The organism is Phycisphaerae bacterium (genome assembly GCA_035384605.1).
In the GTDB taxonomy this organism is placed as follows: Bacteria; Planctomycetota; Phycisphaerae; order UBA1845; family PWPN01; genus JAUCQB01.
This window is the reverse complement of the sequence record DAOOIV010000028.1, coordinates 1-49,973: the sequence shown is the minus strand read 5'-3', so window position 1 is coordinate 49,973 and position 49,973 is coordinate 1. Positions and strand designations below refer to the sequence as shown.

At 61.9% G+C, this 49,973-nt stretch carries 36 protein-coding genes; 5 read left to right on the top strand and 31 right to left on the bottom strand.

Going from position 1 to position 49,973, the window contains the following annotated elements:
- Nucleotides 1-154: 154 nt before the first annotated feature.
- The 21 genes from hisH to murD form a co-directional block, all read right to left on the bottom strand.
- Entirely contained in the window at nt 155-775 is a 621-nt protein-coding gene (hisH, locus tag PLL20_08800) for an imidazole glycerol phosphate synthase subunit HisH (protein HPD30078.1), read from the bottom strand.
- A 28-nt stretch (nt 776-803) separates the two neighbouring features.
- A complete protein-coding gene (locus PLL20_08795) occupies nt 804-2,093 on the bottom strand; it encodes an aminotransferase class I/II-fold pyridoxal phosphate-dependent enzyme (protein HPD30077.1) in 1,290 nt (429 codons plus the stop codon).
- Nucleotides 2,094-2,333: 240 nt separating this feature from the next.
- Complete coding sequence (locus PLL20_08790; GenBank protein ID HPD30076.1) at nt 2,334-3,830, bottom strand: tetratricopeptide repeat protein; 1,497 nt, start codon at nt 3,828-3,830, stop codon at nt 2,334-2,336.
- 264 nt (nt 3,831-4,094) lie between these two features.
- The gene (gene fliS / locus PLL20_08785; protein HPD30075.1) at nt 4,095-4,571 is read right to left on the bottom strand and encodes a flagellar export chaperone FliS; all 477 of its coding nucleotides are present in this window, start codon (nt 4,569-4,571) and stop codon (nt 4,095-4,097) included.
- A gap of 169 nt (nt 4,572-4,740) precedes the next feature.
- Complete coding sequence (gene fliD, locus PLL20_08780; GenBank protein HPD30074.1) at nt 4,741-7,827, bottom strand: flagellar filament capping protein FliD; 3,087 nt, start codon at nt 7,825-7,827, stop codon at nt 4,741-4,743.
- Between the two features lie 193 nt (nt 7,828-8,020).
- The gene (locus PLL20_08775) at nt 8,021-9,442 is read right to left on the bottom strand and encodes a flagellin (GenBank protein HPD30073.1); all 1,422 of its coding nucleotides are present in this window, start codon (nt 9,440-9,442) and stop codon (nt 8,021-8,023) included.
- Between the two features lie 594 nt (nt 9,443-10,036).
- The gene (locus PLL20_08770; GenBank protein HPD30072.1) at nt 10,037-11,485 is read right to left on the bottom strand and encodes a flagellin; all 1,449 of its coding nucleotides are present in this window, start codon (nt 11,483-11,485) and stop codon (nt 10,037-10,039) included.
- A gap of 788 nt (nt 11,486-12,273) precedes the next feature.
- Complete coding sequence (locus tag PLL20_08765; GenBank protein HPD30071.1) at nt 12,274-13,728, bottom strand: flagellin; 1,455 nt, start codon at nt 13,726-13,728, stop codon at nt 12,274-12,276.
- Nucleotides 13,729-13,833: 105 nt separating this feature from the next.
- Nucleotides 13,834-14,085 carry a carbon storage regulator CsrA gene (gene csrA, locus PLL20_08760; GenBank protein HPD30070.1) on the bottom strand — a complete coding sequence of 84 codons (252 nt, stop codon included), beginning with the start codon at nt 14,083-14,085 and terminating at the stop codon, nt 13,834-13,836.
- A gap of 234 nt (nt 14,086-14,319) precedes the next feature.
- Nucleotides 14,320-14,772, bottom strand: coding sequence for a flagellar assembly protein FliW (locus tag PLL20_08755; GenBank protein HPD30069.1), 453 nt, complete (start codon nt 14,770-14,772; stop codon nt 14,320-14,322).
- Nucleotides 14,773-15,060: 288 nt separating this feature from the next.
- The gene (gene flgL, locus PLL20_08750) at nt 15,061-17,016 is read right to left on the bottom strand and encodes a flagellar hook-associated protein FlgL (GenBank protein HPD30068.1); all 1,956 of its coding nucleotides are present in this window, start codon (nt 17,014-17,016) and stop codon (nt 15,061-15,063) included.
- A gap of 64 nt (nt 17,017-17,080) precedes the next feature.
- Nucleotides 17,081-18,796 carry a flagellar hook-associated protein FlgK gene (gene flgK / locus PLL20_08745; protein ID HPD30067.1) on the bottom strand — a complete coding sequence of 572 codons (1,716 nt, stop codon included), beginning with the start codon at nt 18,794-18,796 and terminating at the stop codon, nt 17,081-17,083.
- A gap of 3 nt (nt 18,797-18,799) precedes the next feature.
- A complete protein-coding gene (locus PLL20_08740) occupies nt 18,800-19,321 on the bottom strand; it encodes a flagellar protein FlgN (protein HPD30066.1) in 522 nt (173 codons plus the stop codon).
- Nucleotides 19,322-19,323: 2 nt separating this feature from the next.
- Complete coding sequence (locus PLL20_08735; protein HPD30065.1) at nt 19,324-19,626, bottom strand: hypothetical protein; 303 nt, start codon at nt 19,624-19,626, stop codon at nt 19,324-19,326.
- A gap of 43 nt (nt 19,627-19,669) precedes the next feature.
- On the bottom strand, nt 19,670-20,881 hold the full coding sequence (locus PLL20_08730; protein ID HPD30064.1) for a flagellar basal body P-ring protein FlgI: 1,212 nt from the start codon (nt 20,879-20,881) through the stop codon (nt 19,670-19,672).
- Nucleotides 20,882-20,912: 31 nt separating this feature from the next.
- The gene (locus tag PLL20_08725) at nt 20,913-21,656 is read right to left on the bottom strand and encodes a flagellar basal body L-ring protein FlgH (protein ID HPD30063.1); all 744 of its coding nucleotides are present in this window, start codon (nt 21,654-21,656) and stop codon (nt 20,913-20,915) included.
- Nucleotides 21,656-22,885, bottom strand: a complete 1,230-nt coding sequence (gene flgA, locus PLL20_08720) for a flagellar basal body P-ring formation chaperone FlgA (protein HPD30062.1) — start codon at nt 22,883-22,885, stop codon at nt 21,656-21,658. The genes PLL20_08725 and flgA overlap by 1 nt, the downstream gene beginning before the upstream one ends.
- Before the next feature lie 185 nt (nt 22,886-23,070).
- Nucleotides 23,071-23,877, bottom strand: a complete 807-nt coding sequence (gene flgG / locus PLL20_08715; GenBank protein HPD30061.1) for a flagellar basal-body rod protein FlgG — start codon at nt 23,875-23,877, stop codon at nt 23,071-23,073.
- Nucleotides 23,878-23,901: 24 nt separating this feature from the next.
- Nucleotides 23,902-24,660, bottom strand: a complete 759-nt coding sequence (gene flgF, locus PLL20_08710) for a flagellar basal-body rod protein FlgF (protein HPD30060.1) — start codon at nt 24,658-24,660, stop codon at nt 23,902-23,904.
- A 13-nt stretch (nt 24,661-24,673) separates the two neighbouring features.
- Nucleotides 24,674-24,925 carry a hypothetical protein gene (locus PLL20_08705; protein ID HPD30059.1) on the bottom strand — a complete coding sequence of 84 codons (252 nt, stop codon included), beginning with the start codon at nt 24,923-24,925 and terminating at the stop codon, nt 24,674-24,676.
- A 409-nt stretch (nt 24,926-25,334) separates the two neighbouring features.
- Complete coding sequence (gene murD, locus PLL20_08700; protein ID HPD30058.1) at nt 25,335-26,684, bottom strand: UDP-N-acetylmuramoyl-L-alanine--D-glutamate ligase; 1,350 nt, start codon at nt 26,682-26,684, stop codon at nt 25,335-25,337.
- Between the two features lie 161 nt (nt 26,685-26,845).
- On the opposite strand from murD, the gene PLL20_08695 reads away from it, so the two are divergent.
- A complete protein-coding gene (locus PLL20_08695; protein ID HPD30057.1) occupies nt 26,846-28,270 on the top strand; it encodes a sulfatase in 1,425 nt (474 codons plus the stop codon).
- The gene (locus tag PLL20_08690; GenBank protein ID HPD30056.1) at nt 28,239-28,562 is read left to right on the top strand and encodes a hypothetical protein; all 324 of its coding nucleotides are present in this window, start codon (nt 28,239-28,241) and stop codon (nt 28,560-28,562) included. The genes PLL20_08695 and PLL20_08690 overlap by 32 nt, the downstream gene beginning before the upstream one ends.
- A 94-nt stretch (nt 28,563-28,656) precedes the next feature.
- Here PLL20_08690 and PLL20_08685 read toward each other — a convergent pair whose 3' ends face one another.
- From PLL20_08685 to PLL20_08670, 4 genes are all read right to left on the bottom strand, one after another.
- On the bottom strand, nt 28,657-29,412 hold the full coding sequence (locus PLL20_08685) for a hypothetical protein (protein HPD30055.1): 756 nt from the start codon (nt 29,410-29,412) through the stop codon (nt 28,657-28,659).
- A gap of 132 nt (nt 29,413-29,544) precedes the next feature.
- Complete coding sequence (locus PLL20_08680) at nt 29,545-30,891, bottom strand: Gfo/Idh/MocA family oxidoreductase (protein HPD30054.1); 1,347 nt, start codon at nt 30,889-30,891, stop codon at nt 29,545-29,547.
- 152 nt (nt 30,892-31,043) lie between these two features.
- Nucleotides 31,044-32,192 carry a DUF2961 domain-containing protein gene (locus PLL20_08675; protein HPD30053.1) on the bottom strand — a complete coding sequence of 383 codons (1,149 nt, stop codon included), beginning with the start codon at nt 32,190-32,192 and terminating at the stop codon, nt 31,044-31,046.
- 138 nt (nt 32,193-32,330) lie between these two features.
- Nucleotides 32,331-34,760, bottom strand: coding sequence for a fibronectin type III domain-containing protein (locus PLL20_08670; GenBank protein ID HPD30052.1), 2,430 nt, complete (start codon nt 34,758-34,760; stop codon nt 32,331-32,333).
- Nucleotides 34,761-35,515: 755 nt separating this feature from the next.
- On the opposite strand from PLL20_08670, the gene PLL20_08665 reads away from it, so the two are divergent.
- The gene (locus PLL20_08665; GenBank protein ID HPD30051.1) at nt 35,516-36,919 is read left to right on the top strand and encodes a PDZ domain-containing protein; all 1,404 of its coding nucleotides are present in this window, start codon (nt 35,516-35,518) and stop codon (nt 36,917-36,919) included.
- Here the strand turns inward: PLL20_08665 and PLL20_08660 are convergent.
- Together PLL20_08660 and tsaD are read right to left on the bottom strand one after the other, a co-directional pair.
- The gene (locus PLL20_08660; protein ID HPD30050.1) at nt 36,850-40,098 is read right to left on the bottom strand and encodes a hypothetical protein; all 3,249 of its coding nucleotides are present in this window, start codon (nt 40,096-40,098) and stop codon (nt 36,850-36,852) included. The genes PLL20_08665 and PLL20_08660 overlap by 70 nt on opposite strands.
- Nucleotides 40,099-40,120: 22 nt before the next feature.
- Nucleotides 40,121-41,164, bottom strand: coding sequence for a tRNA (adenosine(37)-N6)-threonylcarbamoyltransferase complex transferase subunit TsaD (gene tsaD, locus PLL20_08655; GenBank protein HPD30049.1), 1,044 nt, complete (start codon nt 41,162-41,164; stop codon nt 40,121-40,123).
- Nucleotides 41,165-41,690: 526 nt separating this feature from the next.
- Between tsaD and PLL20_08650 the strand changes: the two genes are divergently transcribed.
- On the top strand, nt 41,691-42,725 hold the full coding sequence (locus PLL20_08650) for an NAD(P)-dependent oxidoreductase (GenBank protein ID HPD30048.1): 1,035 nt from the start codon (nt 41,691-41,693) through the stop codon (nt 42,723-42,725).
- Between the two features lie 12 nt (nt 42,726-42,737).
- Here PLL20_08650 and PLL20_08645 read toward each other — a convergent pair whose 3' ends face one another.
- The 4 genes from PLL20_08645 to PLL20_08630 form a co-directional block, all read right to left on the bottom strand.
- Nucleotides 42,738-44,465, bottom strand: coding sequence for a M2 family metallopeptidase (locus tag PLL20_08645; protein ID HPD30047.1), 1,728 nt, complete (start codon nt 44,463-44,465; stop codon nt 42,738-42,740).
- 55 nt (nt 44,466-44,520) lie between these two features.
- Nucleotides 44,521-46,245, bottom strand: coding sequence for a hypothetical protein (locus PLL20_08640; GenBank protein HPD30046.1), 1,725 nt, complete (start codon nt 46,243-46,245; stop codon nt 44,521-44,523).
- Complete coding sequence (locus PLL20_08635) at nt 46,235-47,644, bottom strand: magnesium chelatase (GenBank protein HPD30045.1); 1,410 nt, start codon at nt 47,642-47,644, stop codon at nt 46,235-46,237. Before PLL20_08635 ends, PLL20_08640 begins: the two co-directional genes overlap by 11 nt.
- Before the next feature lie 231 nt (nt 47,645-47,875).
- The gene (locus PLL20_08630; GenBank protein ID HPD30044.1) at nt 47,876-48,619 is read right to left on the bottom strand and encodes an RsmE family RNA methyltransferase; all 744 of its coding nucleotides are present in this window, start codon (nt 48,617-48,619) and stop codon (nt 47,876-47,878) included.
- Nucleotides 48,620-48,736: 117 nt separating this feature from the next.
- Between PLL20_08630 and PLL20_08625 the strand changes: the two genes are divergently transcribed.
- Nucleotides 48,737-49,627 (top strand): hypothetical protein, encoded by an 891-nt coding sequence (locus PLL20_08625; GenBank protein HPD30043.1) that lies wholly within the window; start codon nt 48,737-48,739, stop codon nt 49,625-49,627.
- The last annotated feature ends 346 nt before the right edge of the window (nt 49,628-49,973 follow it).

Below are 49,973 nucleotides of genomic sequence, written 5' to 3'. Positions count from 1 at the left end.
ATGCGGAAAGGATTCCGCGGGGGATGCGGCCCGGAAAGGATTCCGGGCCGAGCGGAGATGGGCCGAAGGGGGCGTCGGCCCTACTGTGGTGCCGACGCGGGCGAGCGCCTGCGGGGATTCTTGTGCAACCCGGGGGAAATACGCTCAAGTCCCTTCACAAGCGAGCGAAGTTCTCAAGAATTCTCAGGCCTACCTTCTGGCTCTTTTCGGGATGAAACTGGGTGGCGTAGAGGTTACCGCGGCAAATCATCGCCGCGAACGGACCGCCATAGTCGCACAGGCCGCAGGCCACGGAGCGATCAACCGGCGACACGTAGTATGAGTGGACGAAGTAAAAATACTGGGGGCTTGTGAGGCCCTCCAACAACGGACAGGACCCGGTCCAGGCCACCTGATTCCATCCCATGTGCGGGACCTTGAGGCCGGCGGCCTCGGGCCGCCCCGAAAAATCGAAACGCAACACGCGCCCCGGGATGATGCCGAGGCCTTGGTGTTCGCCCTCCTCGTAGCTGACGTCAAAAAGGAGCTGGAGCCCGAGACAAATGCCCAGGAACGGTCGGTCCGATCGGGCTGCCTTGACGAGCGGTTCGACGAGGCCCCTCTGACGAAGATTGGCTATCGCATCACCGAAAGCCCCAACGCCGGGGACGATGATCTTGTCCGCCCGCTGCACGTCGGAAGGGGCGGACACGATGGCGGCAGAGGCTCCCACGCGTTCGAGAGCCTTCTGGACGCTGCGCAGGTTGCCCATCCCGTAGTCAACGATGGCTATCACGATTCGACACCGCGGACCCGTGCGGCTCCTATTCGTCGGGAATGTTCACTTCAGAGGGCTGCCGGGCTTGCGTTTGCCGACCGGGATTGGCAGGCCGCTTTTTTCGGAGCGGTGTACCCTTGATCGGCTTTTTGCCGATTGCACGGTGGATCTGCCGCATTGCCTGCCGCAGGCGCTGCTCGTTTTCCACCAAGGCGATTCGAACGTAGCCCTCGCCGTTCTCACCGAAGGCCCGGCCCGGAGCCAGAGCCACCTCGGCCTCCTCCATCATCCGCATGGCGAAATCAATCGATGACCGGCCGGCCAAGTGTTCATCCTTGACACGTGCCCAGACGAACATGCTCGCCCGGCATTTCTCCGCCTGCCAACCGAGGCGCTCGCACCACTCAAGGACAACGTCGCGCCGCCGCTGGTATGCCTGAGCCTGTTCTTCGACAAACTCGCGGCAATGCCGCAGGGCAATGATCGAAGCGATTTGAACGGCCTGAAAGATGCCGTAATCGTAGTAACCCTTGATGGTTCCGAGCGCCTCGCACATGGTCTGGTTTCCGACGCAAAAGCCGATGCGCCAACCGGCCATATTGTAGGGTTTGCTCATGGTAGTGAATTCGACGCCTACTTCCTTGGCTCCCTCTGCCGCAAGGAAGCTCGGGGCTTTGTATCCGTCGAAGCAGGTCTCGCCGTAGGCAAAGTCGTGGAGAACGGCGACGCCGAATTCCCTGGCGAGCGCCACCGCCTTGTCGAAAAACGGCGGGTCGACCGTCATGGCGGTGGGGTTGTGCGGATAGTTGAGGATCAGGAGCTTGGGCCGCGGATAAAGATGCTGGACCACGTAACGAATCCGTTCGAGGAAGGCTTCATCATTACCCAACGGGACCGAGATCACGTTGGCGCCGGCCAAGGCCACGCCGTAGACGTGGATCGGGAAAGCGGGATCTCCGACGACAGCGGTGTCACCGGGTCCAAGCATGGCGAGGAGCAAATGACTGATACCCTCTTTGCTGCCGATGCAGGCCACGACCTCGGTCTCGGGATCCACCTGGACTCCGTACCGTTCGTGGTAGTGGCGGGCGACATCCCGGCGGAGGTTGAGCACACCCTTGGACACACTGTATCGCTGGTTGCGGGGATCGCGGGCCGCCTCGCAAAGCTTGTCAACAATGGGCTGGGGGGTGGGGTCGGTGGGGTTGCCCATCCCCAGGTCAATAATATCGATGCCCTCCTGACGTTTCTTGTGTTTGAGGGCGTTGATTTTCGCGAAGAGGTAGGGCGGCAGCCGAAGCAACCGCTGCGACGGCTGGATCTTGAAATCGGACATATCTCTCATCCTTCCTTGCTCGGGGCGACAGCCCGGCGACGTTCGCCCCCCCGCCGGCATGCCCCGTCTCCCCAGGGCCGCGCCGGTCGCCCGGAATCACAATCAGCGGTTTCGCTTGTAGAGGCTGGAACCAACCGCCGGGAGCAAATATGCCGATCACCCATCGGCGTCTCCGGCACCCCGGGCCAAAATGGTGATTTTACACAAGAAACCGCAGGTTGAAAAGGCAGGTCTCATGGCCTATTTCGAAGGAGCGGCGCCCGGTCCCGGGGGGGATATACCGCTGCTCCCGGCGACCTTTTCGAGAATCTGCTTGGCAACAGCGTTGTTCGGATCCAACGTCAGCAGTTCCTTGCAGGTCAATTCAGCATCCGTGACCAGATGCACGCGGAACTGCAGATCGGCAAGCGTCTCGAGGTAGGACGCATCTCCGCGGGCGGCCGGTGGCGCACGCAGCAAGTCGTTGAGGGCGCCGTGAAGCTGAAGAGCATGTTGGGTTGCCGACTGTTCCTGGCGACACCGAGCCAAGTCCACCACCAGACGGACATCCCCGGGGTTGATGGCGGCCGCAATCGACAGGATCTGCTGCTGAACCTGCAAACACCCGGAGAGAACCCCGAGGCGAGTCATGTCCGCCGGTGCATCCTGGAGGCCGGTACGGGCCAGCCGGACCGCTTCTTCGATTTCAGCCCGGGCGGCATTGAACATCCGGCGCTCCTCGTCGGACATGGCGTTTCCCTTTTGTTGCACCCCGCTCTGGGCAAGGAGTATCTGCGCGTGGACGCTTCGATAGGCGGGGTTGCCGGGGCTTTTCTTCACCGCTTCCTGAGCCACCGACAAGGCCTTGGGGCGAAACGCGGTTTCCTGGTAAGCTCGGGCGAGTTCCAGGAGAATCTCAGGGTTTTCAGGATCGAGCGATCTCGCCGTTTCAAGCGTGCTGACGGCCTGATTCAAGTATCTGCGTTCATAAAGGAGCCTACCCAATTCCAGGTGAGCCTGCGGGTCCTTAGCTCCGTCCATGCAGATGCGAGGATTGACGTATGTCTTGTAGCGATCGATGGCCTCGGGGCTACCCTTTGCCCGGAGGACACGTGCGATTCCGAGCAGCGCCCGCGGATTGTACCTGTGCCGCTCGTATCGCAGTACGGTCCTGTAGATCTCCTCTGCCGTGGCAACGTCCCCCATCTCCAATGCCAGCGGGCCGGCGTATTCCGTGTAGGTCTTGACGGCCTGGTCGATAAGCGTGTTGCTCTTCTCGGCCGCATCCGGGAGAGAAGCATCCGCCCGAACGACCGACGCCCGAATCTCGTACATCTGAGCCGCCGACTGGTATGCCGAGAGATTGCGGGGTTCCTGCCTGATCACCTCGGTGAGTATCTTTTCCGCATCGTCCCATCTGTGGGATTGGGCCAATTGGCGAGCCAGCTCGATCAGCTCCTTGGTTGACATCCCCGGCTTCACTTCCGATATTCCAGCCAAACCGGCCAATGCCCCGGAAGGCGGTTCGGCTTGCGTCGTTGTCGCGACATTCTGCGCGGGGGCCGGTGTCAACTGGAGCATGGTCCAGGCAATCAGAAAGAACAGCGAACCTGAAACCGCCTTCACGCGTTCGACGAAGTGCGTGAGCCGGGGAGGCGATTTCCGTCGGTCATGCGCAGCCTTTGTCACTGCCTTTTCCGAGAAGCAGCCTGTCAGAAGCCCATCGCCAAGGGGCCCAGGGTTTTCTTTCGCCATCATGAAGCCTCCTGCCCAAGGCGGACCGCCTTTTTGCGGGCCGCAAAGATAGCGCGGTACGATCCGGAAACATGAGCGCAAGCGGCCCACATCCCTGGCCGTAAGGTTCCGGGACGGCCAAGGCCAGGATCGTCTGTCCCAGCACCTGAACAGCCGTCCCATTCCGGGCGTCACAAGAAGACATCGGGCAGGCGACGGCCGCCTATGCAAGAAAAGTCGTTTGGGACTATATGGATGGGGTTCAAGACGGTCAAGGCAGGCCGAGGATCACCCTTCGAGACACAGCGTCCCATAACTGGGAGCGGCCGTCTGTTCGCCGACCTTGGAGGACTGGGCGTCGCCGGCTTGTGACGAGTTCACGCCGGAGCGTTCCTGCTTGAGCCTTTCTATCAGCATCACCCAGGTTTCCCGCTGGAACTCCAGTAATCCCAGGGCGTCGTTGGCAGCTTGCAGCTCGCGGCTAGAGCAGGCCTCTATGAGCTTGCGATAGATGAAGTTATAGATGCCGGCCATCCGCTTGCACAGCTCGCGGTCAACGTCGTAATTGAGAGCGTTCAGCATTTCCAGGATGATCTGCTGAGCCCGGTTGAATGCATTGAAGCACTGTTCCCAGTTCTTGTCCTCGATGGCCTTGATGCCCTGTCGGGTGAACCGGATGGCCCCGTCATAGAGCATCAGCTGGAGCTGCTCGGGGCTGGCGGTCAGGATGGCGTCTCGGAGGTATGGATTCGGTTCCCGGCTCATCGTTGGTGATGTTATCGGTTACGCGCGGGGCGCGGTTCACCACTTTCCGGGAAGCTCCCGGCGCCAACTCATTCGCCATGACGGCAAGGACAATAGCGATGGAGTCAGAGAACATGGTCCGAGAATATGCGCCGGCGGGCGTTCGGGGCGTGTCCTTTCGCCTCCTGCATCATTTTGTCTTTGTCGAGTTGACCAACGCGGCAAGGCCGGCCAATGCGCTCTGCTGGCTTTGAAGCGAAGACAAGGCCGTCTCCATGGCATAGAACTTGGCGTACAGTTGAGCTTCCTTGGCATCTATCCGCTCCTGAAGCTCCTCCTGCCGCTTGACATATTGATCGATTTCATCCTGGAGGCTCTTGTTACGGAGGGTCAATGTCCCGTCGACGCTACTGGTCAGCCGCGACAGCAGGCTATCGAGTTGGCCGGCGATGCCGATCTGAACAGACTTTCCTTCCTTGTTCTTGACGATGCGAGTGAAAAGCTCATTTACGGCGTCCGGGTCTTCCTCGAAGGCCTGTCGGAACTTCTCTTCGTCAAACTGGAGTTTTCCGCCGCTCTTGGTCATCAGCTTCAAGCCCACCTGGGTCACGTTCGTGTACTTGAGCGATGAATCGTTGACATTGGCCAAGAGGACGCGGTAGAGCGAATCGCGAACCTGCATGGTTGTGCCATCACCGAGCAGCAAGCCTCTCGTATTGGTGGCGGCTTCGAACTTGGTCAGCTCCGCGACCTTATCCACGAAGAGGTTGAAAGCCTCGACGAAGCCGTTGATGCCCGCAACAACCGTATCGACATCGTTTTGGACGTTGACCGTCACGGGGAGGTCGCTGGTCTGGGTCAGATTCAACGTGACACCGCGAATGGCATTGCTGATCGAGTTGCTGCCGCTTGCCATCACCACTGCGCTGGAGGAGTTCAGATCGCCGACGACGACAACCGCATCCCTGGCGTCGCTGAGCAGATTCAGCTTCATCATGCCGGGCGTGGTATGGAGGGCCATTTGCCCTGCCAGCCCGCTGGTTTGGGAGGTGAGCGTCAGTCGATAAGGCTGCCAGGCGGATCCGTCGTTGATGACGTTCGCCTGAACGCCGATTTTGGCATCGTTGATCTTGCTGACCACGTCGTACAGCGTGTCATCGGCGTCCACCTCGATTCTGCTACGGTAGCTGGACGTGATTTCGCCGTTCTGGGCTGATCCCTTGATACCCAGATCGGCGGCGGCGCCCCCCCCTGCCACGTCGCTTACACTCATGGTCAGCGTGCCCCCGGCGGTATCCACCAGTTTGATACCGTCACCATCCTCATTGATGCCGGCCTCGACGCCGACGAACAACCGATTGATTTCCCGCAGCACGTCGCCCACCGTCCGGTGGACATCCTCGTTCAGGGTGATCGTGGCGGAATTGCCTCTGCTGTCGCTCAACCGGATCTGGCCGTAACGAATCCCCTTACCGTTGCGTAGTGAGGCCAGCAGAGTGTTTTCGGAAATGAACTGGCGATTCAGGTTGCCGCTGACGAGCACTCCGCCCCGATCCGTCAGGCCCAGATCTTCGGCAAGAGAACCGGCGGCAGACATCGGCCCAGTGGCACCGCTCGTGTCGGTGATCGCGATCTCGGTCCCATTCACGCCCACCTCGGCGTGCAAACGGCCATCGGCGTTGATGATGTTGATCACGTCCGCGAGGGTTTTGGCACTTGTGAAGTCCAGGGAAAACACTTCTCCGCTTGCCCTCGTGAATTCGACCAGGCCGACCCGCACGCCCGCACCTCCCTTGAGCGACTTGAGCATGACGGTGTTCAGGCCGCCCAGGAGATCGCTACCGGTGAAGGTGCTGCCGCTGAAAGACCGCTCGGTCGCGGATCGCGAGTCGAGCAACCCCAGATCGTAAGCCGCAAGCGATCCGTTGACCGCTGAAACCAGCGTGTCGTTAAGACCCGTGGTGTTGTCGGTGATGGTGATTCCCTTGCCGTCTGCCGATAGGGCAGCGGTGACGTAGCCATTGTTGCCCTCGGCGTACTGAATGGCACGGAGCACGTCGCCAATCGTCTCGATCCGATAGATTCCGCGACCGGTTACCCCACTCTCGGCGGTGTCCGCGGTGATGCCGAGATCAGCGGCGGCGTAACCTTTGACATCCTCGATCCGCAGGTTGCGGTCGGTACCTCCGGACCTGTCGGTGATAACCAGTTTGTTGCCGGATATGGAAACGCCGAGCGACAGCCCGGCATTCGTGATCGCGTTACTCACATCCTGCAAGGTTTGAGCCGACGAAAGATCAATCTCGGCGCCGGCGCCCGCCCGGTTCGTGATGCGGATGACTCGCTGACCGGTTTCGTCGGCGCGCACGCCGAGGCCGGAATTGAGCATTGCCAGGTTCATGGTGAAGCGGAGGTTTTCGGATAGAGTGGCCTCAAACACCTCGCCGCCCTTCAGCTCGAACCGCAGGTCCGAAAGCAGGCCGTTTGACCGGACTCCCAGACCATCGTTGAGGGCCGTCAGGCGCGTCGTGGCGGTCATCCACAACATGTCCTTCCCGACGGCCCGGCCGGAGGAGAAGGTGCCGGCGATACCCATATCGCTTGCCGCGCCGCCGCCTGACAGATCGGAGATGACGAGATTTCCCGAAGACAGGCCCGTCGTGTCGGTGATGACGATTCGGCCTCCATCCACCTCGGCCTTGACGCTGATTCCGGTCTGGGAATTGATCGCATTGAGGATGTCGGCGACACTGGTCGGCGCTCGGAGGTCAACGTCGGCCGAAGCCCCGCTTCGATCCGTAATCCGGACCATCCCCCGCCGGATCCCGTTGAAACCGTTCAGCGTGGAAACGGCCGTCTTGGGATCCACTCGCGCCTGGGAGGGGGCAAAAATGAGGGTCCCGGCTCCGACAGGGGTCCGGTCGGGATCAGCAAACCCGGAGGACACGACCTGATGGGAGGTTGCCAGCGACTTGACGAGGAAGCTGTATCTGCCCGTGCTTGCCGTTGTCTTGGCGGTGGCCGTCAAGACGCTTTCGTTGGAGCTGGTGGCGCTCTTGACCTTGAAGGCCGAAGGCAACACAAAAGTGTGGATCAGGCCCTTGGCTCCGAGCAGCAAGGCGCTGAGCTCGGTGTAGGCGGTCTGCCGTGCCTGGGTGTCCGTGACGCGCTGCTCGAGGCGTTTGATCGGGCGGCTCTCGATCTCGATGAGCTGGCTGACAATATCCTGGATATTCAGTCCGGAAACCAGCCCCACCCCTGTTGAAATCGTACCCATCAGGCGACCTCCGTCGTTTGCGCGCAGACTACTACTGGTCTACGTATTCATCGGTGTTGCGATAGAAGGATCTTCACCGTTAAGCGGTGGAGATACGACGGCTTCTCAGGATCAGAACCAGCCGGTTCGACCTGCCGGACTGAAGATTATCGGACAGTACGTAATTGGGGCATGCTCACCCACCGCAGGGGCCCTAGCCCTGCAGCAAAGAGAGCACGTTTCTAGGCAACTGGTTGGCGATACCCAAGACCGTGGAGGTACTCTGCACCAGGATCTGGGCACGGGTCAGATTGGCAACCTCGGTTGCGATATCGGCATCACGAATGGCCGACTCCGACGCCATAACGTTCTCAAGGGCCACCCGTTGGCTGTTCATGTTGGTTTCGATCTGATTGCGTTGGAGCGATCCGAGTCGACCGCGTAAGACGGCAATCTGATTGAGGGCCTTGGTGACCACCCTTTCGGCCTCGGCGCAGTGACCGCCGACGATCGAGTTCCGACCGGCCCCGCGAATCGTGTTGAGGAAGCCATTCTGGACATCGCCCAGGTGAGCGGTACCGATGGACGGGATACCAATGGAAATCTGGCCTCCGGGATTGACATCCGGTCCGATCTGGAAGGTTGCTCCGCCGCCGGTGATGTAGAAATCCGTGCTGGCAATCGTCGTCGCACCCGCCACGGTCAGCTCGATTTCCATGTCAAGGCCATTGGCCCGGAGCAGGCCGGTCAAGGCATCGAACGCAGCCACTTGCCCGTTGATGAGCACACCGGCGTCCTGGCCGTTGTCCTGAATCCTGGCACCTTCGGCCACGATGAAATTGCCCTCCAGGGGCTGGACCGACACAAAGGCTCTTTCGCCAAACTCGACGCTATTGAGCAGAAGCCGCGCGTTAGCGCCCGTCCCGCTGACGGTTGCGGAGACTCCGGTGACAACGGTGCTGGCGTTGATATTCGCGGCGATTTGCTCCACGCTGGAGCCGCTGGTAATGGCCACGATTTCGGTGCCAAGGGTTCCCTGGAGCTCGAGTGTCACGTTGTAACCGATCGAGCTGCCGGCATAGACCAACTGCGCGGTCTGCGCCGACTGGATCACGGAGACAGTGACATGGGTAGCGCCGTAATCAGGCACTCTGGCCCCGAAGAGCATCGCCCGGGCGATTGCGGAGGTATGCAGACCCGAGACGGTGTAGGAGAGACTGCCGTCGATGAGCTTGCGGCCGGCAAAAGTCGTGGTATTCGCGATTCGATCGATAGCTTCGAGAATTGAGTCGATCTGGAGCTGATCGGCCTCGATTTCAGACTGACTGATCGCCCCTTCATTCGCGGCGTGAACGATGAGGCTGCGCAGGTCGAGAATGAGTGACGATACCTCGTTAAGGGCCGCCTCAGCAACGCTGATGACATTCATAGCCCGCTGGGAGTTCTCGACGGCCTGGCTGATTCCCCTGATCTGGCTGCGAAGGACCTCGGAAGCGATCAGCCCGGCAGGATCATCCGCTCCGCGATTGATCCTCAACCCGGTGCTGAGCCGCTCCAAGCGGATGTTGAGGTCGTCCTGGTTGTTGATCAGGCGGTTGGTTGTCGCGATGGCGGCGACGTTGGTGTTGATACGCATGGCATCCTCCGTGACGCGCGAGCGGGCCAGGAAAGCCTGCTACGCCGGGAGCGCGACCTTGCGCTCCGAGGCCGGGACGTGGTGTCCCAGCGATGACTCCACCTGTCCGCAAGGGATTCCTCCCTTTGGGGCAGGCCTGCCGTGGCGGCCCTGCGGCCGCGAAGGCAAGAGCCGCATCGTCCAGATCGATCCTCCCGATCGACCTCCCGCCATCCGCGGCGGGCTGCTGCCGACCCGTTGGCCGGCAACCGACGACTCCTCCTTCGCACCTCCTTGGATTCCGTCCTGAAGAACGGGTCCGATGGGGACAATCGGCATTTCGACAGGGAACGGGTGCATCCTTTAGTTATTGGCCCGCGTTAACGGAGGATTATTTCAGAACCGGAAGCCTGCAAGCGGATATCGGACGTCAGAGGGACAAGCGGTCGGTTGTTTGAAGGTCCGATATTTTTCGGCGGCAGTCCCGGCTCGGCCAATAGAAAGCGGCCGAGCGCGACTCTCGTCGCGTTCGACCGCTATTTGGTCCCGTTTGAGTTCAGTTAGCGGACAGGCTTGCCCGTCGGAGCCGGCTCATATCACCGGTCCATGGTCTGATCAACCGCCGAGCAGAGCCAGCACGTTTCGCGGCTGCGCGTTTGCGAGCTGCAACGTGGAGGTTGCCGCATTGACCAGAATCTGGGCTCTCGTCAATTCGCTGGTTTCTCTCGCGAAGTCCGTATCGCGAATGGCGCTCTCGGCCGCCGAGGTGTTTTCCAGAGCGACGGCCAGGGCGTTGTATGCCGACGTCAGGGTGTTCTTCGAGAACGCACCCAGACGGCCTCTCAGGCTGGAGATCTGCTCGTTGGCCTGTCGGATGATTCGCTGAGCGACCGCGAAGTTGCCCGATGCCATGTCGTTGTCCTGACCTCTGCCAAGGCTGGACAGGTAACCAAGGCCTCCCTTGCCCAGATTGCCCGTTGCCACGTTCTGGATGCCCAGACTGGCGGTGGCGTTCAACCCGAGGGTCGGAGCGATGCTGAAATCAGCACCACCACCGTTGATGTAGAACGTCTTGCTGAGAACCGTTTGCTGAGCAAAGCCCGCGTCGAGAGTAAGGTCAAGGTCGAGCACGGTGGTGTGCAGCGACGCGTCGAGACCCTTGGTAACGGCCTGGGCGCCGTTGATGGTCAATCCGACGTCGACACCGTGGTCGCCGTAGGTGCTGTCGCCGCCGCTGACCGCGAGGGTGGTGCCCTGGATGGTCTGGACGGTTACGAACGCCTCGGAACCGTAATCCGTGCTGTTGAACATCAGGGTTCCGCCGCCGGTAGCGCTGAAGCTGGCCGAGACGCCGGTGAGGGCCTTCGACTGGTTGATGGCGTTGGCGACCTCAGAGAAGCTCGTACCGGAGCCGAAGCTGAACTGCTCGACGCCGTACTTGCCGCTGACCTGCAGGGTAACACCACCGGCCGCAACGGCTGAGCCGCTGGCATAGACGCGGGCGGTCTGCGCGGAGGTTGTGACCTGGACGGTTACCGTCCTGTAGCCGCCCGGCGGGATCCGGGCGCTATTGATCTGCAGGGCTGCGATCGCCGAGCCGCCGGACGGCCCGATGGTGACGCCCGACGTTGTGTAGTCCAGGGTTCCGTTGAGCAGTTTCTTGCCCTGGAACTCGGTCGAGGTTGCGATTCTGTTGATGGTGTCGAGAATCGAGTCGATCTGGAGCTGATTGGCCTCGACCTCGGCCGATCCGAGGGCCGCCTCGTTGGCGGTGGTGTCGACGAGGCTTTCGAGCTCGACGAGCAGGTTGCTGATCTCCTGCAGACCACCTTCGGCCACGGAGATAACCATGTCCGCGCGCTCGGTGTTGTCCATGGCGGCTTTAATGGCCGCGATTTCGCCTCGCAGGGTCTCGGATGCAATCAAGCCCGCAGGATCGTCCTTTCCGCGGTTGATGCGGTAGCCCGTGCTGAGCCTCTCCAGAGAGGTATTCAGCATCTTGTTGTTGCTGTCCAGAATTCGTGCCGCCACCAGAGACGACACATTGGTCATAATACGACTCATTGTACGTGCCTCCAACCAGCCGCGACCGGCTCTTCCGGCGCTCCCCGGACGTGTCCCCCTGTGGAGTTCCGGTCCGATCGGCGGTTTGCGGTGCGGCGCCCATCTGGCGGTTCGCCCGCAGGACAGTGTCCGCTCTTTCTCTGCCGCATCACCCGGGACCTATCGACGACTCGTCGATACAGGTGCCTGCGGTCAGCATTCAACTTCCCTGTCCAACCTCATCCGTCCCGGGGTCAACGCTCAGCTGCTGCGTCGACTTTGCATGGGAAGCCGGAAGCCAGGTCCGCCGATCCTTCGACGGCGAAGGTCGGATCGTCAGCTTCCGGCGCCCGCTTTAGTTTTATCCCGACGCCAGAGAAGGATCGGGACTTCGGCTTGCGAGGCAGTCCGTCGTTGTCAGGTCTCATAAACCGCAGCAGGTCGTTTGGGAGCTTTTGCCCGGTCCTTTTACCGGACAACGGCGTCAAGGACCGAGAATACGAGACGGCGTGATCGTCGCGATCCGGACGAAGAAAACGTGCAGAAAACGCGGGCTTGCCTCGGGGCGGCGCGCGGATCGGCCTTGGGGCGGGCTCGCGGGCCCCGGTCGAGACCCTGCCACCCGGCGCCCGCGATCCGCATTCGTCAGCTCGATTTGCGGCGGATGCGCATCGTTTCGGCCATTACGATTTGCTTCTGAGGCGCAGGTGCTCAGGAGAGGCCGACGCGCTCAGAAGCGATCAAGCTGAGCCTGTGCCGCTGAGCGTGAAGGCGGCCGTGCGCGACCCGCGCCAGGTTGAGGCGCAGTCTTATCCGCCGAGCAGCGCAAGGACGTTCTGCGAGCTGGAATTCGCCAGAGCCAGCACGCTGGTGCCCGCGCTGACCAGAATCTGATTACGCGTCAACCGCGAGGTCTCATAGGCAAAATCAGCGTCGCGAATCGCCGACTCGCTGGATATGAGGTTTTCCATCGTCACCTCGAGCGAGCGGATATTGGTCTGCAACGTATTTCGTTCAAAGGCGCCCAGTCGTCCGCGCAGCACCGACACCTGCCGGTTGGCTTCGTTGACGATCTGCGACGCGTAGTTGGCGTTGGACAGGCTCCTCGTCGGATCGAACGCCTGGCTCGACATCACCTGGCTGAGGTAACCGATCAGCGGATTGCCGAGCCGCGACGCCGCGACCGACTGGATGCCCAGGTTCACCTGCTGGTTGGTGTTGACGTCGGGACCGAGCTGGAAGAGTGCGCCTCCTCCGGTTACGGCGAAGGTCGTGGATCCGATGCCGAAGTTCTTGTCGAGCGTCAGACTGAGTTCGAGGGTGCGGGTCTGGAGGTTCAGCTCCAAGCCCCGGCCGATGACCTGGGCGCCGTTGATGCTGGCGATGGCGTCGCGTCCGATGGACCGCATCGTGCTGGACGACTGCGTGGTGCCGTCGGGGCGATAGAGGGTCAGAGCGCCGCTGCCGGGCAGCAGCGTCACCTCGACGAACTCGTCGGAGCCGAACCCGATGCTCTGGAACGCCATGCCGCTGGCGGGATTGGCGTCGTTCAAGTACACGGCTTCAATACCGCTGGCCTGGCTCTCGCGATTGACGGCCGCCATGATGTCGGTGACGGACGTGCCGGAGGTGAAGCTGAGCACGGTGGTTCCGATCGAGCCGCGGATCTCGACGTTGATGGTGTTGGTAATTGCGCTGTTTCGAATCTGAAGCTGTGCGTGCTGTGCGGACACAGTGACCGCGACGTCGACCGGGATGTAGCTGGCCGTGCCGAACTGGCAGCGATGAATCGCGTACGTTCCGATCATGGTCGGATCGACGCCGCTGGTGACGTAGTCCAGTTCGCCGTTGAGCAGTTTGCGGCCCGCGAACGACGCGGTGTTGGCGATGCGCGTGATGGACTCGATGGCGGAGTTGATCTGCAACTGGTTGGCCTGTTTTTCGTCCTCCGACATAGCGGCGTCATTGGCGATCTCGACGATGAGGCCTTGAATGTCGGTCAGCAGCGAGGCGACTTCGTTGAGCGAGGCTTCCGCCGTCGCGATGATATTGATCGCCCGCTGCGAGTTGCTGATGGACTTTTGGATACCTGAGATCTCGGCCCTCAGGAGCTCTGAACTGATGAGACCGGCCGGGTCGTCCGCGCCTCGATTGATTCGCAGACCGCTGGAAAGCCGTTCCAGGGAAACCTGCAGTTCTCTCTGTGACTGGCGCAGAGCTCTTTGGGCGACAATGGCCGGTACGTTCGTGTTAATCCTAGCCATTTTGCAATCCTCCTTGATTGATCTTGGCTACCAGATCCGTTCTACCTGACGGATCGTCCCGCGAGGAGCTTGCTCGAAAGCCCCGGGCCGCGGGCTCGGTGCCCCCTACCTCTCCTTCGAAGATCCCGAATGATTCGCAGGGGTGCCGGCCACATTGGCGATGTCTTCCGGCTTGACGCCGGCAGCCGCGCGATTTTCCCTCTTGATCGCCTCGTAGACTTCCTTGCGGTGCACCGGGATCTCGGCGGGGGCGTTGATCCCGAGCCTTACTTTGTCTCCGCGGATATCGACAACCGTGATCTCGATATCGTCGCCGATCATGATTGTCTGATCTCGCTGTCTGGATAGCACCAACATCCTCGGCTCCTTCCTTGGCCATGCCGATGCTTCGTGAATAACCTGCTTGTCCGATCATCGAGGCGCCGTGTGCCGGTTTGCAAACGGCTGGTGTGTTCGCTCGGCGAGCGGACCATCACTTTCCTCGCGGGGCAAGCAGCCGATGTCAACGCATCCGCCCAGGCCGAAGCAGTATCGTACCGCGCGGGGTTCCGGCTGAACAGGCACCCCGTTGTTGCGGCCGGGCGATGCGGGTCAGGCCGTCTTGCTCACGGCCTCGGGCTTCCGGCTGAGGTTCATCAGCGGATGGCGGGTCGAGTATCTGCGGTCGGACAAGACCAACTGCTTGGCCTGCCGCGTCTCGACGTTGACCACCAGCGGTCCCTGGAGGTTTCCAGTGAGGATGCTGTCCACCTTGTTGACGATGGTAAACACCTGTGCCCCAGACGGATCGGTCAACCCGATCTGGGTGAGCTCCTCCAGTTTCACCGGAACCACGTAATCCGGAACGAACAGACGCGGATCACAGACGACGAACGCCAGCTCCGCCCGGTCGACGGCCTGAAGCCAGTAGAATCCGCTGTCCTCGGCCGTCTGAATCAGGGCGTACTCATGCTGATCCGGGAAGCCCAGGATTCCTTTCTCGAAACGGATCAGCCTTGTCTCATCCACCTCCAGCGGTCCAAAGCGCGACGTTTGGATCATCATCGCGACTCTCCTCATCTCGACCCATTCCAGGTGATTGGCGGTCCTTCTGCATGTCGTCGACCGGCCGGCGTCATCCGTAACGTCCGTACCACCGGTCTCAGCGACCACCTCCAGTTGCAGAAGGACGACCTGCGTCATCCTGAACGCGACCCGGCTTACCGCTGCCGGGCAATCACGGCTTCGGGCTGCTGGTGGGTCGGTCCGGCAGCCCGACGTGCTCCGCCCCGTCCTTGCTCTCGTTCCCCGCCGGCCTCATCCGCTCCCCCATCCGGCGCCGCCATCGCCGGCTCAGAGATAATCCATGAGCGACAACTGCATCAGCCTCGCACCGGTCATCAGGTTGGCCTGCAGGATCGTCTGAGCCTGCTGAAAGCGCGTAACCGCCTCGGTGTAATCAAGGTCCTTCACTTCGCTCAGCAGGGCTTGGGTTGCGACGACGGCATCCTCGGTGAGTTCCAGCCGGGTGCGCATTGCCTGCGACCGGGCGCCCACGCGTCCCTGGACGCGAGTGGCGTGATCGATGAATTCGCGAATCCGGGAACCGGCGCTTGTGATTCGCTGCTCGGCATCGGGCCCGCCCGACACGAGGGCCCGGTACAGCTCGATCAAGGCGCTGAACACGCTGTCGGGCTCGATCCCGTTCACGTCATCGCCGACGATTTCGTTCCCCGTCGTGCTCTTCTCCAGGCCCAGTCCGTCAATGGCCGGGGACAGATCGGCACGGCAGACGCTGAACGTCCCCCCGCCGCCGGTGTTATCCACCAGCCGGATTCCGTTTCCGGTCAGGGCAAGCGAAGCCGTGACCGCCCCGCCCGCCGCGGCGTTGATTCGGTCAAGGACGTCCTGAACGGTGAGACAGCCGTCGAGATCCACGGTGAAGCTGTTTCCATCCTTGGTATTAATCAGCAGGTCGTCGTGATCCGCTCGGAACTCCACGCCCCGACCGTTGTTCAACCGGCTCAACGGCGTGTCGGCGTACATCGAGCGAATGCCGAGGACCTCGGCGGTGCCCGAGCCGTCGCCGGCCTCGCCGATGCGCATCTCCAACCCGGAGACCAGATTGATGACGTCAAGACCCGTGCCAGCCTCATTAATCTGAGCCTTGACTTTGACGCCGGCGCTGCCGACGGCGTTGAGGATGTCCTGAATGGTGACAGCCGAGCTCAGGTCGACGGTTGCAGTGAGATTATCATTCGTGATGATGATTGATCCCAAAGCAGCCCCTGCTCCGCCGAACAGCGACGCGACGGTAGTCATGGGAACGAGTCTGGGTTGGAGGTCGGCCCCGACGAGGCTTCCGGCCGCGGTACCGACAAGGCCCAGGTCACGGCCCGTTACGCCGCCGCCGACATCCTGCACACTCACGTTTCCCGCGCCGACGTCGATCTGGAAGCCGTTGAGGCTCGGGTTGTACGAAGCATTGAAGTCCAAGCCCGGACCTACATTCAACCCAGCCCGTGCTGCGGCGTCGTTAATCATATCGATTACATTCTGGGCGGTGTCGGCGTTACTCAGATCCACGGTGAAGCTGACCGCCGGGACGTCCAGCGAGATGCGCAGCAGCCCGCTGGTGTCGATTCCCCTGCCCGTCGTGCCGCCCATGTCGACCAGTCGGGTGTCGCCGGTCAGGGACGGATCAAGGTCCACCCAACCGGTTACCTTGCCGCTGAGCGAGCCGAACAGTTCGTCGCCGGAAATGTTGAACGGGGCATCCAGGAAGCGATCGACATGCGCGGTCAGAGACTTGGTGTCGCCGCGGTAGACGACGCCTCCGTTTTCCTCGCTGAAGGGCACGGAATCGGTCTTCCGCCCACCGAAGAGGTACACATCGCCAAAGGTACGGTTGCCGACCATCACCAATTCCTGGATGATGCTCTTGACCACCTCGGCCATCGAGTCGCGCTGTTCCTGGCTGCTGAAGCTATTGACCATTTCCAGTGCGATGGAATGGGCGTCGGTAAGCAACCGACTGATCTCGCTGACGGCGTTGTCGGTGGCCGAAAGGAAGCCATCGGCGTACTTGATGTTGGCGAGGATCTGTTCCTGGCGATCGAGAATCTCGGTCATCCGGACCGCAGATCCCGCACCGACAGGGTCATCGCTTGGGGCGGTAATCCTGTTACCGGTTGCCAGTCGATTCTGCTCAAGAAAGATCTTCAGCGTGTTCTGGCGCAGAGAGTCCAGCAGCGAAAGCGTCTGCAGGTTGAAGCTCGTTCTCGTGATGTTGATCGCCGATATCGCCATACGTTCCGTCCGCCTTGTGCGATTCCGGTGGCCGCTTGGCGGGCAAGCGGCACCTTTTGCGCGTCTATCCTAGAATCCCCAGCATTTCCTCGATCAGCCGATCCACCACCGAGGTGAATCTCGCGGCCCCCTGGAACGATCGTTCCAGCTTAAGCAGCATGATGGTCTCTTCGTCGAGGCTGACGCCGCTGAGCGACTCCCGCTGCGTTGAGAGGGCCGTGGTCACCGCGTCGTGGGCTTCGACGTCGGCCTTGGCGGCAGCACCCTTGATGGCCACGTTATTGACAATCAGGTTATAGAATTCGACCAGGCTCTGATTGCCGATCGCCGCGACCGGTTCGTTGCCCAGGGCCGCAAGCCTGGCGGCGTTGGTTCCATCTCCTGAGGTGCGGTCGGTGGCGGCGGCCAGCCGGGCCGGGTTTTCGAGCAACATCTCATTGATGCCGATGTCCATAGCGTCCTTCCCGGAGAAGAACGTGTTTATCCCCAGGGCCGCCAGGACGTATGAGGTGTCTTCGGCAAAGGTCATCGTGTAGCCGTCGGCGGCGGCGAGCTCGAGCCGGTTGTCGGAGGTCACGGTCGCGGTGAGGTTTGCGACCGTCGCATTGATTTTCGCAGCCAGCGAATTCAGGGAGTCGTCGGTTCCGATTCCGTCCAGGTCAACGGTGATCAGGGTGGTTGTCGCGACGCCGGTCGAATCGGTCAGCGTGATCAGGAACGATCCGTTTCGAGGGATCAGGTCAAGGCCGATCCGGGCGTCGTTGAGAGCCAGGTTCGCGTCGTTGACGTCATAGGTGCCGGCAACGTCGGTAAACCATCCGCCGCTTGACAACCCCTGGCCGGAGGCGTGGACCTTGTTGACTTCCTGAATCAGGGCAGCCGCCAGGCTGTTGAGTTGTTCGACGTGTGGCAAAACCTGCTCGTCCCTGGCCTTCTGGAGGCCGGCGAGCCGCCCCCCCCACAAGGCCACATTGCCGTTGTTATCCGCAAAGCGGACGGTGGCGCGGATGATGCCGTCGGTGTTGTCCAGCGTGCACGTGAGACCTCGACTCATCCCGCCCTGAATGAGCAATTCGTTGCCGACATAGACGTTGACGCTGCCGTCGGGTTGCTCCCGCACCTGGACCTGGATGATTTCGGCGAGCTCGGCCAGATACTGGTCCCGCTGGTCCCTGAGGGCGTTGGCTCCGAACTGACCGCCCCCTTCCATGGCCACGATTCGCACATTCAGGTCCCGGATGTTCTCGACGAGCTTGGCGGCCCTCTCGGTGTCGCGCTGAATCTGGTTATTGAGTTCGTCCCTCAAGGCCAGGACATCGCCCCGCTGCTGCCGAAGGGCCGAGATCAGGGAGGTGGCGGCGCTCAGGACGATGTCCCGCTGCGCCAAGCTCTGCGGCTCGTTCTGGAGGGCGCTGAAGGAATTGAAAAACGCCTGAAGCAGCGTGGAGAGGTCGACCTCGCTGAGTTCGTTCATTGTGCTTTCGATGCGTCCGATGTTCTGCTGCTGCACCGTGACCATAGCCATCTGGCTGGTTGCGATGCGCAGCCGGTTCATGAGGGACTCATCGATGTTGCGTCGCAAGTCCGCAAGGGCGACGCCGCCACCGGGCATAAAGCCTTCGGGAATGGCGCCGCCGATCACCGGCTGAAGCACGGGCGTCTGGCGCGTATATGTGGAGCTGCCGGCGTTGGCGACGTTATTGCCCGTCACCTGCAGTGCGCTTTGATAAGCCAGAAGCGCCGTCTTGCCGATCTGTAATGCGCCGTTAATCAAGCCCATGATTCATCCCACCGCCTCGAACACGCTTGCCCGACCGGAGGTCTCGCGGCTTCCCGCCCTCGAGTACACGCCCGTCGTCGGCCCGCCTGAGGTCATTACCCCAATGATTTCTTCCATATGACGGAGCATTTCCGTGGTAATCATCCTGGTCGTGGCACTGAGCCGTTCGATCTGCTCGAGCCTTGCCCGCAACCCCGTGGTCGCGACGAGGATCCGGCTGCGTCGCGGCTCGGCAAAGCACTCCGCGAGTTCGGTCATTCTGATGTTCTGCGGTTTTCGGGAACTCATTCCGAGCTCTCGAAGAATGTTGCGGACGAGGTCGCGGCGAAGCCCCTCGCGTTCGGCCAGCCTGTTGGCAAGAGCCGTTTCGCGAACGGTGACGGATTGAATCGCATCGCCGTCCGCCCGGCGTATTGCCTCCAGTTTGCTGCGCATCAGCACCGTCAGCTCCTCGTGGATGCCCGCCATGTCGTTCAGGAGGCGAACGAGCTCTTTTGCCAGGTTGTCCGCTTTCACCTGCGTCACTGTCAACCTTCCTTTCCCCCGGCCAGACGGCTGCAAATCGCCTCGGTCAGGCTGTTACGCATGCGGCCGCCCGCACGACTCAGGAACTCCTGATCGAGTTGAGCCTGGAAGACCTTCTCCCCGCGTCCCCCGTGCCCGTATTTCCCCTCGATCCTGCTATTGCGTGCGATCCGCAGCATAGGACCATAGAACACCGTACCGACCACCTCGCCCACAGCCTTTCGCAATGCCGGGCGGCCTTTGTTGACCGCAGCCGTTGCTTGTGGCGGGCTCTGAAGGACGGAATTCACTCGTAAATCGCTCATTCGTTCGGCTCCTCGCGGTCCGGCCGGGTTTCATGTCCACCGGCTACTGCTCCTCAACGACCGTGGCGTACAACTTGCCCGTCTTCTTCAATTGATCGATGATCGCGATCTTGTCGGCGGCCGGCACCTGAAGCCGGTTCAGTGCGTCGAGCAAGTCCGCGAGCTTCGCGCCGCCCTTGTGCCCGGGGTCAAGACCGACAAACTCCTGCCTGACCACTCTCGGATTCTCAGGCGTCGGAGCAGGTTCGGGTACCAACGTCTCGACCGTCAGGCCTTTGTGCGAAATGACGGCCGGCGCGATTTCCACGTCGCCGGTCATGACGATGGTTCCGGTTCTCCGGTTGATCGTGACGCGGGCCTCGGCGAACTGCATGAAGAGATCGAGGATTTCCAGGCGTGCCAGAAACGCGGCCGGGTCGTTTCGTTCCGCTTCCGGAAGGCGAACCGCGACGGTTCGCGGATCGCAGGCCACGGCGATCTGGGCGGCGGGATCGTCGGCCGCACCGGCGCTGATCGCCACGTCCGCATTGATCGCCTGGGCAATGGTGTTGGCGACGCCCCATCCGGCGACACTCTCATCGATGACCAGCGTGACGTAGGGCTCATCGGGACGGAGCCAGGCCAGGCTCTGACCGGCATCACGATTTCGGGCGATTGCGAGTTCTCTTCCCAGGGCAACGTAGTTGTGGATCCAGTCCTGTTCGAGCGTGGCGCCCTGCACGATTTTCGCGACGGTCGGAAGGGCGGGATCTTCGACATGCAGCGGTCCGGACGCCAAGGCCATTGCCCCGCGCGTGTCCTGCGGATGGGGACCGACCAAGGGGGTAACCAGCAGGCGGCCGCCGAGCAGGCTCTTGGCCGCCCCGATGCTACTCACCTGCACGTCGATGCGCTCCCCTTCGCGGGCTCCGTCGCGCGGTAGAGAAGCCTCGACCAGAACAATGGCCACGTTTTTGACATTCTTCAGTTCCTGCAGAGTGACCACCGGATTGGCGAATCGCTCGTGGGCCTTGGCCAGGGCCTGCATCGCTGGCATGTAGCTACCGCCGTCGCCAGTGCCGTTCAGGCCGACCACCAGCCCGTAGCCTACCAAGCGGTTGACCCGCGAGCCCTGCAAATGCGTGATATCGCCGATCTTGACCGCCATGGCGGCGGGCACAGCCAGACCCACAATCAGGGCCGTTGCCAGAAGCCGGAATACGCGTTTCTCGCCCTTCATCACTGACTCTCTCGATCTCGCATCCACCCGCCGCATTCAGATTCTCCCGCCGGATTCTTCCGCCCGGTCAGAAGGGCTTTGCCCAGTCAAGCAGCCGGGGGATCCAACCTCTTTGAGTCGCGTCACGCATTGCGCCGCTGTTCTTTTCGACGAGAACCATTTCCGCGACCTGAGTGCTGAGAATGGTGTTCGCCGGGGTTACGTCTTCGCTGCGGCAGACGCCGGTCAGCGTCAGATCGATGATCTCGTCGTCGTGGGTTTCCTGTTGATGGGCCTCCAGCACGAGGTTGCCGTTGGGCTTCACGTCCACGACCGTGGCCTGGATCCGGGTCTCGAACTTGTCTTCTCGCCCGTTCTCGCCGTCATTCTCGTACTTGTTGTTGAATTTGAACTTGAAGCCGGGCTGACCGAATCGGAGGCTGTCCGTGCCGAGTTTGTGGTCCTCGTGGAAACGGAACCATTCGCTCAGCTTTCCGTTGATGTCCCACTTTCTCTCGGTGTCCATCTTGGCTTCCGACTCGTATGACTTTTTCTGCTTGACGATGATGGTGACCAGATCGTGAGGTCGGAACTTGCGGGGCTGCGTACGGGGAATGGCAATCAGCGAAACCGCCTCGATCGACCGCGTAGCCGGGCTGACGTCCTCCCTGAGAGGAGCCGCGACGAAGCCTCCGGGCGCAGGGCCCTGGGCCGAGGTTTCCGCCTGCAGGCGATGATCCGCCGGCGGGACCCGCCACAGGGACGAACTCTGCGAGGCCGCCTGGGAGGCCAACAAGCAAACTCCGAGAACGAACGGCGTCATTCGTGACATTACATCGCCCCTCTATCCGCCGGCGCGGTCGTGGTCGGTCGATCCTCACCTGTGACTTCAACCGTCTTGGCGCCGACGACGACCGCCGAGAACCGTCCTGCGGATCGCTCACCCATCTCATTGCGAACGTCAATCACGTCTCCAAATGCGCCGGAGCCCAGCGCTCTGGCGGTCCCCTTGATGCGCAGGTTTCCGCGGTCGATAAGAACGGTGACAAGATCATTGCGGTAGACAAGGGGCAGCGGTTCGAAATCCCTGGCTAGAAGCTTGTCCCCCTTGTTGATGAAGCGTCTGGCTCGTTGCCCGATGATCGCGGCCGGGCGGGCCAAACCGACATCCTCGACGCGATCGAAGATCTGCTCCTGCAAGGTGATGTCGGAGGCTGCAACCACGGCGCCTCTGTTGATCGGCCGGCCGGCAACGAGCACGGCCTTGCGCAGTGAGACCTTCGCGGAGACCTGCAGTGCCTGTTCCTGCCCGTCCGGATCGATGATGGTCACATCGAGCGGCACAAGACCGAGCAGCTCATTGCTTCGGGAGTCAACGCGAAACTCATATGTGGGTTTGGACAACTCCAACTGACGAGAAAGTGTTTTGGGGAACTGGATCACAGGCGTGCCGCCCAATTCAGCCAAGCGCTGTCGAATGAACCGATGCATCGCCCCGCCCAAGGTGTCCGGGCTGACCGCGGCTGCACCGGGGGTCGTCTCGGTCGTCGTTCGGTCCGGCACTTCCGGCACGGTTTTCGGGCCAGCGGAGCGATCGCCGGACCGCTTAGACGACGGACACGTCTGGTTCTCTCGACGAATCGGCCTGGTAACGGTACACCGACTGCTTCCGCGGAAGGTCCAGTGTGCGAGGTTCGCGCCGCGGTCGGCCAAGGCCTTCTGAACATCATCAATTGTCAGGGAGAGGGAATAACCCGGCTTCGGGGAAAGGATGATCGGGCAAGACGCGGCCAGGCCGACAAGGTCTCCGTGGATTTCAGCGATGTCGCCCAGGGTGACCTGGTCGTCGTTGACGATGGCCGTGTCGTGCAGCCGGGCGGTTATTTCCTGATTGGGGTGGGAACGCTCGGTCGTCGGCTGCGACGCGGGAGTCGTTCCCCGTGCCTGGGTCGGCAGAATCACTGCCAGGCCACAGGCCGCAGCGCATCGAATCAGCCACCGGCCCCGGCGATCACTTCGTCGCTTTGTGCCGCACCAGATTGTCCTTGCTGCATCCTGCATCGACGACCTCCGCGTCGCAAGGGTCTCCCGCGGGCAGCTCACTCCCTGTACCCGCTACCGACTGTCACCCATGCCTGGCTGTCACCTCGCTGCCGTTTCCGCTCCGTGGTCATCCGTCAGTGTCGTCACGACCGATATCCATTGTTGGTCGCCTTCGCCGCGGTGTTCGCGGCCGCCGTTCACGGCTACCGTCTCAGATTCGCCACCACTCGCAGCATCTCGTCGGCCCCCTGAATCGACTGCGAGTTCAGCTCGAAGCCCCGCTGCGTGAAAATCAGGTCCACCAGTTCGCGCACCGGCTCAACGTTGCTCAATTCGAGCATCCGGTTCTGCAGGCTGCCCATACCGTTCTCCATCGGGTTACCGGTGATGGGCGGGCCGGAGGCGTCGGTTTCGACGTACAGGTTCTGACCGATGCTCTTGAGTCCTTCGGGATTGATGAACCGGGCCAGCTCGATCTGCCCGATGTCGGTCCGGTCGGGGCCGGCGCCCTGAATGGCCGAGACGCGACCGGCGGCATCGATCTCGATCTCCCGGTCGTCCTCACCCAGTGTGATCCGAGGCTCCAACACCGAGCCGTCCGTGTTGCCGAGCACGAGTTGCCCGTTGGCGTTGCGGAAGAAATTGCCCGCCCTCGTGTATGCTCTGATTTCCTCGCCGTTGTAATACGTGGTGACCTGGAAAAAGCCCTCTCCCTGGATCATGACGTCAAGAGGCTTGTCCGTCTGCTCCGCGCTGCCCACGCGGAAATCAAGCTGCGTCCCTGACACAGCGGCGCCCAGTCCGACCAGGATTCCGTACGGGTTGGGCTCATCGTTGATGTCCTTGACGCCCGGCTCACGGAGGGTCTGGTACATCAGGTCTTCGAAGTTCGTGCGCGAGCGCTTGAAGCCGACGGTACCGACGTTGGCGAGGTTGTTGGCCACGACGTTGAGCTTCGTGTCCATCGCCTTCATCCCCGTCGCAGCGGCATACATCGCAGTGATACCCATGGGTTCAGCTCATCCTCGCAACATCTACTGAATCCGCCCGATATCATTCACGGCGCGGCTCAGCGTCGTGTCGGCCATGCTCACCAGATTGGCATTGATTTCGTATGCTCGAGACACCTCGATCATCGCCACCATGGCTTTGGTCGGATCGACGGTGGACGATTCCAATGAGTTTGTCCGCAGTCTGGGGGAAACGGCTTCAGCCCGCGTTCCGACGGCCTCGAACATGTTTGCGCCGACTTTGCAGAGCCGCGAACGGTCTGCGAAGTCGACAAGGCCGATCCTTGCGAAAGCCTCGTCGCCGGAACGAACGGTGCCATCTTCACCGATTCGGATCCGGCCTCGGGCGGTCTCGGGCACGGAAATCGTCTTGCCCCGATCGTCGAGCACCGGCCGGCCGCCGGCCGTCACCAGCAACCCTTCATTGTTGATACTGAAGCGTCCGTCTCGCGTATACCGCGTCTTGGCGCCGTCGCTGACCGCAAAAAACCCATTCCCCTCGATGGCCACATCCGTCTCTCTGCCGGTAACCTGGATCTCGCCTTGCCTGAAAGAAGTGACCGTCGGTGCGACGAGCGACCCGCCGGTCATCCGGTCGAGGATGCGATCACTCAGCCGACCGCTCAGGGCATCCTCGGCGGTTTCCACTTTCCGTTCGCGTACGATCGTCAGGTCGTGCTTGAAGCCGACGGTGTCGAGGTTGGCAAGGTTGTTGGCCAGCACCGCCTGCCGGTACTGGTTCACGATCATGCCTGCCGCGGATTGATAGATGCCGTATACCATCAACCAGTCCCTGTCAGTCCTCGACGATCTCTTTGCCCGCGTCGGACTCCTTCCGCCCTTCTTGCCTCGGTGCCCCCGGTTGTGCGTCCAGCTCCGCTTTTGCGGTTCGCGGCCTCAAATCGGTCTCAGTTGGGGGCACGACTTGAAGCCGCTCGGCCATGTGGACCGCGGCGGCCACGGCCGCTGTCTGGATGATTCGCGTGCCGAGGGTGGCCCAATCCGTGGGCCTGTTCCGGCACTCCGTTGCCTTACGCACCCATCGCACGCGGTTGATTCACCTCCCACAGCAAACCGGGCGGCGGCACCACGAACCGCCGTTGCGCGGGCAGACCCACGCACACCCTCCGCCTGTCAAAGGGCGTGCCACAGCACTGCGGCATACGAATTGCTCAGGGAGCGGAAATTCGACGGGACGGGATAAGTCATTATGCAAAGAAGAGTTATGAATGGTGTTAATCTGGATAAGTTTCCGACCAGGTGGTGAGGCCGGATCGGTTTAGGAAGCGCAACTTCTGCCGACAGCCCGCAAGTCTTGCCGCCGAGGGGGTCAAGTTCCGCCATCCACGGGCTCAGACCAGACCAGTTGTTCGCCGGTCTGCTCGGGCACGTACACGACTATTCCATTCGACGGCATAAAACTTCGTCAGTTATGTAATCTCCATCCGACGCCGCCCTCAAGTGGCAAAGGATCGGACGATTTCGCGGAACCGCTCGCCCCGCTGCTCGTAGTTCGTGAACATGTCGTAGCTGGTGCAAGCAGGAGACATCACCACGACGTCACCGGGTTCAGCCATCGCCTTGGCGACCGTCAGGGCTTCTTCGAAGCTGCGGGCCTTTTCCACGCGTGCCGAGGGCGTCGAGGCCGCGGCGAATCGGCCGGCCAAATCGAACAACTTGGGACCGGTCGCTCCGTAGCAAACCACCCCTTTGGCCTTCTGCACGATCTGGCGGCACATCTCATCAAATGACATGCCCTTGTCGCCACCGCCGATCATCATTACCACCGGTGCGGAGAAGGCGTTCAGGGCGATCAGGGCGGATTCCGGCGTAGTCGACTTGGAATCGTTGTAGTATTGCACGCCGTTGTATTCCCCGACCAGCTCCAACCGGTGCGGCAAACCGGTGAATTGTGACAGGCCGCGGGCGATCAGGTCGTCGGGTATTCCCACGGAACGGGACACGGCGACGGCGGCGGCGGCGTTGTCCTGGTTATGCCGACCCGGAACTCGCAGGGCTTTCCTGAACGCAGGATCGAACTCAAACCGTCGCAAGCGCGAGCCGGCACCGGCCTTTCGGACCTCTTCCGCCAGCGGCTCATCGGCGGCGCTGACGAACGCCAGGCCGTCCGGTTTCTGGAAACGAACAATGTTCATTTTGGCGGCTGTGTAGGCCTCCATGGTGACATGGCGATCCAGATGATTGGGCTTGATATTTGTAATGACGGCGTGGGAAGGACTCCACGGCACCATGGCGACGTCTTCGAGCTGAAAGCTCGACAGTTCGAGTACGACCAGGTCGTCGGCGGTCATTTGGTGCAGATCGTTCAGCAAGGAATGGCCGATGTTGCCGCCCATCCACACGGCCGGCACCCGACCCGCCTGGGCACAGGCCGAGGCGATCGAACCGACCATCGCCGTCGTGGTGCTCTTGCCTGCCGAACCGGTGACACCAATAATGCGCCTCGCCGGGCATCGTTCGACAAACAGGTTCATCTCGCTGCTGAGCGGGATTCCGCGTTCGACGGCCTTGCGGACATACTCCGATTGGGCCTTGTTGACCGCCGGGCTGACCACCAGCAGATCACAACGTTCGAGGTCTGAATCCAGATGTCCTCCCAGATGGTACGTCACCGGCAGATCGCTCAGTTGTTCGATACTGTGGCGAAGCGATTCGGCCGACTCCTTGTCGGTTACCGTCACCCGCGCCCCCTGGGCCACCAGCCAGCGGGTGACTCCGATCCCCCCGCCGAAGCGACCCAGGCCCATTACCACCACGCGACTGTCCGTGAGATCGATGCTTCTCATGGCGTGGAATTGTACTCGTTCCAAGGACGAGGAGAAACGCTCCAGCGGCAGTGTTGCCTGGCGATAATGCGAAGCATCCCGTTCAAGGTCATGCCGGGTCGGGCAGGGAGTTTTTGCTTTTGAAGCCGCATCAGGCAACAATGCCGGTCCAGGAGGTACCCATGAGCAGGAAGCTGCTGTCGCTTGTCGCCGCAGCGGCCGCGTTCCTTCTGGTTTCGACGAACGACACCACAGGATCTGAAGTACCCAGGACGCGGCCCAGTGTCGTCTTCCTTTTCGCCGATCAGTGGCGGGCCCAAGCCGTCGGCTATGCGGGGGATCCCAACGCGAAGACGCCTCACCTGGATCGCCTGGCGGCCGAGAGCGTGGTTCTCACGACCGCCGTCTCGACCTGCCCGGTGTGTTCGCCCTACCGAGCCACGCTGATGACCGGCCGTTACCCGGTCAACAACGGGGTCTTCCTCAACGACGTATGCCTCAGCCGAGACGCGGTTTCGCTCGCACAGGCCTTCGCCGGTGCCGGATACAAGACCGCCTACATCGGCAAGTGGCACCTCGACGGGCATGGGCGATCGAGCTTCATTCCTCCCGAGCGGCGACAGGGCTTCGAGTTCTGGCGGGCGTGCGAGTGCACTCACAACTATAACCACTCGCTGTTCTACGGGGACACCGACGAGAAGCAGTTCTGGAAAGGCTACGATGCTGACGCACAAACCGTCGAGGCCCAGGCCTACATCAAGGCTCACAAGAACGAGCCGTTCCTGCTGGTGCTCTCGTGGGGACCACCGCACAATCCGTACGACACCGCTCCTGAGCGATTCCGACGCATGTTCAGGCCCGAGGACATCAAGCTGCGCCCGAATGTCCCGCCCGAGGCACAAGATGCCGCCCGTCGAGATCTGGCGGGATACTACGCTCATTGCGCCGCGCTGGATGAGTGCGTGGGCCGGATTGTCGAGACTCTGCAGGAAAGCGGGATCGCGGACAACACCATTCTGGTGTTCACGTCCGACCACGGCGACATGCTCGGGTCACACGCTCAGATCCGCAAGCAGCGCCCCTGGGATGAATCCATTCTGGTTCCTTTCGTGGTAAGCTGGCCGAAGGTCCTGGGCCGGTCCGGCCGAAAGCTGGCGGCGCCCTTCAACAGCCCGGACATCATGCCGACGCTTCTGGGATTGGCGGGGATCGCGATTCCGGCAACAGTGGACGGTGAGGACCGCTCGGCATGGTTGCTGGGCAAGCAACCCGACATAGACCGTGCTGCTCTGATCAGTTGCGTCGCCCCATTTGGGGAGTGGATTCGTGGAAAAGGCGGGCGCGAATACCGTGGAATCCGCACGATGCGATACACCTATGTATGCTCGCTTAAAGGGCCGTGGTTGCTATACGACAATGAGGAAGACCCGTATCAACAGCGCAACCTCGTCGGGAAGCCCGAACTTGAGTCACTGCAGGCCAAGCTGGAGGGGTGGCTGAGAGCAGAACTCAGTCGATACAAGGACGAGTTCCTTCCAGGGGAGGAATACATAAAGCGGTGGGGTTACAAGACGGATGCGAAGGGTACGGTTCCCTACCAACCTTGAGTACGTCGCGGTCAGGGGCCAAACCCCCAACGTACAGGAACACGCCACCTTGATCGCGGCCATTCGCGGCGGCAAGCACGACAACGAAGCGAGAAACGTCGCCGAATCAACGCTCTCGAATATCATGGTCCGCCAGGCGGCCTACACCGGCAAGGAGGTTCTCTGGGATGAACTGATCAAGTCCGATCTCGAGCTGAAGAAGCCGGATTACGAGTTGACCCCGGAGAACATCCTGGCACACGTGCCGATTCCGGGCGGCGATGCCTTCCCGACCAAGAAAGCGAAGGGGTAACCGCCCGGCGACCAAGACGCCGCTCAACGGATGGCGGCCCTTCTGCCTCGCATCAGGGGGCGCAGGGCTACTGTGTGGCTGAGCGTCAACTGCTTCACAAGGCCGTTAGGGCCATCTCGGCGGCCTTTTTCTGCGGGGCGTCGGCGTCACCGGCCGCGATGGCAGCATAGACCTTTTTGGCGGCCTGCTTTGCACCCGACCTAGCCAGGTTCTCGGCGAATCGCACACGGGCGCTGAGTGCCCGGCGACGTGCGACCGGGCAGGAGCACCGGGCGGCGTTGGCAATGAACTCGTCGTTGGCCGGTTCGGGGAAGTTGGCCAGTGCTTCGACGGCGGCCAAGGCGACTTCCGGATCGCAATCGGCCGTTGCTTTCTGCAAGGCGGCCATCACATAAGCGTTCGGTCGAGCGGCCAGGGAAGACACGATACCCACTCGGAATTCCGCCCCAACGGCGGCGTCCAAGGCGTTGACGAGCGCCTTGTCGGACTCGTGTGACGAAATGCGGTCCAGCGTGCAGCGGGCATCCTCCCGGAGTTCGAGTTCGTCGAGCGCCTTGGCGATCGCCGGTACTTCCTTATCGCCGGCCATGCCCTGAAGCAGACGCAGGATCTTGATCCTCGTTGCCACGGGATGGGTGGGCGTTCGCGGCAGATCATTGCCCTTGTCGTCTTTCTTGGCCTCGGACAGGGCCCACAGTTGCTCGGTCAGTTCCGCCGCGAGTTGGGTCCGCTCGGCCTCGCTGCCCGGTGCATTGGCCTTGGCGACCATCAGTTCCACCTGTCGATATGCTTTGTATGCGGCCTCCTGCTCACCGCTGAATTGCACAATTAACTCCCTAATCGATGCCATCTTGTGACTCCTCCGCTTACGCGGTCACATCTATTCAAAGCCTGTTACATCCATCTTCCATCCTGGCACCGGCAATTGAACCGCCCAGGGCATCCCAGGGGGCCCTCTGCGGGCGGCCCGGTGGCACCCTGGTCACAGGTGCCACGGCGCGCGCATCGGCCGGCTGAGCATCCGGTTTGCGGCCTCGTCCGCGACGAACTGCTCGGTCGCGGGGTCCCAGTTGAGCGCCCGGCCGAGCCGCATCGAGATGTTGCCGATGTGGCAGATCGACACCGAACGATGCCCGATTTCCACGTCGCAGATGCAGCGCTGCCGGCTCCTGATACAGTCGAGCCAATTCCGGTGATGGTTGCTGCTGTTGTAGAGTTTGACGGCGGGCTCGACGTCCAGGATGTCCGGATCCGAGGCCTGAAGGCGATTGCCCCGAGCAACAAAGATCCACCCGTTTTCGCCGGTGAACTTCACGCCGTTGCCGAACTTCGTTCCGTCGTCGTAGGTCTGGTCATTGGTGTGGCACCAGAGCTCAACGCCGTTGGCGTACTTGTAGTGAACGTCGAAGGTCAAGGGAACGGTGTGCATACCGCTTTCAGCAAAGGTAGCGCGGGTTCCGTCGACCCAAACCGGCCCGGTGCCGTCCGTGCCGTTGGCCCACTGGGCGATATCGTTGTGATGAGCACCCCAGTCAGTCATGACACCACCACTGTAGTCGTAAAACCAGCGGAACTGGTAATGGACGCGGTTGGGCGAGTAGTCGACATATGGGGCCTGGCCGAGCCAGAAGTTCCAGTTGAGGCTGGGCGGAGGGGTGGTTACCGGTTGCCACTGCCCCTTGGGAACAGGATGGAGAACGGTGTCGATTCTCTTGAGCTTGCCAATCGCCCCGCTGCGGACCAGCTCACAGGCCTTTCGGAAGGCGTTGTCCGACCGCTGTTGGCTGCCCGTCTGAAAGACCACACCGTATCGGCGCACGGCGGCGACCAAGGCCTTTCCTTCGTTGACGGTCAGGGTCAACGGCTTCTCACAATAAATGTCCTTGCCCGCTTCAGCGGCCATGATCGCGGGGATGGTGTGCCAATGATCCGGCGTGGCGATCAGCACGGCATCGATGTCCTTGCGATCGATGAGGTGCCGAAAATCTTCGTAAGCAGCGACCCGCTTGCCGGTTTTTTCCATTACCATCCTGGCCGCGGCATCGCGGTGGTTGCGGTCGACGTCGCAGACCGCCGCAACCTCGAAGTTATCATTGGGCAGGAGACAACCCCGAATGTGGTGTCCCAACCCAAGTCCGCCCGTACCGATGACACCCACCACGACCCGTTCGCCGGGTGGCGTCCGGCTTTGTTGCTTGGGAGCCACAGCCGGTCTTTCCGACTTCGCGTTGCAGCCGGACATGGCTCCGGACAAGGCCGACAGAGCGGCCAACCCCGCAGCCGAGCATTTCAGCACATTGCGTCGTCCGATTCGTTCTTGTTTGTCCACGTGAAAGCCTCCTCGACCCTTGGGTCGTCAGTAGAATGAAAGCCGGGGACTAACAGCCTCCAAGGCGGACCGCCTTTTTGCGGGCCGCAACCCAAACGTTCTGCGATCAAGAAACATGCGCGCAAAATGCGCACCAATCCCGACGGAAGAGACTAATTGACCTCCAGGCCGTCCTTGTCCGGCAGCTTGGGGAACGGCGCGTGCGGCTCGGTTTGATACCAGTAGGCCACGGAGGCAATGTCGTCCTGTAAGGGCAGATATCGTCCGCCGGAGCGCCAGCCGAGGGCCTGCATGGTCACTTTCAGGTCGCTCTCGAAGCGGACGGGGTCCATGATGTGCCAGCGGTACAAGCCGAATCGCTGTTGGGACTCGTTGAGGCCGTCGGGCCGGATCACCTGAGGCATACCCGCATACGGGGTCGTGTACTCGCGGTATTCGGTCTTGCCGTCGGCGGTTTTGGCGTGGAATCCGTAGGAGCCACAGAAGTAGTCCTCCGTTCCGGTGCCGCAGATCGTCGGGAACTCCTTGTCGCCGTCCATGAAGAACTTGATTTCGCCTTCGCCCCACCAACCGACGTTGTTCGACTGCCAGGCCATGTAGGTCCCGACATAGTGGCCTTTGCCTTTGACACCATCGAGGATCACATGATCCTGCTTGTAGGGCAGCGGGTTATTGCGTCGAAACTGGGCGTGGAAGTAGCCTTCGTCCTCGGGCACTCTGGTCAGCGTGTAATTCACCTGGTAATAGACCGTTTCGTCCTTGTCACTCAGGTTTTCGAGGGTCAGCCTGGCCGACTGGCGAAACGGCATGACCCAATAGCAGTTGAACGCGCTGCCCGGATTGACGCAAACGGCCAACGAGCTGACCTGGGCGTACATGTTCCATCCGCAGGCGAAGAAATCGCCGACGGGCACCTCGACCGACGGCTCGGTTTCGCCGTCCCAGTAGATGCGAAGGATCAGAAACCGCCAATGTCCGGAGGGAGTCATCCAGATCTGCTGTATCGCCCCCGAACCCTTGATATCGGCCAACGTGAAAGTGGTGTTGGCCTTGATGCGCACGGAGGGCGATATTTTCCAGCCCTGGCCGAGTTCGCGGGCGGCGTTCTTGCCGGTCCCATCGGTGGCCATGCCGCCCTTGCCCTTCTCGCCGGTGAAGTTCTCAGGGGAAATTGAGCGGGTCTTGGCGTCCGACAATCGTGACAGATTGCCCAAGCTCAAGTGGAGGCCGTTGAATTTCTCCGCCTGCTGGGCGGACGCCTGGGCACACCAGAAGCCAACCGCGGCCAATGCAGCAGCCATGGTTCCAGAGATCCTTCCGAAAGCCCTCATATCCATCTCCTTTCTCTCGTTGATAAAGCGAACCAGTCATGGCCAGGCAACCTCGCCCCAAGCCAAGGGGCATGATACCGGATTAGAGCCGGTTTGACAGCCCACAGGCTAGGGTTGCACGACAAGCGCGTACTGGCGATCGCATTTGCCGCCCCGACCGTCCTCAAGATGGACCTTCAGGATGTGGTTTCCCACGACCATTGGGGTACCATTCAATTCACCTGTTGATGGATCGATCCTGAGCGATTCGATATCGGCCAGCGCGAATCTCGGCGTGTCGGCGCCATCGGTGATGATGCCTTTTCTCAATGACAAAGCGAAGCGGCCGGTGCGGAGTCGCGCGGGCAGCTTGAAGCGGTATTCGTGACCAACCCTGGCTGGGGGCAGATCGACCGGGAGCAACGCCGGGGAAGGAACTTTGACGACGGCCGTGGGAGCACTGCGGTTGCCCTGCATGTCGACCGCCACGACGCGATAAAACACCTCCGTCCGGGCCGACGCATCCCAGTGGCTATCCCGTGTCACCTCGACGAGGGTCTTGGGCCGTCGGACCACCCCGCCGTGAACACGTGCTTCCTCGTTCGAGCGCAACGGCGAGAAGCCGTGTTCGCTGCTGCCGTAGATTTCGTAATGATCCACGGGCGATCCCTCAGCCGGCGGCGACCAGCTAAGGGATGTGGCTCCTGTGGGCTGGTCGTATGTGACCTTCAGATCGCGTGGGACACCGGGCCCCGCCGCCACGAACGACCACGTCGGACTCCAATCGCCCCACATGCCGTCCGTACTTCGCCCGCGAACGCGCCAGTAGTATGTCGCACCGTGACGGAGGACATCCGGGGATACGAGTGCCGTAGCGGGATCAGGTGAGCCGATGAGTCGATGCGTATTCGGCATGACCGGCCAAGCCAGGTCGGGACGAGCGGAAACGTAGACCTCGTAACCGGCAATTCCCGCCTGCCCGGCCACCTCGGCGGGCCGCCATCGCAGGGTCTCGTTGAAGCCGAACTGCCCGCCGGGGGCCGGGTGCACCGGTGCCGGAGGCGGCCTCGGGACGGGCAGGTCAGGCAAATCCCGCCACCAGTAATCAACCACAACGGCCTTCGCCAAGGCGGGATTATCGCCTGGATCAGGATCGAATCGGCCCGAGAACCGGATGCGATTGCTGCCTGCGTGCAGACTGGGCAATGACGGTCGGTATGCCTGGAAATGGCCACGCAGCCTCAGATCACTCAAGCATGTCTGTCTGCCCTCAAGAGTAATCCGGAACCAGAGCTCGTGGGTGAACACCGGCTCATGAAAACGATCGTCATCGGGGAGTTCGACCTGCGGTTCGTGCATGCCCCTGCTCGTGGAACGCCAAGCGGGCCTGTAATCGCGGCCATCGAAGCTGTATTCGATCGTCGCGGTGCCGGCGTCGCCGGTTTCAAATCGTCCCTCCACCGCGGCCCGCGTCATCATGTACGGGCAGTACAGACGATAGACTACGGTCGCCGCCTTTGAGACGTCGAGGGGGACGACGGCCTCGTCGCCCTGTCGTTCAATGAAGTGAAGGTTCTCCGTCGTGTCCGCGCAGTATCGAACCTGCTCTTGCGAGAGCCGAGGGCGGAATTTCACGTAGCCTGAGCCATGTCGGTCTGCTCTGCTCGTCTGATCGCCTTTCTGCCACGGTGGTGCGTGCATCGTCCACTGCCAGGCGATGCTCTCTCCGGGACGAAGAATCATGCCCATGTCGCGCGGATCGAGCGCCGGCTTTTCCTCATGAAACCCGCAACCGGGGCCGAAGTAGGCGACGTAGCCCGCGCGGCCGGGGCCAGCGCCAGCCCGGTCGATCAGGTGGCGATCCTCCATGATCTCGTCCACGCCAGCTAACTCAGCATTGTTGAGCTTGAGGGCGAACCACCCCCCCGGCTGACCCTCCTCGTGCGGGATGTGAGCGTCAAGGAATCGTTCCTGGCCGTCGAAGAACTCCTTCTGAACCGCATGGCTGCAGTCGGCGAAACAGCCGCTGAAGGTTCGCAGGCCGGCGTGCTTGCCGATGACAGGCATCACGATGTGGTAGGTTCCGCAAGCCCCCGTGCCGCACGCGTTCATGAACCGGGTCATGCTGCGCGTGTCGCCCCAAAGGGGGCTGCCGTAGGTTGGGCCGTCGCTGAGATTACGGCGAATCCACTGCCAGAGGGCAAAAGCCTTTTCCTCATCGGTCATGCCTGGGCGCACGATCTGGCATACAATGTGATGAATGTCAAACCAGTCCGGTGCCCCATCGACCACAATGCGCGGGTTGATCACCGACCGATCGCCGCGGTTATTGATAATGAGCAGCCGAGTGGGATTGTGGGTTGAGCCGGGGTCGCTCTTCCAGCCCGGGCCCATACGGTGGTGGTCCGCCGTGCCTGCGACCGTGATGGTGAACTCAGCACTCTCGCTTGTGATCCACTCGACCCGGCGGCCATCGTCATGACAAGCACCAATCGTCAGCACATAACAGGCCGCTACGGCGACGCCGACTGTTCTCACGAATGGCAATCGCAGATCCATGGTCGGTCTTCTGTCCGCCTCAGCCTGCGCGAGTCTGCCTCGCGGGCAGCATTGCCTCTTGAAAGCCCCGCGTACGTCGCCGAGGCTACAGCGATGCGCCCGTTACCGCAACCCGCCGGCGGTTGACGCCGGGCGGGCGGATCGTTGTCGCCGTGGCAAGGGTGGGGGCGCGATGATCGGCGCGGCTGATCGGTCGAAGGCTCCCAGGGGCTTGCGCCCCTGGCTACATACCTGTGCCCCTTTGGGGCAGAAGTAGATACCGCCACCCGCCAAGGGGAGGAAACACAACACACCCGTGGCCCTTTGGGGCAATCCTTCTGACGATTCCCATTGTCAATGAGTCTGCAACGTGGGATAGATTCCGATCAGAGGGCGGTCCGGAAAGGATTCTGGACCGAGGGGATTTTCGACCGAGCGGTCCAGAAAGGATTCTGGACCAAGCGGGAGGGGTTCCGGACCGAACCTTCTGCCGTCCCTGCGGGGCTGATCTGTCCGGGTCATCTGTCCTGTCCCAAGGGCTTGCGCCCCTGGCTACATACCTGTGCCCCTTTGGGGCAGAAGCAGATATTGCAACCCGCCAAAGGGAGTAAACACCACATACATGGTGCCCCTTTGGGGCAATCTGTCTTGCTCTCGGTTCACCTTTGGGACAGAAATGGCCGACGAGGGTGACGGTCCTACTTCGCTCATTGCGGTGCGTCGCGGGTATAATAGCGTCGCTGCGATGGACTTGATGGCTATTGCTGAGGACGGCGATGTTTCGTTTGACCATGTGGGTTATGCTTATCGTCGGCGTTGTGCCGGGGGTATCGGTCCTCGCGGGCCCATCGGCTGAGGATCTGCTGCGTGTGGAGCAGTTGCAGAACACGCTGGCGGCCGTGGCCGAGGAGGTTCGGCCGAGCGTGGTTGCGATTCGGGCCCTGCGCCGATTTGCCGCCCCGCACGCTGATGCGAGCGTGACGACCTTGCCGTCGGGCAGGGGCCGCTCGGTGCACGGGGTGCTCGTGCCGTCGATCGGGAGCGGCGTCATCATCGACCGACAGGGGCTGATCCTGACCAATGAGCACGTCGTTCATGACGTCGATCCGGACAGGATCGAGTGCATTCTGTCGACCGGAGACCGCTACATCGTCCAGGGGATGACGACCGACCCGCGGAGCGACCTGGCAGTCCTGTCGATTGACGCCGAGAACCTCAAGCCAGCCGTGTGGGGTGACGTTGAGTCGTTGCAGCAGGGTCATTTCGTCATCGTCATGGGGAACCCGCTGGGCACGGCTTTCGACGGCGACGGTCGTGCGGCCATGTCATTCGGCATCGTGAGCGCGTTGGGTCAGGATCTCACTCAAAAGCTTGATCCCGATCGCTACTACGGCAACCTGATCCAAACGGACGCAAGGATCAATCCGGGCAACAGCGGCGGCCCTCTGGTCAATCTCAAGGGCGAGGTGGTCGGCATAACGACAGCGGTCTCCTCGCGTTCCGGCGGCAGCGACGGCGTGGGGTATGCCATTTCGCTCGGCAAGGACACTCGGGGGATCATCGATCAGTTGGTCGACGGTCAGGAGGTCCGATACGGGTACATTGGCGTTCATCTTCAGGATCGGAATCGTCCGCGAATAGGCGGTCGTGCGAGCGCGAGAATCGTCATCTCGTCGGTAGAGCCGGAATCACCCGCCCAGCGGGCCGGGCTCAGGGAGGGAGACGCGATTCTGCGTTTCGACAACAAGCCGGTTGCCAATGCGGACGAGCTGGTACGTCTTGTTGCGATGTCGGGAATCGGCAAGGCAGTGCCGCTTTCGATCGTGCGAGACGGCCAGTCGCTGGATTTGGATGTTGTGCCGGGGCTACGACCGGCGCCGGCCCGGGGCGTGAACATTGAACCGGATTTCACCTGGCGAGGGATGACGTTCTCGGTCGCGAACTCGGAGACACGAGCCCGCTTCGCCCTGCCGGAGTCGGCCACGGGCCCGGTGGTCTCGGTGGTTGTGGCCGGCAGCCCGGCCGATAAGGCAGGTTTTCGTCCGGGCGACGTCATCGCGGCTGTGAACGGCCAGCCGGTCGGCGGGTTCCGGCGTTTCCGGCGTTGGATTCAGGGCCTTGAAGGCAAGGTGAATCTCACCATCGAAGGCAAACCCCGGCGCGAGCTGGTCATGCCGTAAAGGCGTTTTGAGGCTGGTACACCACGATCCGCACTGCACCCGTCACAGGGATACCCAGCCTCGATAACCGTATCTGCCGGTCCGACGTCCACTTCCACCGCGAGCCATGCTGCGTCTCCCGACACGTGCAAGCGGGCATCCGTCGGCTTTCCATTTACCGTCAGAGGCAAAGCCTTCCCTGTTGGAGGGAACGGACCGAGCCGGATTGGCGCGCCCGGAACCCAATGCGTGGTATGCACCTTGATTCCACAGTACGCGTCGCTGCGACGGACGCTGTACGTGAGACTCGTCCAGGTTTCACGGCCGTCGGCGTCGCGGCAGCGAACGGGCCAATTGTTGACGCGGAGACCGGTCCAGTTCCACGGCAATCGCGGGAAGAGGGACAGTTGTCGCCCATCGGCGAGCAGGTCGTCGATACCCGCCAGAATCCGAAGCGGGTAGAGAAAGCCGGCGGCACAGACGAGATTCGTATCCTCGGGGCCGCCCGGTCCACCGCCGGCCCAGCGAGATAACTCGGCGAATTCGCTTCCTCGATCATCGAGTACATCCGTGTCGCGAGCGAGGCCCTCGAGAAGCGGCTGGAGGGAGTCGATACGGTCGCAGAGTGCAGCGACGGCGATGAGCGCGTCGGGACCGTCGTATGAATCCGCATATCGCGATACAACGCCGCGAGCTTTACGTTCCATGAGCGGAACGGCGAGTTGAAGGGTGCGGTCATAGACGTCGTAGAGTTCGCGGTCGGCCGGGGGCATCAGTCCATCGACCTCGATCGGCGCGCCGCCGGCCCAGAAGTATCCGGCCAAGGGCTGATCCTCGATTGTGCCGTCCACGCGAAGGCCGTAGGCCCATGTGCCTTTGGGCAGGACGAAGCCCGTGGGGCACTTGTGATCCTGCTGCAGGACCAGATGCTTCAATGTTGCGGACCGCAGGTTTGCGGCCAGCTCGCGCCACTGCCCGGCGGCCGTGGGGTCGCCGAGGCTTTCGGCGATTGCGGCTGCTTTTCGCAAGGCTGCGGCCGCTCCCAACGTGGTGGAGAGTGCGTAGCAGGGACCGTGTTCGCGGTTGCCGGCGTTTTCCCAGTTGGTGCCGCGGATGAGGCCGTAGGGGTTATCATTTGCCTTGGCGGCGACCTCGTCGGCATAGGCGGAGATGGTCTTCCATATCACCTCGGTGACGTGGGGGTCGAAGTCGCATCGGCGGATGATCTCGCAAAGTTGTGTGGCGAGAATGTTGCCGGCCGTGTTGTCGACACCGCCGGAGCGGTTCGAGGGATGTCCGTGCCAACCGTAGTGTGCCATGAACCGGCCGATTGCCACGGTTTCCTCATGGCGGCCCCAGCCGATCCATTCGCGGAGAGCGAAGGCGATATCCACCGGCCAGAACTGGCCGTACCAGTGGCCCTTGGGGATCGAGGCGTCGACGAAGCCGTTCGGTTCGTAGTGCAACTCGCGGAGCCAGAACCAGGTGTTGTCGGCCACGCGGGTCAGTCGCTCGGCGAGCTGGTCGCCTTCGAATACGAGCTGCAGGCGGGAGAGGTCGGTTGCACCAGGGCAGACGTCGATCATGGCGGCGAAGTCATACTGGCCGGTGGCATCGATGATCACGGTGTTCATCCCGGGGACGAGCAGGTCCGTCGCATCGAAATCGACGATCTCTTCGCCCTTGTTCTCGGATTTCCAGTCGATGATGCCGTCGTCGCCGACGTCAAGAGACGACGCTCCTCCGATGAGGCCATGCACGAGGTAGTAGCGATGGCCGCGAGCGGGCTTGTGCATGAACCGGAGTTTCCAGCGGCCGGAGGGGGTCGCGGCAGATTCCATCGCGACGCTGTGGTTTGATACAGGCAGCGGGACCAGATGTTGTGTAGAGCTGGACGGCCAAGACTGCTGGTTGGGCTTTTCGGCGAATTCGGCGGATGAAGCATCCCAGCTTCCGATCACCCAGGGAACCGACACAGCGTCTGCCTCGACACGGAGCAGCCGGCATATCGTTCGCGCCCGCAGTCCCATTTCGATTTCGTAGAGGCGCACGGACTGTTGACCACGGGGCTCGACGGTGACGCATGTTTCTTCGCCGCCAACGACCCTCCCTGGCACCTTCCACTCACATGCGACCGGGCGCTTGGGATCAGTTCCTCCGGCATTGAACGTCAGCTCGGACAGAGAATTGTGGACACGTACCCTAGCCGGTCCAGCAGCGGAGACGAAAATGTTGAGCGGTCCGGCCATCTGCCGGGTCGGGAAACGGTAGGTGACGCGGGCACCGGGTGGGATCTGGCGAGCTTTGCGGAAGAGCCTGATCTCGGGGGCCTCGACGACGACTGAATCGCCGGCATCGGCCAGAAAGGCATCCTGATCTCCGCAGAACTCACGCATTCGCAAGGGTTCCGGAACAGGCGGGCAATTGACGGCCGTCGGTCGGACCATTTCGGCGTCTGTCCTGAGCGGTTCAATCGCCACATCGTCGACCTGCCAGCGGGTGAGGAACTGGTTTTCGTTGGCGTAGTTGAAGCGGATCCATACGGTGACGGGGCCGAAGCGATCGATGCTGAACGGCTCGCTTTCGTATCGGCACCACTCGCCCCTTTCGCGGACACCGCGCAGGGCATCTCTTGCCATGGCCAGATCGTGGCTTGTCCAGCGGATGCCGGTACTGTCGTCGTTGGCGTAGGCGACCGGCGGTCCGATATTGACGCCCAACGAGAAGGACGCGGAAAAGAGGTGACCGTCGGCCGTGCGCAGCATTGCGCTGAGTCGGTAGCGGCCGGGAGACGCATTGACAGTCTGAAAGGCTGCCGCTTTGCCGAGGAGCTTGCCGTTGATTCCCTGGCCGTCGCCGTTGCTGTGAGCAAAGACCGGACAGGCCCATGCTCCGTCCGAGGGAAACGACAGGCAATGGTCGGATCGATAGCCGCGTCGGCCCTGCGCGGGTGCAACGTCATCAAACCGCCGGTCAAATGCCGGCGGGCCATAGCCATGGGGATCGAGGCCGGTCAGGATCGTCCAACCGGGAAGCGTGCCCTCAGGGCTTGCGATTTCGAAGCCCGGGTTGATCAGAACCGGCGTAGGCGCACATCCACATACGACCGCGAACAGAAAGACGGACAGCAGTATGGCGACATGCTTCCTGGAGGATCCGATGGCGTGGACTTCTCCTGTCATCAATTGCCAGTTCTCCATTCGCAATTCTCAACCCTCGGTTTCACATGAGCGCCCGTGGATCGACAGCGAGTGAGTCGGTTCGCCCGGCCCGGAGGAAGTAGCCAGCCAATGCGCCGACCATAGCCCCATTGTCGGTGCAGTATATCATGGGGGCCAGGTACAGGCTGATTTCTCTTTGGCTGCAGGCGGTTGAGAGAGCGGTGCGCAGTTGGCCATTGGCCGCGACCCCCCCGCCGACCATGACCGTGCGGACTCCTGTTTTCTCGACGGCGAGCATGGTTTTGGCGACCAGCACGTCGACCACGGCCTCCTGGAAGCTTGCGGCGATATCGGCGACGTCCTGCCGGCTCAATCGCTCGAGGCCGCCGGTGGTTCTGCCGGGGCCGTGGACGCGATACAGAACCGCGGTTTTCAGACCGCTGAAGCTGAAATCGAGCGAATCGCGGCCGAGCATGGTTCGGGGGAACTTGCAGGCCCGTGGGTTGCCCTCGCGGGCGATGCGTTCGATGATTGGGCCACCGGGGAAACCGAGGTTGAGCACTGTGGCCACCTTGTCGAAGGCCTCGCCGGATGCGTCATCGATGGTCGCCCCGAGCAACTCGATGTTCAGGGGGTCTCGGACGAGAAACAGGCTGCTGTGGCCGCCGCTGACGACGAGGGCTACGGCAGGCCAGGGTTCGGGGTTGTTGGGGGGCAGGTCGATGGCCGGGCTGCAAGCGTGGGCGTGCACGTGGTTGACGGCGACGAGAGGCTTGCTCCATGCCAAGGCGAGGGTCTTGGCGGCGGTGACGCCGATCAGCAGGCAGCCGACGAGGCCAGGCCGATTGGTCACCGCAATGGCGTCGATATCCTGCCGCGTGACGTGGGCGCGGGCCATGGCCTCCTGAATGACGCCGTCGAGGTTCTCGATGTGGGCTCGCGAGGCCAGCTCGGGGACGACGCCGCCGTATTTGGCATGGACATCGAACTGGGTGGCGACGACGTTGGACAAGACCTTGTGCGAGCCGATGACAACGGCGGCGCTGGTCTCGTCACAGGAGGTCTCAATGCCCAGGATGATCGGCGCGTTGTCAGATCCGTACATGCCGGTCAAGCTCCGTGAAGTCCGTCTCTGCTCAGACAGGCGCGCATTTTCGCCTGAATCCGGGGTCGAATCCAGCCCGGGGGACTTGCCTTGCTGCGGGGAGTGTGTGACAGTCTGGGCGGGCATGTCGACCGCTGCAGGTTTGGCGATCAACTCCCTTCAGGGGGGTTTCCCGCCAAAGGTCGGCAGATCTCGCCGAAGGCGGACGGGCTGATAGGCCGGTCGTTCTATGGCCGGTGGGCTGTCGCCCGCAACTCTTCGTCGTTTTCATATTGTCAGCCCGTTTCAACGGGCTAAGAAACGCACAACCAGGAAGGTAGGAATTACCCAACCATGAACCAGTCGTAAAACGGCCGGCCCATTTGCCGGTCGGGAAGAACTGCTGAAGCGGTCTGCTTCAAAAGTTTGCGTTCGCGCTAACCGCGTCAACCGCGAGGATGGCCTGCGTCACAGAGCCTTTTCCTGTTGGCGGTAGGCTTGCGCTGTCGTACACTCACGACCAATGCCTGACTGGAGGCCATCACACATGGAACTGCCCGAGCGGATCAAAACGGAACAAGAGTTGGAGGAAGTAATGACCCGGCCGTCGCCGGGACTGGTCGAAGACATGGTTCGCGTGGAGGGCGATCTGCTGTTGCTCGGTGTGGCCGGCAAGATGGGGCCGACGATGGCTCGGCTGGCCCGGCGGGCGTGGGATCAGGCGGGGCGGGAATCACGGATCATCGGCGTCGCCCGGTTCACCGATGCGGCCGTTCGCGACCGGCTCGAAGCCGACGGCATTGAGACGATTGCCGCCGATTTGCTGGATGAGGAAGCCCTGGCGTCGCTGCCGGACGTGCCGAATATCATCTATCTGGCGGCGCGCAAGTTCGGCTCGACGGGCAACGAGCCGCTGACCTGGGCGATGAACACCTATCTGCCGGCTCGGGTTGCGGTGAGGTTCCGTTGCTCGCGGATCGTCGCATTGTCGACGGGCAACGTTTACGCGTTCAGCCCGACGGACGGGCCGGGACCGGATGAGTCGACGCCGGTGGGCCCGGTGGGGGAATACGCCCAATCGTGCCTTGGCCGCGAACGGATGTTTCAGTACTTCAGCGAACAGAACGGCACGCCGGTCTCGCTGATTCGGCTGAACTACGCGATCGATCTGCGATACGGCGTTCTGATGGATGTGGCAACGAAGGTGTTCACGGGCCAGCCGATCGATCTGACCATGGGTCATGTGAACGTGATATGGCAGGGCGACGCGAACGCGGCGATCCTGCGGAGTCTGCGATATTGTGCCTGCCCGCCGTTTATCCTGAACGTTACCGGTCCTGAGACGATTTCGGTTCGGATGCTTGCCGCCGAGTTCGGGCGTCGGCTGGGCAAGGAGCCGGTCCTGACCGGAACCGAGGCCCCCACCGCCCTGCTCAGCAACGCGGCCAGGTATCACAAGATGATGGGCCCGCCGCAGGTGCCACTGGAGCGGATGATCGATTGGGTTGCCCACTGGGTCAGCATCGGCGGGCGCACGTTGAATAAGCCCACCAAGTTCCAGAGCCGGGACGGGAGGTTCTGAGGCAACGCGAGGTCAATCCGCTGTTGCGGACATACGCTCATCGCCGCCAATCTCGGCCATCATGGTTTTGGGGCTGAGGTCCCGGCCGGTGGCGTGGCGGACGAGTGCATCCCACCGCAGGCTTGCGCCGGGGCCGAAGACCTTCTCTTTCATGAAGTCGCCGATCGCCTTCCGGCCGCTGTAGAGCGGCGTCGGCGTGTTTGCCTTCAACACATCGCGGACGATGGTGTGGTGAAGCTGTGAGGCGAACATTTCTCCCATCATGTAACTGTGGTAATACACCGGACTGCTGATGATATGGATTTTGCTGGCGTAGTCAGGGGTATTGCGTCCTTCCGGCCGGTTCACAAGCTGGTATTTCTCGACGAGGTCCCACCAGAGCCGATTAAGGTCCTGGTCGGGGTCGGCATAGAGGGCTGCTTCGAACCGAACCATGACCTGCGACCAGCCGGCGAAAATGAGTACATGATCGCGGTGCATGCGGTCGGTCGTTTCGGCGATGGCCTTGGGGTCGTGCACCTTAAGGCCGACCGACTGCATCCAGGCGGGTTGGTCGGCAACCCGCTCGAAGAGCATGGCGACGGCTTCGGTGGTAAATGAATGCGCCGGAGTTCGCAGGACGTAGGGCACAGACCGCGGGATGTATTTATCATAAACGGCGTGGCCCAGTTCGTGGAGCATGGTGGACATCCACTGATGGTTGGGCACGACGTTGGCCATGATTCGAATGTCGCCGTCGCGGTCAACGTCCATGCACATCGCGTGGGGATACTTGCCGGGGCGTTCGTAGAGGTCGCTGCGGGCGATCACGTCATCGATGGGGAGGTCGATGCCAGCATAGAACTCCGTGGCCAGCTTCACGACGTCGGCGGATTGATAGATGGGATCAAGGTGGTCCGTATAAGTGGCCGGTGGCTCCTGAAAGAACGGGTCGTGGTAATGCCAGGGGCGTAGCTCGGCCACCGGGATGCCGTAATCAGCGGCAAGTCCGGCGTCGAGTCGGCTCTTGGCCTCGCGGAACGGCTCGCGGGTCAGCTCATGGAGTTCGTCGAAGAGCTTGAGGACCTCGGACTTGGTCATTTCGGCGAACTGAAGCTGCATTTCGTAGAAATCGGTGAACCCGAGCTTGCGGGCGGCCTGGTTGCGGAGCTTGACGAGTTCCTTGAGGTCTTTCTCGACGACCGAGCCGACGCCTTTGGCAGCCTCCCAGACGGCCCGGCGATAGGCGCTGTCGCGTGATTCGCGAAGAACCTTGCGGACCTCGCTGTCGGGCAGTTCGCGATCGTTGACCTTCGCGCGATAGACATTGAAGGCCTGCATGCAGGCACTTGCCTTTGCGGTGATGCGTCTGAGCAGTTCAGTATCGATCTGCTTGGCTGCGTATTCGAGGTACAGCAGCTCGATCTGGCGAGCGAGCAAGCTATCGGGCTTGGGTTGGACCTTGCCCAAATCCTCGCGCACCTGTTTGAGGCGAGCGAAGGCCGCAGGATCAGATAAGGCGGCGTCGAGCTTGTTCTGGGCTTCCTGGGCGGCCTTATAGTCCTCGTCTTTGCCGGAGGCTTGGGCATTCCAGTCGGCCAGGGCCGAGGCAATCTGAAGGGGACGGATGGACGCCTCGTATTCGGCGATGAAGCGTCTGGCTGCGTCGGCAGCCGGCGGCTCGGCGGCAGAGACATCGAGCGATGCAAAAGTGAGACAGACCAAGCCGAGCGATACACAGCAACAACAGAACGGACTCATCGGTATTCTCCTCGTCTTGAAGGACCCGGGGAACATGATACCGCATGCTCGGAGCTTATGCGATCATCAGGCGACGGCGGCGGACGTAGTCCCAGAGGACATAACGATCGAGGTCCCGGCCGCCAGTGAAGAACACACGGCCGCGGGTGGATTCGGCAAGCCGGTGGGCAAACTGCACGTCTTCGCTGGACTGTGCCCAGTTGGGCAGCAGAAAAATGTTGATCGTGATGCCCTCTTGGGCGCAGCGTCCGGCTTCCCGCAAGGTTGCCTCTTCGGTCAGCGGGTGAGGCGGATACAACAGGTACAGGAAGTTGCCGTCGTAGTGTGCCGTCGGCAGGCCGTCGGTCAGGAGGACGACCTGACGGTTGGGTGTGTCCTGGACGCTGAGGTATTGCCGGGCAAGCTGCAGAGCGTGCTGGATGTTGGTGAAATGCGGCGGAATGTCGAACTCGGTCAGCTCCGGTCGGCTCATGTCGGCTTTCAGGGCGACCGTTGGGTCGGTGACGGTCACCGGCTTGGGCATCAGGCCAGGCAGCTCGGAGATATGCCGCGGCTTGGCGAAGGTATACATCTCGATGAATTGCAGGAAGTCGCCGGGGTACTCGGTGCGGATCAGGCCATGGAGCGCCAGGCCCATGCGTTTGGCGTTGATGTACTGGCCGCCGTAGCGCATGGAACCGCTCATGTCGATCACAACGGCAGTGGCGCACTTGGGGTTGTTGCGCGTCCGGTGGATTTCGATGTCATCGGGTCCTATGCGTACCGGAACACCGGGACCTTGACGAATCATGGCGTTGATCATGGAGGCCGGGATATCCATGTGGGTCAGCGAGTCGCCGAACTCGTAGGTCTTGGTCTGTTGTATTTCAACGGGTCCTTCGCCAATGATCGGTCCGGTGTGCCGGCCGGAGCGGGCGGCCTTAAGGTCGCTGAAGATCTCCTGGAGCAGCCGAGATTGAAACAACCGCATGGCCTTGGGCGTCAGGCGGTAGCCGCCCTCGGTCTTTTCGAGGCCCTGACGTTCGGCCAGTTCGCGCAGGTAATCCTGGATGTACTGCTGCAGGGCGTTGAGACGCTCCATATCGCCGGGCTCGGCAAACTCAGCAAGAGCCTCCATATCGATCAGGCCGATTTGCCCGGTTTCCGCGGCCTTTCTGAGCTGTTCCAGGAGGCGGTCGATTGCCTCCAGTTCCTCCTTCACGGTCAGGGCGGCGGGAACGTCCATCGGCGTCCGGCCGGTGAACTCGTATTTCGCGGCCAGCTCGTCCACCTGGTACTTTTGCCCGAGCAGATCCATCAATGTCAGCAGCCGGGCGGCGATGTCGGGACGCTTCCGCTCGATCCGGTACCAAAGCCGCTCGAGGTCATAGAGTTGCTCGCCACGAACGGCGGCGTAGTACGTGCCGGTCAGGGGCTTGGGCATGCGGACGCGGCGGTACTCCTTCTGCCAACGGTCGCGAACCTCCTGCTGAACGGTTTCGGTCTCGTAGGTAGCAAGGATCTTGCGTTTCCGCTCGAGGAGCATGGCGATCAGCGACTCAAGGCTTGGCCCCAGCGAGGCGATCTGCCGGGGGTCAATGTGGATGGCACGGGCCAGCTCTTCTTCCGTCAGCTCGCGCATGCTGCCGTAGACCAACATGTGTTGAAACGCCGGGGAAACGACGTCCGGCGGGGGCGATGTCGGGCTGGGGAAGCTCTTCGGGTTGAACTTCTGGTAGGTGTGGATCACTCCACCGAGAGGCTGCCGATCATTCGAGCGGGCTATGCGATCAGAGCTCATAAGTGATCCTGCCATGATGCTGGCTGCGCGAAATCCGGTCCTTGGCGTACAGTCCGGCCAGCACGAATTCGACGCAAGAGGCGCGTACGGCATCGTTCTCGGCCGGATTGACCTCGAACGCTTTTTCCCAAATCTTCGGGATCCGCTTCACCCGCTCGGCATATTGTGAGGAGGGCAGCATGTCACCGACTTCGATCTTCACGCCCTTGCTGAAGACGTCGGTTATCTCCTCCAGGCCATGCCTATCGACGTACTCATCGAACACGATACGAACGGCCTCGGCCAGGATCGCATCCAGCACCTGGCGTTCGGACATCTGGTGCGAGCCCATCATATCCAGCTCCAGCTTGCCCAGCGACGAGGCCTGCAGGTGCGCCAGATCCGAAATGCGGGGGACGGCCGGACGTTCACCAAGGCGCACGGCCCGATGCCGGGCACTGGCGACCATGGTGCGGTAGTTGGCGATACTGAAGCGAGCGCTCACGCCCGACTGCTGGTCGACATACTTCGATCGCCGGGCACAGATGCTCATCTGCTCGATGATTTCCTTCATGAACACCGGCACCCGTACCGGAAACTCGCCATCTAGGCAGATACCAGCTTCCTGTTCCATGATCTGGATACCGACCTCGCGGCGTCGCGGGTAGTGCGTGTGAATGACCGTGCCGATCCGGTCCTTGAGCTGCGGGATCACCTTCCCGCTGCGGTTGTATGTGGCCGGGTTTGCCGAGAACAGGATCAGCACGTCGATATCGAATTGGACGGGGAAGCCGCGGATCTGGACGTCGCGTTCTTCGAGAATGTTGAACAATCCGACCTGAACGAGCTCGTCAAGCTCGGGCAGCTCGTTCATGGCGAAGATCCCGCGGTGCATGCGGGGGATGAGGCCGAAGTGCAGGGCCTCCTCGGCGGAGAGGCTGGTTCCCGCGGCGAGCCTGGCGGGGTCAATTTCGCCGATGATGTCGGCGAATTTCGTGCCCGGGCTGAGCCGCTCGGCATAGCGTTGCCGTCTGGGCCACCAGGCGATCGGCACATCCTTCTCGGCGTGCTCGGTCAGAAAGCGTTTGCCAGCCGCGGTGATCGGCTTATAAGGGTTCTCGTGCACCGGACAGTCGGGGATGTCCAGGTATGGAATCTCGGGGTCGAGGAAGCGCACCAAGAGGCGCATGAGCCGGCTCTTGGCCTGGCCTTTCTCGCCAAGGAACAGCATATCGTGCTGAGCAAGCAGGCCGATATTGAGTTCGGGGATGACGGTGTCCTCATATCCTATGATGCCGGGAAAGAGCTCCTCGCCGCTTTGCAGCATTCGCAGGAAGTTGTCATGCATCTCGCGTTTGACGGTCTTGGGTTGCCAGCCGCTCTCGCGGAGCTGCCTCAATGTGGTTGGTTTGCCGGACATGTGCTTCGGCCCCCTTTGTCGGCCCGAATCCTTGTACAGAGACGCCGGATCAAGGCTCCGTCCGGAATCGGCATGCCTGCCATGGTCGCCGGTCGTCATCAACATAATAATAGGACGTTCGGGGGAGGCCGGCCAAGCATGGGGCATTTAGAGAGATCGAACGACAGCCGTCGGACAGGAAGCGGCAGAGCGGCAGACCGAGGGTCAGGGTGTTGGACACCTCAGGAAGCCTCAACTACCGTGGGCGTTGTCCGACTGCAGTGGTTTACCCCCGGCGGCATGCAGGATGGCAGCAAGGGCAATGGCCGCAGTCTCGATGCGCAGGGTGTTGGGGCCCAGTGAGACGGCGCGGCAGCCTTTGGCGAGGCATGCGGACCGCTCAGAGTCGGTCCACCCGCCTTCAGGACCGATGAAGGCCAGCACAGACCGGGCGTCGGCGACCGTGGTGGCCCATGTCGATGAGATTTCCGCATCCGGAACCGCAATGAGCAGTCGGTCGAAGTCGGCAGCCTGAGCCAAGGCTTCATTAAGCTGCCGCGGCGGGCTCAGTTCAGGAATCCAAGCCTGCCCCGACTGTTTGGCTGCTTCGATGGCCGTTCGGCGCCACTTGTTCAGCTTGTGAGCGGAGACTTGGGATACGCTGCGGGTAGTCTGAATAGGCCACAGGGCGGCGATGCCGAGCTCCGTACACTTTTCCACCAGAAAGTCCTGCCTGGGGCCTTTGGGCATCGCGACGGCCAGCGTCACGACAGGCCGAAGCCGTGGTCGGGTCCAAGTCCGGAGGACCCGCACATGTACGCCCGAGCGAGACACGGTGGCGATCTGACCACCGGCCTCTGTTCCGTGGCCATCGAAAAGCACCACCGGGTCGCCGGGTCGGAGGCGGCGAGAGTGGCTTGCATGGCGGCTTTCCTGCTCGGTAAGCACCACGTCCGTGTTGCTGAGATCGGCAACGTGAAACCTTGCCTCGGGCATGCAGGTATTATCGGGGCCCCGTTGAAGGGTGACAATGAAGCCGTCCAACACCATGACCGATGAGTAGTGAGGCCTTGATCAGAGCGGGATTTGGTTGGCTTGGAGCAGACGCTGAGCATGTCAGATAACAAGCAGGAAAATGATGCAGGCCTTGTTTCCGCGGCTGAAATGAGCCCCGAGGAAATTGAAGCCGCGTTGGCGGCGGCTGTCGCCGAGGTGAGCGACCAGAGCGACGCCGCAGGCCAGGCCGACAGTTCCCTTCCGGGCGAAGCAAGGCTTTCCGCCGAACAAGCCGACCAGCCGACGGACCAGACGCCTACAGAACACACTGACCCTGTTGAAGCCCCCGCCGGCGAAGGTTCCACGATTCCCGATCAAGCATCAGTCCTGGCTTCAAACGATGCGAGCACACCTCCGGCCGAAACCGAGGCTGCGCTCGACCGGATCGACTCGGACCTGGCCGAACTGGAAACACTGTTGGCCGAGATGTCCTCGGACGGCACAAGCATTCCGGCCAGCATCACACAGCCTGCTTCTCCTCCGCCCGAACCGGGAGAACCGCAAGAGACCATCATTGAACCGAACAAAGTCGCCGAGCCGCAGCCGACCGACAAAACCGACGCAGCACCCGCGGGGAAAACCGAGGAGAATGTTCCGCGCGGGGAGTCCGTGAAGGATGCCGCAGGTGACATCGACGCCATGTTACTGGACGGCGGGGACGGCTCGGCTTCCGAGGTCTCCGAGGCGACCGAAACCGTTCCCAAGGCCGGGGGCAACCTTGTGGCAGAGGTGGCCGAGGAGGCCGTTGAGGTTCCGACTGAATCAGTGCAAGGCGGCGCGATTCGCTCTTTCGGGCAAGTCGCCGCCAAGGTTCTGCTGAACGTACTCATTATCCTGGACAAGCCGGTCGCCGGACTGGGTCCATCGTGCAGGACCGTTGTGGGGCTGGCGGCCGTCGCCACTTTCCTGATGGCCGTGGCCACCTGGGTGATCGGCGCTGTCAAGTAGCCGGGCACGAAGATGGTCTGGCGGGGCCGATGAGACAGAAGCGGCGGCACTTCTGGCGGCTGACCCGGTTGTCGCGAACGCAAGCCAGACCGCTTCAGCGGTCTCCGGTCGTTTTACGACCGGTTCACGGTCGGCCAATTCCCCCTTCACGGTGTTACCCCATCAAGCCCGTTTTAACAGGCCTGTCCTTGTCAGTTAAGCCCATTGAAACGGGCTGAGACCACAGAAAGGAAGAAGAACCGCGGGCGACCACCGACCGGCCGTATGAGGGCCGGCCTATCAGCCCGCCTTTAGCCCAAGTTGAACACCAAAGGGCGATTCTAGTTTTTTTTCGGGGTGTTGGACC

What these genes read in the sequence shown, in the direction of transcription:
- PLL20_08795 (HPD30077.1), bottom strand. Translation starts at nt 2,093, where the DNA reads ATGTCCGATTTCAAGATCCAGCCGTCGCAGCGGTTGCTTCGGCTGCCG.
- PLL20_08790 (HPD30076.1), bottom strand. Translation starts at nt 3,830, where the DNA reads ATGATGGCGAAAGAAAACCCTGGGCCCCTTGGCGATGGGCTTCTGACA.
- fliS (HPD30075.1), bottom strand. Translation starts at nt 4,571, where the DNA reads ATGAGCCGGGAACCGAATCCATACCTCCGAGACGCCATCCTGACCGCC.
- fliD (HPD30074.1), bottom strand. Translation starts at nt 7,827, where the DNA reads ATGGGTACGATTTCAACAGGGGTGGGGCTGGTTTCCGGACTGAATATC.
- PLL20_08775 (HPD30073.1), bottom strand. Translation starts at nt 9,442, where the DNA reads ATGCGTATCAACACCAACGTCGCCGCCATCGCGACAACCAACCGCCTG.
- PLL20_08770 (HPD30072.1), bottom strand. Translation starts at nt 11,485, where the DNA reads ATGAGTCGTATTATGACCAATGTGTCGTCTCTGGTGGCGGCACGAATT.
- PLL20_08765 (HPD30071.1), bottom strand. Translation starts at nt 13,728, where the DNA reads ATGGCTAGGATTAACACGAACGTACCGGCCATTGTCGCCCAAAGAGCT.
- csrA (HPD30070.1), bottom strand. Translation starts at nt 14,085, where the DNA reads ATGTTGGTGCTATCCAGACAGCGAGATCAGACAATCATGATCGGCGAC.
- PLL20_08755 (HPD30069.1), bottom strand. Translation starts at nt 14,772, where the DNA reads ATGATGATCCAAACGTCGCGCTTTGGACCGCTGGAGGTGGATGAGACA.
- flgL (HPD30068.1), bottom strand. Translation starts at nt 17,016, where the DNA reads ATGGCGATATCGGCGATCAACATCACGAGAACGAGCTTCAACCTGCAG.
- flgK (HPD30067.1), bottom strand. Translation starts at nt 18,796, where the DNA reads ATGGGCTTGATTAACGGCGCATTACAGATCGGCAAGACGGCGCTTCTG.
- PLL20_08735 (HPD30065.1), bottom strand. Translation starts at nt 19,626, where the DNA reads ATGAGCGATTTACGAGTGAATTCCGTCCTTCAGAGCCCGCCACAAGCA.
- PLL20_08730 (HPD30064.1), bottom strand. Translation starts at nt 20,881, where the DNA reads ATGCGGCGGGTGGATGCGAGATCGAGAGAGTCAGTGATGAAGGGCGAG.
- PLL20_08725 (HPD30063.1), bottom strand. Translation starts at nt 21,656, where the DNA reads ATGTCACGAATGACGCCGTTCGTTCTCGGAGTTTGCTTGTTGGCCTCC.
- flgA (HPD30062.1), bottom strand. Translation starts at nt 22,885, where the DNA reads ATGCAGGATGCAGCAAGGACAATCTGGTGCGGCACAAAGCGACGAAGT.
- flgG (HPD30061.1), bottom strand. Translation starts at nt 23,877, where the DNA reads ATGGGTATCACTGCGATGTATGCCGCTGCGACGGGGATGAAGGCGATG.
- flgF (HPD30060.1), bottom strand. Translation starts at nt 24,660, where the DNA reads ATGGTATACGGCATCTATCAATCCGCGGCAGGCATGATCGTGAACCAG.
- murD (HPD30058.1), bottom strand. Translation starts at nt 26,684, where the DNA reads ATGAGAAGCATCGATCTCACGGACAGTCGCGTGGTGGTAATGGGCCTG.
- PLL20_08695 (HPD30057.1), top strand. Translation starts at nt 26,846, where the DNA reads ATGAGCAGGAAGCTGCTGTCGCTTGTCGCCGCAGCGGCCGCGTTCCTT.
- PLL20_08690 (HPD30056.1), top strand. Translation starts at nt 28,239, where the DNA reads ATGCGAAGGGTACGGTTCCCTACCAACCTTGAGTACGTCGCGGTCAGG.
- PLL20_08685 (HPD30055.1), bottom strand. Translation starts at nt 29,412, where the DNA reads ATGGCATCGATTAGGGAGTTAATTGTGCAATTCAGCGGTGAGCAGGAG.
- PLL20_08675 (HPD30053.1), bottom strand. Translation starts at nt 32,192, where the DNA reads ATGGCTGCTGCATTGGCCGCGGTTGGCTTCTGGTGTGCCCAGGCGTCC.
- PLL20_08670 (HPD30052.1), bottom strand. Translation starts at nt 34,760, where the DNA reads ATGGATCTGCGATTGCCATTCGTGAGAACAGTCGGCGTCGCCGTAGCG.
- PLL20_08665 (HPD30051.1), top strand. Translation starts at nt 35,516, where the DNA reads ATGTTTCGTTTGACCATGTGGGTTATGCTTATCGTCGGCGTTGTGCCG.
- PLL20_08660 (HPD30050.1), bottom strand. Translation starts at nt 40,098, where the DNA reads ATGGAGAACTGGCAATTGATGACAGGAGAAGTCCACGCCATCGGATCC.
- tsaD (HPD30049.1), bottom strand. Translation starts at nt 41,164, where the DNA reads ATGTACGGATCTGACAACGCGCCGATCATCCTGGGCATTGAGACCTCC.
- PLL20_08650 (HPD30048.1), top strand. Translation starts at nt 41,691, where the DNA reads ATGGAACTGCCCGAGCGGATCAAAACGGAACAAGAGTTGGAGGAAGTA.
- PLL20_08645 (HPD30047.1), bottom strand. Translation starts at nt 44,465, where the DNA reads ATGAGTCCGTTCTGTTGTTGCTGTGTATCGCTCGGCTTGGTCTGTCTC.
- PLL20_08640 (HPD30046.1), bottom strand. Translation starts at nt 46,245, where the DNA reads ATGAGCTCTGATCGCATAGCCCGCTCGAATGATCGGCAGCCTCTCGGT.
- PLL20_08635 (HPD30045.1), bottom strand. Translation starts at nt 47,644, where the DNA reads ATGTCCGGCAAACCAACCACATTGAGGCAGCTCCGCGAGAGCGGCTGG.
- PLL20_08630 (HPD30044.1), bottom strand. Translation starts at nt 48,619, where the DNA reads ATGCCCGAGGCAAGGTTTCACGTTGCCGATCTCAGCAACACGGACGTG.
- PLL20_08625 (HPD30043.1), top strand. Translation starts at nt 48,737, where the DNA reads ATGTCAGATAACAAGCAGGAAAATGATGCAGGCCTTGTTTCCGCGGCT.